47 protein-coding genes, 1 other RNA gene and 1 pseudogene (2 of these 49 cut by a window edge) are annotated in these 57,471 nt (G+C 71.3%); 18 read left to right on the top strand and 31 right to left on the bottom strand.

Annotated features, from left to right (window positions below; genetic code table 11):
- Positions 1–304, top strand: the 3' end of a protein-coding gene (locus tag ABGB01_RS17050; RefSeq protein ID WP_347774347.1) for an alcohol dehydrogenase catalytic domain-containing protein. It extends 797 nt beyond the left edge of the window; 304 of the gene's 1,101 nt are visible here — the last part of the coding sequence; its start codon lies off the left edge, out of view; the stop codon is at positions 302–304.
- Between the two features lie 2 nt (positions 305–306).
- On the opposite strand, the gene ABGB01_RS17045 is transcribed toward ABGB01_RS17050, so the two are convergent.
- The gene (locus ABGB01_RS17045; protein ID WP_347774346.1) at positions 307–1,140 is read right to left on the bottom strand and encodes an IclR family transcriptional regulator; all 834 of its coding nucleotides are present in this window, start codon (positions 1,138–1,140) and stop codon (positions 307–309) included.
- Positions 1,141–1,214: 74 nt separating this feature from the next.
- Between ABGB01_RS17045 and ABGB01_RS17040 the strand changes: the two genes are divergently transcribed.
- Genes ABGB01_RS17040 through ABGB01_RS17030 form a run of 3 tightly spaced genes read left to right on the top strand, consistent with a single transcriptional unit; the run spans position 1,215 to position 4,368 of the window.
- Entirely contained in the window at positions 1,215–2,360 is a 1,146-nt protein-coding gene (locus ABGB01_RS17040) for a hypothetical protein (protein ID WP_347774345.1), read from the top strand.
- A gap of 35 nt (positions 2,361–2,395) precedes the next feature.
- Complete coding sequence (locus tag ABGB01_RS17035) at positions 2,396–3,607, top strand: CaiB/BaiF CoA-transferase family protein (protein WP_347774343.1); 1,212 nt, start codon at positions 2,396–2,398, stop codon at positions 3,605–3,607.
- A complete protein-coding gene (locus tag ABGB01_RS17030; protein ID WP_347774342.1) occupies positions 3,604–4,368 on the top strand; it encodes an enoyl-CoA hydratase/isomerase family protein in 765 nt (254 codons plus the stop codon). Before ABGB01_RS17035 ends, ABGB01_RS17030 begins: the two co-directional genes overlap by 4 nt.
- 40 nt (positions 4,369–4,408) lie before the next feature.
- On the opposite strand, the gene ABGB01_RS17025 is transcribed toward ABGB01_RS17030, so the two are convergent.
- Both ABGB01_RS17025 and ABGB01_RS17020 read right to left on the bottom strand, forming a co-directional pair.
- Complete coding sequence (locus ABGB01_RS17025) at positions 4,409–6,646, bottom strand: acyl-CoA dehydrogenase (protein ID WP_347774341.1); 2,238 nt, start codon at positions 6,644–6,646, stop codon at positions 4,409–4,411.
- Between the two features lie 61 nt (positions 6,647–6,707).
- Positions 6,708–7,577 (bottom strand): hypothetical protein, encoded by an 870-nt coding sequence (locus tag ABGB01_RS17020; protein ID WP_347774339.1) that lies wholly within the window; start codon positions 7,575–7,577, stop codon positions 6,708–6,710.
- Between the two features lie 467 nt (positions 7,578–8,044).
- On the opposite strand from ABGB01_RS17020, the gene ABGB01_RS17015 reads away from it, so the two are divergent.
- Positions 8,045–9,475, top strand: coding sequence for an AMP-binding protein (locus tag ABGB01_RS17015; RefSeq protein ID WP_347774337.1), 1,431 nt, complete (start codon positions 8,045–8,047; stop codon positions 9,473–9,475).
- Positions 9,476–9,494: 19 nt separating this feature from the next.
- The gene (locus ABGB01_RS17010) at positions 9,495–10,580 is read left to right on the top strand and encodes a trypsin-like peptidase domain-containing protein (protein WP_347774335.1); all 1,086 of its coding nucleotides are present in this window, start codon (positions 9,495–9,497) and stop codon (positions 10,578–10,580) included.
- Positions 10,581–10,588: 8 nt separating this feature from the next.
- Here the strand turns inward: ABGB01_RS17010 and ABGB01_RS17005 are convergent, their stop codons facing one another.
- The 8 genes from ABGB01_RS17005 to ABGB01_RS16970 form a co-directional block, all read right to left on the bottom strand.
- On the bottom strand, positions 10,589–11,125 hold the full coding sequence (locus ABGB01_RS17005) for an OmpA family protein (protein ID WP_347774334.1): 537 nt from the start codon (positions 11,123–11,125) through the stop codon (positions 10,589–10,591).
- Positions 11,109–11,711, bottom strand: a complete 603-nt coding sequence (locus ABGB01_RS17000; RefSeq protein WP_347774333.1) for a hypothetical protein — start codon at positions 11,709–11,711, stop codon at positions 11,109–11,111. Before ABGB01_RS17000 ends, ABGB01_RS17005 begins: the two co-directional genes overlap by 17 nt.
- A 54-nt stretch (positions 11,712–11,765) precedes the next feature.
- The gene (locus tag ABGB01_RS16995; RefSeq protein ID WP_347774332.1) at positions 11,766–14,618 is read right to left on the bottom strand and encodes a BTAD domain-containing putative transcriptional regulator; all 2,853 of its coding nucleotides are present in this window, start codon (positions 14,616–14,618) and stop codon (positions 11,766–11,768) included.
- A 13-nt stretch (positions 14,619–14,631) separates the two neighbouring features.
- Positions 14,632–16,368, bottom strand: a complete 1,737-nt coding sequence (locus ABGB01_RS16990) for a serine/threonine-protein kinase (protein ID WP_347774331.1) — start codon at positions 16,366–16,368, stop codon at positions 14,632–14,634.
- A 136-nt stretch (positions 16,369–16,504) separates the two neighbouring features.
- Entirely contained in the window at positions 16,505–17,341 is an 837-nt protein-coding gene (locus ABGB01_RS16985) for a phosphatidylinositol-specific phospholipase C/glycerophosphodiester phosphodiesterase family protein (protein ID WP_347774329.1), read from the bottom strand.
- A 134-nt stretch (positions 17,342–17,475) separates the two neighbouring features.
- Complete coding sequence (locus ABGB01_RS16980) at positions 17,476–18,651, bottom strand: GEVED domain-containing protein (protein ID WP_347774328.1); 1,176 nt, start codon at positions 18,649–18,651, stop codon at positions 17,476–17,478.
- Positions 18,652–18,718: 67 nt separating this feature from the next.
- Positions 18,719–19,933, bottom strand: a complete 1,215-nt coding sequence (locus ABGB01_RS16975) for an FAD-dependent oxidoreductase (RefSeq protein WP_347774327.1) — start codon at positions 19,931–19,933, stop codon at positions 18,719–18,721.
- A gap of 13 nt (positions 19,934–19,946) precedes the next feature.
- Complete coding sequence (locus tag ABGB01_RS16970) at positions 19,947–21,107, bottom strand: ATP-grasp domain-containing protein (RefSeq protein WP_347774326.1); 1,161 nt, start codon at positions 21,105–21,107, stop codon at positions 19,947–19,949.
- 87 nt (positions 21,108–21,194) lie between these two features.
- Between ABGB01_RS16970 and ABGB01_RS16965 the strand changes: the two are divergent.
- Positions 21,195–21,911, top strand: a pseudogene (locus ABGB01_RS16965) (hypothetical protein); the annotation flags it as partial.
- 218 nt (positions 21,912–22,129) lie between these two features.
- On the opposite strand, the gene ABGB01_RS16960 reads toward ABGB01_RS16965, so the two are convergent.
- The 10 genes from ABGB01_RS16960 to ABGB01_RS16915 form a co-directional block, all read right to left on the bottom strand.
- Positions 22,130–23,317, bottom strand: coding sequence for a glycosyltransferase (locus tag ABGB01_RS16960; protein ID WP_347774325.1), 1,188 nt, complete (start codon positions 23,315–23,317; stop codon positions 22,130–22,132).
- Positions 23,308–24,471, bottom strand: coding sequence for a GNAT family N-acetyltransferase (locus ABGB01_RS16955; RefSeq protein WP_347774324.1), 1,164 nt, complete (start codon positions 24,469–24,471; stop codon positions 23,308–23,310). Before ABGB01_RS16955 ends, ABGB01_RS16960 begins: the two co-directional genes overlap by 10 nt.
- Positions 24,468–25,043 (bottom strand): hypothetical protein, encoded by a 576-nt coding sequence (locus ABGB01_RS16950; RefSeq protein WP_347774322.1) that lies wholly within the window; start codon positions 25,041–25,043, stop codon positions 24,468–24,470. Before ABGB01_RS16950 ends, ABGB01_RS16955 begins: the two co-directional genes overlap by 4 nt.
- Positions 25,040–26,140 carry a glycosyltransferase gene (locus tag ABGB01_RS16945; RefSeq protein ID WP_347774320.1) on the bottom strand — a complete coding sequence of 367 codons (1,101 nt, stop codon included), beginning with the start codon at positions 26,138–26,140 and terminating at the stop codon, positions 25,040–25,042. Before ABGB01_RS16945 ends, ABGB01_RS16950 begins: the two co-directional genes overlap by 4 nt.
- Positions 26,137–26,838: a polysaccharide deacetylase family protein gene (locus ABGB01_RS16940; protein ID WP_347774318.1), complete on the bottom strand. Its 702-nt coding sequence runs from the start codon at positions 26,836–26,838 to the stop codon at positions 26,137–26,139. The genes ABGB01_RS16945 and ABGB01_RS16940 overlap by 4 nt, the downstream gene beginning before the upstream one ends.
- Positions 26,835–28,340: a lipid II flippase MurJ gene (locus ABGB01_RS16935; RefSeq protein WP_347774316.1), complete on the bottom strand. Its 1,506-nt coding sequence runs from the start codon at positions 28,338–28,340 to the stop codon at positions 26,835–26,837. The genes ABGB01_RS16940 and ABGB01_RS16935 overlap by 4 nt, the downstream gene beginning before the upstream one ends.
- Positions 28,337–29,626: an O-antigen ligase family protein gene (locus tag ABGB01_RS16930; RefSeq protein ID WP_347774315.1), complete on the bottom strand. Its 1,290-nt coding sequence runs from the start codon at positions 29,624–29,626 to the stop codon at positions 28,337–28,339. Before ABGB01_RS16930 ends, ABGB01_RS16935 begins: the two co-directional genes overlap by 4 nt.
- A gap of 3 nt (positions 29,627–29,629) precedes the next feature.
- Positions 29,630–30,865 (bottom strand): sugar transferase, encoded by a 1,236-nt coding sequence (locus ABGB01_RS16925; RefSeq protein ID WP_347774314.1) that lies wholly within the window; start codon positions 30,863–30,865, stop codon positions 29,630–29,632.
- A gap of 455 nt (positions 30,866–31,320) precedes the next feature.
- Positions 31,321–32,565, bottom strand: a complete 1,245-nt coding sequence (locus ABGB01_RS16920) for an MFS transporter (RefSeq protein WP_347774313.1) — start codon at positions 32,563–32,565, stop codon at positions 31,321–31,323.
- Between the two features lie 348 nt (positions 32,566–32,913).
- On the bottom strand, positions 32,914–35,808 hold the full coding sequence (locus tag ABGB01_RS16915; RefSeq protein WP_347774312.1) for a BTAD domain-containing putative transcriptional regulator: 2,895 nt from the start codon (positions 35,806–35,808) through the stop codon (positions 32,914–32,916).
- A gap of 77 nt (positions 35,809–35,885) precedes the next feature.
- On the opposite strand from ABGB01_RS16915, the gene ABGB01_RS16910 reads away from it, so the two are divergent.
- The 6 genes from ABGB01_RS16910 to ABGB01_RS16885 all read left to right on the top strand — a co-directional run bounded on the left by ABGB01_RS16910 (position 35,886) and on the right by ABGB01_RS16885 (position 39,764).
- Positions 35,886–36,347 carry a carboxymuconolactone decarboxylase family protein gene (locus tag ABGB01_RS16910; RefSeq protein WP_347774310.1) on the top strand — a complete coding sequence of 154 codons (462 nt, stop codon included), beginning with the start codon at positions 35,886–35,888 and terminating at the stop codon, positions 36,345–36,347.
- A 26-nt stretch (positions 36,348–36,373) separates the two neighbouring features.
- The gene (locus tag ABGB01_RS16905; protein WP_347774308.1) at positions 36,374–36,721 is read left to right on the top strand and encodes a DoxX family protein; all 348 of its coding nucleotides are present in this window, start codon (positions 36,374–36,376) and stop codon (positions 36,719–36,721) included.
- A 274-nt stretch (positions 36,722–36,995) separates the two neighbouring features.
- Complete coding sequence (locus tag ABGB01_RS16900) at positions 36,996–37,598, top strand: CDP-alcohol phosphatidyltransferase family protein (RefSeq protein ID WP_347774306.1); 603 nt, start codon at positions 36,996–36,998, stop codon at positions 37,596–37,598.
- Positions 37,595–38,389 (top strand): phosphatidate cytidylyltransferase, encoded by a 795-nt coding sequence (locus ABGB01_RS16895; RefSeq protein WP_347774304.1) that lies wholly within the window; start codon positions 37,595–37,597, stop codon positions 38,387–38,389. Before ABGB01_RS16900 ends, ABGB01_RS16895 begins: the two co-directional genes overlap by 4 nt.
- Complete coding sequence (locus ABGB01_RS16890; protein WP_347774302.1) at positions 38,386–38,946, top strand: lysophospholipid acyltransferase family protein; 561 nt, start codon at positions 38,386–38,388, stop codon at positions 38,944–38,946. The genes ABGB01_RS16895 and ABGB01_RS16890 overlap by 4 nt, the downstream gene beginning before the upstream one ends.
- Complete coding sequence (locus tag ABGB01_RS16885; protein WP_347774300.1) at positions 38,943–39,764, top strand: class I SAM-dependent methyltransferase family protein; 822 nt, start codon at positions 38,943–38,945, stop codon at positions 39,762–39,764. Before ABGB01_RS16890 ends, ABGB01_RS16885 begins: the two co-directional genes overlap by 4 nt.
- Before the next feature lie 101 nt (positions 39,765–39,865).
- On the opposite strand, the gene ssrA is transcribed toward ABGB01_RS16885, so the two are convergent.
- The 6 genes from ssrA to prfB form a co-directional block, all read right to left on the bottom strand.
- Positions 39,866–40,249, bottom strand: a transfer-messenger RNA (tmRNA) gene (gene ssrA / locus ABGB01_RS16880).
- 429 nt (positions 40,250–40,678) lie between these two features.
- Positions 40,679–42,532, bottom strand: coding sequence for a penicillin-binding transpeptidase domain-containing protein (locus ABGB01_RS16875; RefSeq protein WP_347774298.1), 1,854 nt, complete (start codon positions 42,530–42,532; stop codon positions 40,679–40,681).
- An 85-nt stretch (positions 42,533–42,617) separates the two neighbouring features.
- Positions 42,618–43,085: an SsrA-binding protein SmpB gene (smpB, locus tag ABGB01_RS16870; protein WP_132593604.1), complete on the bottom strand. Its 468-nt coding sequence runs from the start codon at positions 43,083–43,085 to the stop codon at positions 42,618–42,620.
- Positions 43,086–43,138: 53 nt separating this feature from the next.
- Positions 43,139–44,047: a permease-like cell division protein FtsX gene (gene ftsX, locus ABGB01_RS16865; protein WP_347774296.1), complete on the bottom strand. Its 909-nt coding sequence runs from the start codon at positions 44,045–44,047 to the stop codon at positions 43,139–43,141.
- Positions 44,048–44,067: 20 nt separating this feature from the next.
- Positions 44,068–44,757: a cell division ATP-binding protein FtsE gene (ftsE, locus tag ABGB01_RS16860; protein ID WP_347774294.1), complete on the bottom strand. Its 690-nt coding sequence runs from the start codon at positions 44,755–44,757 to the stop codon at positions 44,068–44,070.
- A 379-nt stretch (positions 44,758–45,136) separates the two neighbouring features.
- Positions 45,137–46,252: a peptide chain release factor 2 gene (gene prfB / locus ABGB01_RS16855; protein WP_347774292.1), complete on the bottom strand. Its 1,116-nt coding sequence runs from the start codon at positions 46,250–46,252 to the stop codon at positions 45,137–45,139.
- Positions 46,253–46,374: 122 nt separating this feature from the next.
- On the opposite strand from prfB, the gene ABGB01_RS16850 reads away from it, so the two are divergent.
- Positions 46,375–47,397 (top strand): hypothetical protein, encoded by a 1,023-nt coding sequence (locus ABGB01_RS16850; RefSeq protein ID WP_347774290.1) that lies wholly within the window; start codon positions 46,375–46,377, stop codon positions 47,395–47,397.
- 212 nt (positions 47,398–47,609) lie between these two features.
- Here the strand turns inward: ABGB01_RS16850 and ABGB01_RS16845 are convergent, their stop codons facing one another.
- The 4 genes from ABGB01_RS16845 to ABGB01_RS16830 form a co-directional block, all read right to left on the bottom strand.
- The gene (locus ABGB01_RS16845) at positions 47,610–52,484 is read right to left on the bottom strand and encodes an NAD-glutamate dehydrogenase (protein ID WP_347774288.1); all 4,875 of its coding nucleotides are present in this window, start codon (positions 52,482–52,484) and stop codon (positions 47,610–47,612) included.
- A gap of 38 nt (positions 52,485–52,522) precedes the next feature.
- On the bottom strand, positions 52,523–53,326 hold the full coding sequence (locus ABGB01_RS16840) for a tryptophan 2,3-dioxygenase family protein (RefSeq protein WP_347774286.1): 804 nt from the start codon (positions 53,324–53,326) through the stop codon (positions 52,523–52,525).
- An 84-nt stretch (positions 53,327–53,410) separates the two neighbouring features.
- Positions 53,411–53,608, bottom strand: coding sequence for a zf-HC2 domain-containing protein (locus ABGB01_RS16835; RefSeq protein WP_347774284.1), 198 nt, complete (start codon positions 53,606–53,608; stop codon positions 53,411–53,413).
- Entirely contained in the window at positions 53,608–54,162 is a 555-nt protein-coding gene (locus ABGB01_RS16830) for a sigma-70 family RNA polymerase sigma factor (RefSeq protein ID WP_201761090.1), read from the bottom strand. The genes ABGB01_RS16835 and ABGB01_RS16830 overlap by 1 nt, the downstream gene beginning before the upstream one ends.
- Positions 54,163–54,270: 108 nt before the next feature.
- Here ABGB01_RS16830 and ABGB01_RS16825 point away from each other — a divergent pair, with 108 nt between their 5' ends.
- The 4 genes from ABGB01_RS16825 to ABGB01_RS16810 all read left to right on the top strand — a co-directional run.
- On the top strand, positions 54,271–54,915 hold the full coding sequence (locus ABGB01_RS16825) for a DUF4142 domain-containing protein (RefSeq protein WP_347774282.1): 645 nt from the start codon (positions 54,271–54,273) through the stop codon (positions 54,913–54,915).
- Entirely contained in the window at positions 54,912–56,408 is a 1,497-nt protein-coding gene (locus tag ABGB01_RS16820) for a DUF1996 domain-containing protein (RefSeq protein ID WP_347774280.1), read from the top strand. The genes ABGB01_RS16825 and ABGB01_RS16820 overlap by 4 nt, the downstream gene beginning before the upstream one ends.
- Before the next feature lie 66 nt (positions 56,409–56,474).
- Positions 56,475–57,314 (top strand): ferric reductase-like transmembrane domain-containing protein, encoded by an 840-nt coding sequence (locus tag ABGB01_RS16815; protein ID WP_347774278.1) that lies wholly within the window; start codon positions 56,475–56,477, stop codon positions 57,312–57,314.
- A 31-nt stretch (positions 57,315–57,345) separates the two neighbouring features.
- On the top strand, positions 57,346–57,471 hold the 5' portion of the coding sequence (locus ABGB01_RS16810) for an NADH-ubiquinone oxidoreductase-F iron-sulfur binding region domain-containing protein (RefSeq protein ID WP_347774276.1). It continues 1,494 nt past the right edge of the window; only the first 126 of its 1,620 coding nucleotides appear in the window; its start codon is at positions 57,346–57,348; its stop codon lies off the right edge, out of view.

Here is a 57,471-nt window from a genome sequence, read left to right as displayed (position 1 = left end):
GCAGGCGTTCGCCAGCCTGAGCACGGGCGGCACCTTGGTGGCCCTCGGCTTGGGCCGAGTCGGAGCGGGGTTCACGGTGCCGGTGAACGCGCTGGTGCAGCAGGAGCGGCGCGTGGTCGGCAGCCTCTACGGCTCATCGAACCCCGTCGTGCAGATCCCCCAGATCCTGGACCTCCACCAGCGCGGCCTGCTGCCGCTGGACAGGCTCGTCGGACGCCGGTTCGCCCTCGATGAGGTCAACGAGGCCTACTCGGCGCTGACAGTAGGCGCGACCGGGCGCTCCGTCATCGTGCCCGGCGCGTGAGTTCAGCCGTGCTCGCCGCTCGCACCCAACTCGCGCGAAAGCGCCCTGGCGCCCTCGCGGACCAAGTCGAGGTCCCGCTCGCGCGCGCCTTCGTTCCAGCGAATGGTCGGCACAGTGATGCTCATGGCCGCGACACAGGTGCCGTGCGCGTCGAAGACCGGAGCCGCGACGCACGCCGCGTCGTCGTTGGACTCACAGAACTCCTCGGACCAGCCGCGGCGGCGGATCTCGCCGAGCTCGGCGACGAGCCGGGCCTTGGAGTCGATGCTTCGCCGCGTCATCGGCTCCACCGACTCGTCGTCCGGGTAGAGGGCGTCGAGCTCGTCGTCGTCGAGAGCGGAGAGCAACATCTTGCCGCCCGCGGTGCAGTGCGCGGCCAGCCGGCTGCCCACGCTCGAGACCAGGCGGACGGCGTGCCGGCTGTCGATGCGGACGACGTAAACCGCGAGCCGGCCGTCGCGCACGGCCACCTGGACGGTCTCGCCGCTTTCCGCGGCGACCGACTTGGCGATCTTGCGGCCGAGCGCGGCCATGTCGAGCGCCCTCTCGTAGGCGCCGCCGAGCTGGAGCACCTTCACCCCAAGGCTGTAGGAGCCCGGCTGGTCACCGGACGCCGTCAGGTAGCCGCGGTCGACCAGTGCGCCCACGAGCTCGTGGACGCTCGCCCGCGGAAGCCCGAGGCGGGCGGTGATCTCGGGCACCCGCAGGCCGCTGGAGGCGTCCAGGAACAACTCGAGGATGTCGAGCCCTCGACGCAGCGCCGGCGCCGTCATCCGCCCGCCGTTCGCGGAGGTCGCTCGCACCCGTGTCAACCGGTCGTTTACCATGACAGACATCGTCTGATATTTCGGAGAATACCGCAACTAGCCCACACGCCAGGTCCGCGGCACCTGCGCCCGGGAGGACTTCTATGAGCACATCTCTAGCACTCGCGCGCGACCGGATGGTAGAGCGCGCCGTCCAGAGCCGCTCGGTGCTCGCGCGTGGCCTACCCCATTGGGCGTCGGGCGAGACCGGCGACTGGACTGTCACCCCCGACGGCGACTGGACGGGCGGCGCCTACGTCGGTGAGCTCTGGCTCGCCCACGTGCTCGATCCCGCCCGGGTCAGCGCCGCGGACGCCCGTGCGGCGCTGACCCTGATGCTGCCGCGGACGGATCACCGCACCGCCTTCAAGGGCTTCGGATTCTACTTCGGCGCCGCGGCGGCCACCCGGCTGGTCGACGACGCCGGCACCGACAAGATCGCGCTAAGGGCCGCACGGGTGCTCGTTGACATGTACGACGAGCGGCTCGGGCTGATCCCGCTCGGGGAGGACGCCGAAGAGGCCACCTCCGTCGGCGCCGCCGAGAGCAGCATCGACTCCCTGCAGGCCATTGCCCTGCTCTTCTGGGCGGCGGACCACACCGGCGACGAGACATTCGATCGGATCGCCACGCGGCACCTGGAGCGGGTCCTGGAGATCCACGTGCGGGCGGATGGCTCGGTTGTCCAGTCCTCCACCCTCGACCCGAGCAACGGCCGGGTGCTGCGCACCCATACCCACAAGGGCTACGACGACGAGAGCACGTGGGGTCGCGCGCAGGGCTGGGCAATGTTGTACGCCGCGCACGCAGCCGTCGTACGCCCCGGAGACCCGCGCTGGCAAGGCTTCGCCCGTCGCACCATCGACTGGTGGACCACGCACGTCCCGGAGGACCTGATCGCGTTCTGGGACTTCGACGACCCCGCGATTCCCGACACCGACCGCGATACCGCAGCGACCACGATGACCATCGCGGCCGCGCTGCGGCTCGCCCACGCGCTCGGCGAGGGCGGCGCGCCGTACCGCGACTTCGCCGAGCGCACGGCTCACGCCGTGGTCGACCGCTACCTGACGCCGACCGGCGACACCGACGGGCGACCGGTCGGCATGCTCACCGGCGGGTGCTTCACGCGTCGCGGCACTGTGCGTCAGCAGGACGCGGCGACGGACGTCGAACTCGTCTTCGGCAGCTACTTCCTGCTCGAGTCACTGATGATCTTGACCGGCGTGGTCCCCTCCGGCCGAATCTGAGCCGGCCCGAACCCACCACCACAGGAGGAGTACCCGTGAGTGACCCACGACCCCTGCCCCTGGCCGGCGTACGCGTCCTGGACCTCAGCCAGGTGCAGTTCGGCCCGCAGGCGACCCAGATCCTCGCCGACTTCGGTGCCGACGTGATCAAGGTCGAGCGGCCGCGCATCGGCGACATCAGCCGGTCGATCGACACCAGGTCCGACGGCATAGAGGACAGCGCGTCATTCATCTCGCTCAACCGCAACAAGCGCTCGATCGTGCTTGACCTGAAGCAACCGGAGGCAGTGGACGTCGTGATGCGACTGCTGGCCGACACCGACGTGCTGGTCTCCAACTACCGCGCCGGCGTGGCCGAGCGGATGGGACTCGGGTGGGAGGCCCTGCACGAGCGATTCCCGCGCCTGGTCTACGCCTACGGCACCGGGTTCGGCGACACCGGCCCGTTGCGTGACCTCGGCGGACAGGACATGGCGCTGCAGTCGTTCGGCGGAGCCGCCTGGCACAACCGCGGCGACGACGGCCGCCCGAGCATCTACCCTGTCCCGTTCATCGACTTCGGCGCAGGCATGGCACTCGTGCAGGGCATCTTGATGGCGCTGCTCGAACGGTCGACCTCGGGTCGGGGCCAGCGGGTGGACGTCTCGCTGATCGACACCGCGGTGTTCCAGCAGATGCAGGAGATGACCGCATGGATGATGCGCCGCCACGAGATCCACTGGGAACGTGACAACTTCGTTGGAGCCTTCAAAACAGCCGACGGCTGGGTGACGATCGTGGGACTGTTCCGACCCGAACCCCTGCGCGACGTGTGCAAAGCGCTCGGGATAGACGACCTGACCCGGCGCGGCGAGTTCGCGACGGCCGAGCTGCAGCAGCAGAATCGGTCGGCGCTATGGAAGATCATGGACGGCGAGCTGGAGCGGTTCGACACCGACGAGGTCCTCGAGCGTCTGGGTGAAGCCGGTATCCTCTGCGGCCCTGTCCTCGACTACGACGAGGTGCTCGCGCACCCGCAGGTGGTGCACAACGATGTCGTACGCACACTCGAACAGCCGCGGCTCGGAAGAGTGAAGGTGATCGACAACCCGATCCGAATGTCAGCCGCGACCGACCGTCGCTACGACCCGGCACCGCTGCTCGGCCAGCACACCGACGAGGTGCTGAGAGCGGCCGGCTGCACTGAGGACGAGGTCGAGGACCTCGTCGCCCGCGGGATCGCCGGCCGCACGGCGGACGACGCGTGACCGCCCCGGACACGGCCGCGACCGCGGTGCGGACCCGCCGCGACGGCGCCGTGCTCGTCGTGAGCATCGACCGGCCGCACAAGCGCAACGCGATCGACCTGGCCACGGTGCGCGGTGTCCGGGCAGCGCTGCGGTCTGCGTCGCGAGAAGAGGAGGTGCGCGCGGTCGTCCTGACCGGCACGTCGGTGTTCAGCGCGGGGGCCGACATCGGCACCTACGCCGAGGGGGACCCGGCCGCGATCGCCACGTTGATGGACGAGGCGAACGCGATGTGCGACGAGATCGCCGATTCCCCGGCACCGGTGGTCGCGGCGGTCGAGGGCGTCGCGCTGGGCGGCGGTTTCGAGTGCGTGCTCGCCTGCGATCTGGTCGTCGCCGCCGAGGACGCCCGCTTCGGACTGCCGGAGGTGGGCCTTGGGCTACTGCCAGGGTGGGGCGGCACCCAACGGCTCACCGCCCAGGTAGGTCCCCGCCGGGCGAAGGCGATCACTCTGCTCGGTGATCAGCTCGACGCTGCCACCGCGGCGGACCTCGGTCTGGTCACCACTGTCTGCGCGCCCGGTCGCGCCCTCGCGGTGGCCACCACCGTCGCGGAGCGGCTCGCCGCGCGCCCCGCGCGCGCGGTCGCCGAGGCGTGCCGGGCGATCGACCTGGCACCGCACGGACGTCGAGAGGAGCGTGCGGCGCTGGACAGGCTCTTCGCCACCACCGAGGCAGCTGACGCGATCCGCGCGTTCGTGGAGAAACGCCGCAGCCGCTGACCGCGTCCCATGGCGGCCCTGCGCCATGGGACGCGCGCGGTCACTTGCCGGGCTCCGGGTCTCGCGGCAGGCCCAGCATGCGCTCGCCGATGATGTTGAGCTGCACCTCGGTGGTGCCGCCGTAGATGGTCATCGCCCGGGTGGCGAGCACCGCCCGGTTCCAGTAGCCGGCGTCGCCGAGCTTCATGTCGGCGGCCGTCACCGCCGCCTGGCCGAGCAGTTCCACGGCGGTCTCGGAGACGTGCTGGGCGTGGGAGGTCGACAGCAGCTTGCGTACGGAGGCGTCCGCGCCCGGCTCGGAGCCGGCCAGCTGCTTGAGCGTGACCCGCAGCGACAGCGCGTTGATGGAGTGGCCCTCGCAGACCACCCCGGCCACCCGCTGAGCCTGCACGGGCGACAGCTCTCGGCCCAGCCGCCCGGCCAGGCCGAGCAGGTCGGGCACGGAGGAGCCGGTGCCGCCCGAGCCGGACGACAACGAGACCCGCTCGTTGGACAGCGTGTTGCGGGCGACCTTCCATCCCTCGCCGACCTCGCCCACGACCAGGTCGTCGGGGACGAACACGTCGTCGAGGAAGACCTCGTTGAACAGGTTCTCGCCGGTCATCTCCGTCAGCGGCCGGACCGTGACGCCCGGGGCCTTCATGTCGACCAGGAAGTACGTGATGCCCTCGTGCTTGGAGCCCTCGCTGGAGTTGCGGGCGATGCAGATGCCCCACTCGGCCACGTGGGCGACCGAGGTCCAGATCTTCTGGCCGTTGAGTCTCCAGCCGCCCTCGACCCGCTCCGCCTTCATCTGCAGCGAGGCCAGATCGGATCCGGCGCCGGGCTCGGAGAACAGCTGGCACCAGATCATCTCGCCGCTGAGCGTCTTGGGCAGAAATTGTTCCTGCTGCTCCTGGGTGCCGTACGTGGCGATGGACGGCACCACCCAGGCACCGATGATCATCTGGGGCAGCCGGACCTTCGCGGCCCTGAGCTCCTGCGCGATCAGCACCTGCTCCAGCGGCTTGGCGTCGCGCCCCCACGGCCTGGGCAGATGGGGCATGACGAAGCCGCGCGAGGCGAGCGCCCGCTTCTGCTCCTTGCCCTCCAGCCCGGCGATCTCCGCGATCTCGGCGCGGATCGACTCGCGCAGCTCGCCCGCGTCCTCCGGCAGGTCGATCTCCATCGAGCGGGAGACGCCCTGCAGGGCGAGCGTGGCGACCGTGGCGGCCCACTCGGACGACGGGCCGAGCAGGGCCCGCAGGGTGAGCGCGCGGCGGTAGTAGAGGTGCACGTCGTGCTCGAAGGTGTAGCCGATGCCGCCGAACGTCTGGATGGCGTCCTTCGCGCACTGGACGGCCGCGTCGGGCGCCATCACCCCGGCGACGGCCGCGGCGAGCTCCAGCTCCTTCGCCGCGCCCGCGGTCGCGCTCTCCTGAGCCTCCACCGGCTCCTCGGGACCGGCGTCCCGCTCCGCCGCCCTGGTGGCGTCCCAGACGGTGGCGCGGGCCTGCTCCAGCGCGACCAGCATGCGGGACAGCTTGTGCTTGATGCCCTGGAACTGGCCGATCGGGCGGCCGAACTGCACGCGTACCTTGGCGTATTCGGCGGCGGCCGTGACGCACCACGAGGCCAGCCCCGACGCCTCCGCGCCGAGCACGATCGCCGCCAGGTTGCGGACGTCGACGCCCTCGACGCCGTCGAGCACCCGCTCCGCGGGCACGGCCGCGTCCGCGAGCTCCACCCTGGCCACCGGCCTGGTCAGGTCGAGCGACGGAAGTGCGGCGAGCGTGGCGGCGGAGGCGTCGACCACGACCCACTCCTCGCCCTCCGGCGTGGTCACCGGCAGCACCAGCACGTCCGCCAGGGAGCCGCCGAGCACGGGCTCGGCCGTGCCGGAGACGACCAGGGAGCCGTCGTCGTCACGGACGCCGGTCAGGGCGCCCGTCAGAGCGACGGCACCGGTGAGTGTGCCGTCGCCGAGGCCCTCCAGCAGGTCGTGCCGCTTGGAGGCGTGGATCACCGCGCTCGCCAGCACGGTCGGCACGTACGGGCCTGGCGCCATCCGCTCGGCCAGCGCCTCCACGGCCACGGCGGTCTCCAGGAGCCCGTAGCCGGACCCGCCCGACTCCTCGGGCAGGTGCAGGCCGAGCAGCCCCTGCTCGGCGAGGCCCGGCCAGAACGGCGGGCGGCCGTCCACCTCGGCGCGCAGCAGCTCCGCCGGGATGTTGCGCTCCGCCCAGCCGCTCACCGACTCGCGGAGCGCCCCGTGCTCCTCGCTCAAACCGATCGCCATGCTCATCCTCCAGCCAGGTCCGGCGCCATGCCAGAACCATATTCTAGAGGATGCTTCTGGCCTAGAGCGGGCGAACCTGCTTCACGATGGTGCTCAGGTCACGCCAGCGCTCCTTGTTCGTCTCGGGGATGGAGGCCATGAACAACGTCGGCTTCGTCCTGCCCACCTCGACCACCGTCACCATGGCCTGGGCGACCTGCTCCTTGCCGTCGAAGGTGTAGGTGACCTTGTAGCCGAGCGTCCACCCCTTGCCGACCGGGATCTTCTGCGAGGCCGTCCACGCGAGCGTGGCGCCCTTCGGATATTGCGTACGGATGGTCCAGCGGGCGGCCTCCGTGGCGATCGCGCGGTAGTCGGCGTTGGAGGAGGGCTTCTTGTCCGGCCCGTCGGCGGGGTATTTCGCCGAGGCGATCACCGTGTGCGGGATGGCCACCTCGCCGATCCGCTGCGCGACCGAGAACGGCGGGAAGTCCCTGGCCTTCCACGGCGAGCCCAGACGTGGATATTTGATGCCGGTGTTCTTGTCGGTGATGGTGCCGGTGACCTTGGCCGCCTTGCCGGACAACGCCGGGAACTTCTTGCTCTCCGGCACCGGCGGCAGCACGATCGGGCTCTCGCTGACGGTCGGGCTGGGCGTCGCCGACGGGGTGGCCGAACTCGGCACGGGAGCGACGGCCACCACCTCCTCCTGCTGCCCCTGGTTGGCGGGCACGTCGCCGGAGAAGACCACGAAGACCAGCAGCACGGCCAGGACGGTCGCGAGGCTGGCGCCGGCCAGGTAGACGACCTTGATCGGGATGTCGCCGAGACCGCGGGACGCCGGCTTGGCCGTGCGCTGCGGCGCCGGATGCGCCTGCGGCTGCATGAACGGCTGCGCGGGTGGCGGCTGGTTCGCGGGCTGCCGCGGCGGCTGGTGCGGGGGCCGCGGCACCTGCCGGCCACCCGGGCCGCCCTGGGGCGGGTTCCCGGCGTTCGGAGGCCGGCTCCCGGCGCCCGGCGGCTGGTTCCCGGCGCCCGGGAGTTGGTTCCCCGCGTTCGGCGGCTGGTTCCCCGCCCGGCCCGGCGTCTTGTTTGCGGCGCCCGGTGCCTGGTTTCCAGGCTGGCCGGACGGCTGGCCCTGAGGCGGGTTGCCGGGCGGCGGGCCGCCGGGTCGGTTCTGGGGCTGCTTCGCGGGTTGACCAGCGGGTTTCACCGGAGTGGACGACCCCTGAGCCGGCGGCCGGGCGATCTGGACCGTCTCCTCGGCGGGCAGGACGATCTTGCGGAACGGGGTGGTGGGTGGATCATGTTCAGGTCTCTGGTCGCCGTCGTCCGCCATGGCCTTGAGATTACGTCACCTCGGCGAGGCATAAATCCTCTATTCCCCTTGCAGAATCTTATTCTGTAAGGTCAGCGAACATGAGGGGTTTCTACGAGATCGCGGCCAACGACCCTGAACGCCCCGCCCTGCTCGGCGACAAGGCGGTCACCTACGGAGCGCTGCTCGACCGGGTGAACCGAGCGTCCAACGGACTGACCGCGCGCGGAACCGGCCCTGGCGACTGCGTGGTCACCGTGCTGAAGAACGGGCTCGACGCCCTCACCATGATGCTGGCGACCTACCAGATCGGCGCGTACCTGGTGCCGGTCAACTGGCACTTCACGGCCGAGGAGATCGACTACATCGTGACCGACTGCGGCGCCACCGTGGTGATCGCGCCGGACGCGCTCACGGTCGGCGAACTCGTGACCGGCTCGCCCGCCGTCGCCCCCGAGCACCGCAGGGCCGGCTCGATGATGCTCTACACCTCGGGCACCACGGGCCGGCCCAAGGGTGTGCGGCGGCGGCTGCTGGACCTGACGCCCGAGGAGCTGTACCCGATCCTCATGCGCAAGAGCTGGCGGCACTTCGGGCTGCCGATGGGCGGGGTGCACCTGGTGTGCTCGCAGCTCTACCACTCGGCGCCGTACGGGCAGGCGATGATGGCGCTGCAGTTGGGGCACGCGATCGTGGCGCCGGAGCGGTTCGAGGCGGCCGGTGCGCTGCGGCTGATCGAGCGGCACCGGGTGACGAACGCCTTCATGGTGCCCACGATGTTCCACCGGCTGCTGGGGGTGCCCGATCGGGAGTCGTACGACCTGTCGTCCCTCACCCACCTCTACCACGGCGCCGCGCCGTGCCCGCCGGCCGTCAAGAAGGCGATGATCGACTGGCTGGGGCCGGTGTTGTGGGAATACTACGGCTCCACCGAAGCGGCCGTGGTGACCATGGTGTCCTCGCAGGAGTGGCTGGCCAGGCCTGGCACGGTCGGCAGGGCGCTGGACGGCATGACGTTCACGATCGTCGGCGAGGACGGCCAGGAGGTGCCGCCGGGCTCGCCGGGCCAGGTGTACGTCGACGGGATCAACCGGTTCGAATACCACCGCGACCCCGGCAAGACGGCGGCGGCCATGCGCGGGCGGGCCTACACGCCGGGGGACATCGGCTATCTCGACGACGACGGCTACCTGTTCCTGCTCGACCGCCGTACCGACCTGATCATCTCCGGCGGGGTCAACATCTATCCGGCCGAGATCGAGGCGGCGCTGCTGGAACACCCGTCCGTGGCGGACGTCGCGGTGATCGGCGTGCCCGACCCCGAGTGGGGGCAGAAGGTCGTGGCGCTCGTGCAGCCCGCGGCGGGCGTCTCGGACGGCGCGGAGCTCACCGCCGATCTGCTGCGCCACTGCGAGCCCCGGCTGGCCCGGATGAAGCATCCGCGGGTGATCGAATACCGCGAGTCGTTGCCGCGTACGCCGACAGGCAAGCTGAGCAGGCGCAACGTCCGCGAAGCGTATCTTTCGAGGTGAGCTGGGCACAAAGCCCTGTATGAGGGAGTACGTCGCAGGACTGGCGGCCGCCGCGGTGCTGCTCGCAGGCTGCGGGTCGGCCCCGCCGGAGCCTGGCGCCGCCACGCCGACAGGCACGGGCGCCACCTCGCCGGCGGAGACCGCCTCCCCGACCGGCTCCCCCACGGTGTCGCGGCTGCCGCTCGAGGCGGCGTACGAGCAGGTCATCACGAACGTCCTGCCGTCCATCGTGCAGATCACCACGAAGGTGGGCCTCGGATCCGGCGTCGTGTTCGACACGGCCGGGCACATCGTCACCAACGCGCACGTGGTCGGCCAGGCCCAGGAGATGGAGGTCACGCTCGCCAGCGGCGGCCCGCCGCGCCCGGCCAAGCTGGTCGAGTCGTTCCCCGCGGGAGACCTCGCGGTGATCAAGGTGGACCGGCCGGACGGCCTGCGGCCGGCGAAGTTCGGCGACTCGTCGAATCTGCGGGTCGGGCAGATCGTCCTCGCCATGGGCAACCCGCTGGGGTTCTCGGGCAGCGTGACGAACGGCATCGTCTCGGCGCTCGGCCGTACGGTCACGGAACCGCAGTCCGCCGGCTCGCCCGGTGCCACGATCGCCGGGGCGATCCAGACCTCGGCCGCGATCAACCCCGGCAACAGCGGCGGCGCGCTCGTGGACCTGTCGGGTCAGGTGATCGGCATCCCGACCCTCGCCGCCACGGACCCCGACCTCGGCGGGGGCGCCGCTCCCGGCATCGGCTTCGCGATCCCCAGCAACACCGCCACCGACATCGCCGCGCAGATCGTCAAGGACGGCAAGGTCACCAACACCCACCGGGCGGCGCTGGGCATCAGGGGCAGCACGGTCGTCGGCGAGGACGGGCAGCCCTCCGGCGTGGGCGTCGCCAGGGTCGAGCGCGGCGGGGGCGCGGAGAAGGCCGGCATCCGGGCGGGCGACGTGATCGTCTCGATCAACGACGAGGAGACGCCGACCATGGCCGAGCTCTCCGAGGCCATCACGGCGCTCAAACCCGGCGACAAGGTGCGCGTGGGGGTCATCCGCTCGGGCGGGGAGAGGGAGACGATCACCGTGACGCTGGGGCAACTGCCGGGCGAGTGATCCCGGGATCACTGCTTGGCGGTGAAGACGATCTCGACGCGGCGGTTCTTGGCCCGGTTCTTCTCCATGGGCTTGCCGTCCACCAGGTTGGGCAGCTTGGGCCGGGTCTCGCCGTACCCCTTCGCCTGGAGCGTCACGCCCGAGCCGGTCAGCAACCCGCGCATGGCCGTCTGGACGGCCTGCGCCCGGCGCTGCGAGAGCGTGACGTTGTAGGAGTCGCTCCCCTGGTCGTCCGTGTGCCCCTCGATCCTGACGACGCCGCCCGCGCCCTCCGCGTCGATCTTCCCGGCCACCTGCTCGAGCCGCTGCTCGGCCTTGCCGGTCAGCTTCCACCTGTCCAGTTCGAACAGCACGTCGCTGGTGAGCGCGACCGTCACCTCGCGGCCCTGCTTGGTCTCGCTCTGCGTGCCGTCCAGCGACTCGACCTCGCCGATGACGTCCTCCACGGGCAGCACCAGGTCCTCGACCGGCCCGGTCGCGTCCGGAGGCGTGCTGGGCGCCGGCGACAGGACGAGGGACAGCGCGAGGCTAAGAGATCGGAACATCGGTGAACACGCCGAACATCGGCATCTCAACGTTGATCTTCGTGACGTCGGCGGGCGGGGCGGCGAAGACCGCGTACAACGTGGACGAGTCGCCCTTCTCCAGGAACTGGCCCTGGGTGCCCGAGCACACGCACTCAGCGTCCTCGCCCGTGCCGTTGCGGGCCACCCGGTAGCGCTTGGCGTTGACCGGGTCGATCAGGGAGACGGCCTCCACCGTGTAGTCGAGCGGCGCCCCGCTCATGCCGTTGTGCAGGTTGATCTTGCCGTCGAGCGCGGTGACCGTCCAGTTGAGGCTGATCGTCCTGCCCTGGCGCTTGAGCGCGGTGATGTCGACCTTGGCCTTGCCGTACGTGTCGCCGGCGCCGACGTTCGTCTCCCGGGAGGCGATCGCCTCGGTCTCCTGCGGGGGCGCGCTCTGCTGCCCCGCGGACTGGCTCTGCTGGTCCGCCGCGGGGGAGGACGCCGGCGCCTCCGGGGCGCTGCTCTGCGACTGCCTCTCCTCGCCCCCGCCGCCCGGCCGGCCGGGAAGCATGCCGCAGCCCGCCAGTGCGACGGCCGCGAGGGTCAACGCGATCGTCTTACGCATATCGTGATCACCTTCGTCTTCGGGGATGTGACCCTCACGGTAGGAAAGCGACCTTCAGGATGTGCATAGTCCGCGTCGCCTGCGCGTTTCCTGTGCGAGCCGCTGAGCCTCGGCCTTGCCCGGCTCATCACCGAGGCCGTCAAACTCTCCCATAGCACTCATAAGGGCCTCAAGTGCGCCTTCGAGATCGGCCAGGTCGAGCATCGCCCGGGCGAGGGCCAGCAGGGCCTGCGCGGCGCCCCTGCGGTCCCCGTACGAGGTGAAGGTCTTCAGCGCCGCCCGCGCCGAGGCCGCCGCCTCGGCGGGCACCCCCTCCGTGCTGGAGAGCTCGGCCAGCACGAGCAGCACCCCCGCCTCGCCCAGCGGGTCACCCAGCTCCCGGTACGCGGCCAGGCTCGCCTCCAGCGGGCCCGCGTCCATGCGCAGCGCGCCGAGAGCGCGTAAGGCGTCGGCCCTGCCGCGCCGGTCGCCCGCCTCGTCGAAGACCTGGAGCGCACGGGTGAAGGCCCGCTCGGCCTCGTCCGCGCGCGTCTGGACCAGGCCGAGCCGCAACGTGATCCGGGCCAGCTCCAGCCCCTCGACCAGCGGCTGCGCCGCCCGCAACGCCGCCGCTGCCGCCTCGGTGCGCCCCTCGGCCCTGTGCAGGTCGGCCAGGCCGCGCAGCAGCAGCGCCTCGCCCTGCCGGTGGCCCGCCGCCCTGGCCGCGTCGAGGCCGGTCGCCGTCGTGGCGTGCCAGTCGTCGTGGTGCGCACCCAGCTCGAACAGCGGGGTCAGGTAGAACGCCAGCCGCCATGAGGCCTCGTACAGGCCGGCCCGGGAGAAGTCGTCGACGGCAGCCACCAGGAACCGGCGCTCGGCACTCAGCCACCGCGCCTCCCGCCGTGCCCACCCGGTCTCCAGCCCTGTCCCACCCCCGCGCCCGCCCAGCCCCGCCCCAGCCGGAGCCGCCGGCACCGAGCCCGTCGATATCGAGCCGGTAGCCGAGCCGGTCGGAGGCGAACCCGTCAGAGCCGAGCTCGTCAGGGGCCAGCGGCTGAAGCCGGTGTCCCAGTCGGCCGCCTCCGGCGGGGCTCCTGTCCGGCCGGGCGGGTGGATCTCCGTGCGGCCGGTGCCGGGCTCCGCGGGCAGGAGGGCGGCCCTGGCCTGCCTCGTCCGCTCCAGGACGGTCGCCGCCCTCGCCTCCAGGACCGTACGGGCGCCGCCGCCCTCCTCGGCCAGGCGCTCGGCGGCGTAGAGCCGGGTCAGGTCGTGCCAGCCGTACCGTTCCTGGCCTGCCTCGTCCAGGCCGCGCGACTGCAGCAGGCCCGCCTCCACCAGCGGTTCCAGGTCCGCTCCCAGCACCCACGGCGCGAAGTCCGGCGCGGACAGGGCGCCGAGCTCGCGCAGCAGCCGCCGCTCCGGATCGGGGAGACCGCGGTAGCCGAGCGCGAGGCTGCCGCGTACGGCCAGGTCGCCGGCGCTGAGCTCGTCGAGCCTGCGCCGCTCGTCGCCCAGCCGTCCCGCGAGGTGATCGAGCGTCCAGCCCGGCTTCCTGGCCAGCCGGGACCCGGCGATGCGCAGAGCCAGGGGCAGCCCCCCGCAGAGCCGGACGATGCGCAGGGCCGCCTCCGGCTCCGCGCGCACCCGGTCGTGTCCCGTCACCCCGCCGAGCATGGCCACGGCCTCGTCGTCGTCGAGCACCCCCAGCTCGTACGCCCGTGCCGCCTCCAGCCCGGCCAGCGGCGACCGGCTCGTCACCAGCGTGAGGCTGCCGGGACCCGTCGGCAGCAGCGGGCGCACCTGCGCCTCGTCGGCGGCGTCGTCCAGCAGCACGAGCAGCCGCCTGCCCGCCGTCATGCTGCGGTAGAGCCGGACCCGCTCGTCCAGCGCGGGCGGGACCGCCCCGTCGGGGCAGCCCAGCGAGCGCAGCAGGTCTTCGAGCACGGCACCCGGCGGCCGGGCGCCGAGCGCGGCGTAGAGGCGGCCGCCGGGACGCTCGATCCCGGCGGCGGCGTGCACGGCGACGGCCGACTTCCCGCAGCCGGGAGGGCCGTGCAGCACCAGGTGCACGGGCGCGGCCGCCTGCTCCCGGGCCGCCGTGCCGATCCAGTCGAGCACCTGCCGGCGCCCGGCGAAGTCGGAGACGTCCGGAGGCAGCTCGTTGACCGGCGCCGCGTCCTCGCGGCTCCGCCGGTCGGCGGACCCGGGCTGCTCGTCCGACAACACCCGCCGGTGCGCCTCGGCCAGCTCGGCGCCCGGCTCCAGCCCCAGCTCCTCGACCAGCGTGCGCCGCGCGTCCTGGTAGGCGCCGAGCGCCTCGGAACGGCGGCCCGCCTGGTGCAGCGCCTCGATGAGGCGTACCCACGCCCGCTCGCGCAGCGGATGGGCGCCCACCAGCGCCCGCAGCTCCCCGACCACCTCGGCGCCCCTGCCCAGGCTCAGGTCCAGCCGCACCCGCTCCTCGACCGCCGTCAGGCGCAGCTCCTCCAGCGGCACGGCGTACGACCTGCGCAGCACGGACGACTCGACATCGGCCAGCGCCTGGCCTCGCCACAACCCCAGGGCCGCCCTGAACCCGTCGGCCGCCTCCGCGATCCGCCCCTCCTCCCGCCGCCGCCTCGCCTCGGCGACCAGCCGCTCGAACCGGTGGCAGTCGACGTCGTCGGGCTCCACGTCCAGCAGGTAGCCGCCGGGCACCGTACGGATGCCGTCGACCAGCTTGCGCAGCGCGCTGACGTACACCCTGAGCACCGACTCCGCCGACGCGGGCGGCCGGTCGTCCCAGACCACGGACATCAGCCGCTCGACCGGCACCTGCTCGCGGGCCGCCAGCAGCAGCGCGGCCAGCAACGCCCGGTGCTTGGCCGGCCCCGGCGCCTGCTCGCCCTCGACCCGCAGCGGCCCGAGCACACCGAACCGCACGTTCACGTACCTTTCCGCATCACTCGCCCACGGGCCGGAGCGCGAAGGAGTCGAAGCGCACGCGGGCGGGCTCGGCGGTGCCGGAGGCCGCGTGCACACCGGCCTCGTCGGGCCCATAGGGGGCGTCGGCGTCGGACACCTGCGCGACCAGGCGTTCGTTGAGCCACATGCGCAGCGTCACCTTGCCCCCGCTCTGGCCGCACTCCGCCACGATGCGGTTGCCGGCCGCCTTCTCCGCATCCGCCGGGCCGAACAGGGTCTGGCCCCGGGTGCCCGTGCGGCGTTTGACGATCGTGACCCTGCCCGAACCGCTCACCGCGAACTCGTAACGGTCACCGGATCGGGCCGAGCCATGGCACCACACACCGTACTCCCCGGCGCCCTCCTCCAGAGTCGCCTTCGCGCTGATGATCACGCCGCCGGCCGGCTCCCGCCGGGGCGCCGACTTCCACAACCGCCAGGACGGTTTCACGGTCAGCTCGTACGCCGGGCCCGCCAGCCGGGCGTTCCCGCCCTCCGACGGGCCGACCGCCCAGGACTCCCCGAAGCCGGCCTCGTACGGCCAGCTCACCCGCAGGAGGCCGGGCACGGTCACGGCGGCGGTGACGGCGGCCACGAGCACCGCCACACCCGCCGCCCACGGCCACCACCGCCTCCCCCGCCGGACCGGCGGCGGCCCTTCATGGCCACCTCCCGGTCCCTCCGGCGGTTGGGCAGGCAACCGGCCCTCACGGCCATCCCCCGGCCAGACAGGCAACGGGGCCTCGCGGTCGGTTCCCGGCCGGGCGGGAGGGTGGTCCGCGTGGTGGTTCCCCGGCCGGAGTGGGGATCGGAGGCCGGGTCGGCCGTCGGAGGGCTGGGGCGCGGGGGCAGGTTCCAGGACCCGGGTGTCCGGGACGGGGGTGGGGCGGGGGCCGGTGGGGACCGTGCCCGTCCAGGTGCGTTCGACCACTTCGGTGGCGGCGGCCAGGCGGGTGCCGCCCACCAGCTCCGACAGCAGTGCCTGCGCGCCCGGCCGCAGGCGGGGGTCCTTGGCGAGGGCACGCTCCACGATCCCCCTGATGCCCTCCTCCAGCCCGTCCAGCCGGGGCACGTCCTGCATGATCCGGTAGAGGACCTCTCCCGGGGCCCCGCCCCCGAACGGCAGCCGTCCCGTCCCCGCGAACGCGATCACTCCGCCCCAGGCGAACACGTCGGCGGCGGGTGTGAGCGGCTCCCCGCGCACCTGTTCCGGGGCCATGAAGGCGGGCGTCCCGAGGATCGCCTGGCTGGCCAGGCTGTCGTTGTCCACGAGCTGGGCGATGCCGAAGTCGATGACGCGGGGGCCGAGCGGCGACAGGAGCACGTTGGACGGTTTGAGGTCGCGGTGGATCACCCCGGCCCCGTGGATGGCGCTCAGCGCGGTCGCGATGCCCACCGCCAGCGCCTCGAGGTTGCCGCCCGACAGCGGTCCCTGGTCGTGTACGGCCTGCGCGAGGTCGGGCCCCTTGACGTACTCGGTGACGAGGTAGGCGACCTCGCCGTCGATGCCGGCGTCCAGGACGGGCGCGGTGCAGAACCTGGCCACCCGGCGGGCCGCCGCCACCTCCCGCTCGAACCGCCGGCGGAAGGCCGGATCCCTGGCCAGCGCCGGGTGGATGAGCTTGACCGCGGCCAGGCCGCCGGTGGGCGTGGTCGCGAGGTGCACCTCTCCCATGCCGCCCCGGCCGAGGACGCGCCGCAGCGCGTACCCGCCTATGACCCGGTCACCGTCCATCGCAGACAGAGTAGCCAGATCCCGGCATTTGCCACCCGGCCAACCACCCGGCGGAGCCGATCAGGCCGTACCAGGCCGTCATGCACGCCCGCGCGAGGCCGGTCAGGCCGTCGCCGGGCGGTCATGAGCGTGGGGGCTATGCCGCGGCGCGCCGGCGGTCGTGTTCGCGCAGGAAGTCCCGGAGTCCCGCCAGGTCGTCGGTGTTGATGTGGTCCACGTCGGCCGCGACGAGCTCGCGCCAGAGCGCGTCCCGCGCGGGACCGGCCGTGTCGGGGGTGGCCCAGAACCGCACCCGCTGCCCGTCGCGGTGCGCGGTCGCCACGATCTCGCGCAGTTTGTCCCGTTCAGCGGCCGGCATCTCGCCCTCGCCCAGCCAGCTGAAGTGGTTGGTCCAGTTGTCGCTGATCAGCGGGATCAGGCCCGGGTCGCCCTGCCCCAGGTCGTCCATGCGCCCGTCGTAGAAGGCGTGGCGCCGCTCCTGGCCGGCCATGAGCTCGCGCGGCCGTTCGCCGCTGACGACCACGGTCACCGCGCCGGGCCGCACCTTGCCCTTGTGGTAGGTGGTGAGCATCCTCTTGTACGCCTTGAGCACCCTGTCGAGCTCGGTGTACGTGGCCTCGCCGTTGTTCTTGATGTCCACGAGCAGCTGGAGTCGCTGCCGGGTGCCGGGGAAGACGCTGCCGTGGCGCACCCGGCGGATCAGCGGGTCGAGGTAGAGCGACTGCAGCGTGCGGCCGGGCCGCAGGTCCTCGGGGTCGTGCCCGACCCGCAGCTCGCCGTCCACCAGGTAGATGTCGGCCTCGACGCTGGTGAACCCGTGGTCGAGCGCGTCAAGGAGCGGCCGCTCGTGCTCGTAGTCGTTGTGCGCGTGGGCGCGCGGCAGCGGCTCCGGCCGGCCGGCCGCCTGAGCGGGAGCGGCCGCCAGCAGCATGGTTCCTGCCGCGACCAGCACGCCGAGGGTTCGACGCAACATCGCATCTCCTTGACATGGGAGGTAGGGGATGCGTGACACGTTACGCGTGCAAGTTGTGACATGGGTGACATCGCGCCTAATTGTCGGCGGCTGGCACGCGGCTCACTCGACCAACCGGATGCGGCCGGCGCGGCTCACTCGACGAACTCGATCTGGTGGTCCTCGACCTCGCCGCTGTCGGCCCATCCCGTCGGCGAGTCCACGGACTCCGTCCTGGCGACCATGCGCAGCCGCATCCAGACGGGGCCGGCGGGCAGCGACTCGGGAAGAGGCCAGGTCAGCTCGGCGTCCGCGGCGCCCTCGCCGACCAGCGTGCCGGCCCGCTCGTCGGCGTCGAAGCGGCCGTCACGGTCGAAGTCGATCCATCCGGCGACCTTCGACGGCGATTCGGCGGTCACGGGCACCGAGATCCTGCACCTCCGGCCGCTGATCATGCTGCGCTCCTCCCCGGCCTCCATGGCGTCGTCGCCCGTGTCCAGGGGCAGGGCGCGCGGAGTCATGCTCACCGCCTCGGTGTGGTCGTCGCTCACGGACCACCCCAGATGGGAGTCGGTGATCGCGTGCGAGGCCACACCGTACGAGGCAGGCGCGTCGGAGACGTCCTCGGCCAGTGACAGCTTGAACGCGGCCCACAACTGCGGCATGGACCCGCCACGACCGTGGCGCACGTCATGCGCCGTCAACTTGATCGTGAACGCGCTGACCGTGCCGTTCACCTTGGCCGTCCCGCAGGTGTAGACCACCCCGCAGGTCGTGGAACGGGCGGAATAGACCCTTTCCGGGGTGATCGCGCCGCTCGTGACCCGGTACCCGGGAAACCCGGCCGCCAAGGAGAAGGTGGGCCTGGCGGGTACGCCGCCGACCAGCTCGACGGCGGGCCAGTAGTCGTCCCGGCGCTTCCTGGACTCGCCCGAGGAGCCGCCCGTGCCGAACACGTGCAGCCGCGGGTCGCGTACGGGCCTGGAGAACGTGAACGTCAGCAGGGCGACGTCGCTCCACTCGCCGTCCTCGGCCTCGAAGCCCTCGTAGAGGTCGACGAAACCCGCGGACGTCTTGGTGTTGGCCGGGATCAGGTATTCGTCGTCGGGCGCCGCGGGGTTGGCCGACGATGGCTCGGCCGACGTCACCCGCGCCGTCCCGATCATCTCCTTCCGCACCGTCACCATCACACCGGACGGCGTGCGGCCCGAGGCCACCGTGACCGAGTTGGTGAACGACGATGGCGCGCTGTCGGCACGCGCGACGGGAGCCACCCCCGAAACGCCGACGAACGCCGTGGCCGTGCAGGCCACCATCACGCGAAAAGCCATAACTGCTCCCCCGAAGCTGGTGATCCAGATCTACCGTCCTGCCCGACCCGCGGGCGGCGGGACACGGTCAAGACATCGGCAATTTCGCCGTACGACGCGCTCTGCGCAGGTGGCTCACGAGGCCCCTGGTCACGCGGCGGGCGGCGAAGTCGCACCCGCACACGAACCGCATGGAAGGCCCGAACGTGGCCGCCGCCGCCAGCCCGACCAGGCGGAGCCCCGCGACGGACGTCTCGAAGGTGGCGCTGAGCCGGGGCGCGGGGCCAGACGACGCCACCGCGCGCCGCAGGTCCCCCCGGAGCATCGCGATCCTCTCGACGTCCACCCGGTAGCCGGTGGCCGCGATCACGTGCTCGGTGTCGAGCGTGGTGGCCGCTCCCGACAGGTCCCTCAGGTGCAGCCGGACGCCGTCGCCGTACTCGGCGCCGGTCAGCCGCGTGCCCAGGATCACCTTGACGGCGCCGTCGAAGCGGTCCCGCAGCCACCAGGAGCCGGCGGGTCCGAGCGTGTTGCGCACGATGTGGTCGCGGGTCGCGGCCGGCAGATACCTGATCGCGCCCGGCAGCCGCGACCAGACCACGGAGGGCCAGCCGCCGCCGAGACTGGACCGTGGTGCCCGTACGCGGGCGAGCAGCGAGCGCCGCTCCTCGGGGACGTCGTTCCAGGCCAGCCTGTCCGCCCTGGCCAGGATCCGGACGCCGGCCCCCGCCTCCGCCAGGAGCGTCGCGGTCTCCAGCGCCGACTGCCCCGCCCCCACCACGGTCACGTCGCGGCCCGCGAACGCGCCCAGATCGTGATGGTCGCAGGCGTGCGTGGCCGCCTCGGGCGGCAGCCCGGCCAGCGCGCCGGGCAGGTAGGCGAACGGCAGATGCCCCACGGCCAGCACCGCGGTCCTGGCCAGCACGGACGCCCCCGACGACAGCGAGAGCGCGAACAGGTGCCCCTCCGCGCCGACGGCCGTCACCTCCGACTCGTCCAGGGCCTGGCCCACCGTCCGCGCGCGGAACCACTTGCCGTACGCGACGAACCGCTCCACGGGCACCGGCTCGCCGTACGCGTAGCGGTGGTACGCGTCGAGGCCGTAGCGCCGCTCCGGGTCGCCGAGATGCGACGCGGCGGCCTCCGACTTCAGCTGCATTCCGCGGGGCATGTGGAATTCCCACGCCCGCATCGGTTTTCCGAATATCCGGACGTCGAGTCCCGCGCCCAGCGCGTGAGCCGCCACGGAAAGCCCGTACGGGCCCGCGCCCACGATCGCCACGTCAATCACTGGCGTACGCAAATTTCCTCCATTGTCATTTCCGTGACCCGGCGAGCCGGGCGAAACCACGCTTTATCGTCTGTCCGGCCATTCCCACGAAAGGCCGGAGGTCGTCGGCCGACAACCAGGCATATTCATCGGCCACGCACAGGGCGCGCAGGCTTTTCGGGCCCGCCGTGAAGAGGTCGTAGTTCTCCACCACGTACGTCCGTCCGTGACCGGCCCGCCCCCGCGTCGTCCACCGGCCGGAGAGGTGCAGGTGGGCGACGCGCACGAGGTCGAGCCCTTCGCGGTCGGTGAACAGGCGGAACTGGGCGCCGAGCCGGGGATTGAAGTCCAGCAGGTGGTAGGTGTCCGCCGCCGCGTCGTGGCGGAAGTCGATGTCGACGACCCCGCGGTATCCCAGCGTCACGGCCAGCTCGCACGCCATGCCCTCCACGACCGGGTTGGGCAGCCACCGCCCCCAGGTGGTGAGCCCGGCGCCTCTCGGGTAGGCGCGCTCCTTCCGTCCCGCGCCGCCGTACAGGCAGCGCGAGTTCTCGTCGAAATAGCCGTGGAAGAACCAGTCCGAGCCCGGCCCTCCGGGCACGAAGCGCTGGAACAGCAGCTCGCGCCCATCCACGTGCTGGAGCAGCTGTTCCACCTGCTGGGTCCGGCGCACCAGGCCGGTCCTGCGCAGGCCGATGCCCGCGGGCAGGAGCCACGGCTGGGCCCACTTGGCGACCAGCGGCAGCCCGAAGTCGGCGACGGCCGCCGCCGCGTCGCCGGCGCCGGTGATCAGGCGGGTCTCGGGCTGGACGACACCGAGCGTGGAGCAGAGCTGCTTCAGCAGGTGTTTGTCCGCCAGCGTGCGCGGCAGGCCGGGCATCTGTTCGGGCATGAGGTAGAAGGGGCGCAGGTCGGCCGCGTGCTCGGCGACGGCGATGGCCCCCGCGTCGTCCAGTGTCAGGAGCACGGCCGGGCGTCCGATGCGGTCGGCGGCACGCGTGAGCGCCTGGACGGTGTCCCCGCCGCGCGACCACGTGTGCATCCGCGCCAGATACCGCGAGCGGTACGTCGGCGCGTGCGTGCCCTCGACGAGCCCGTGCACCTCCACTCCGGCCCTGCCGAGCGAGCGAATGGCGCCGAGCGTCCCGTGATGAAAGACATTGGAGTCCAGTCGCAGCACGAGCGCCGGGACGGTGCAATCGAGCATGATTTACGTCCTCCTCCTTACGAAAAGCTATTGATCCGGCAAATGACAGGTTGAATATCCGATCGACCGTTATTCGGGGTGTAGGGAATGAGGGAAAACTTCGACGGGGGATACGCGATGGTGATGAGAAAGGGCTACCTGCGCTGTTCGCTGGCGATCGTCACGATCGCGGCGGCGGTGTGGCTGGGCCTGGGCGCTTGGGGCGACGATCCGCCGGACGAGCGGCGAGGTCACGGCGCGGCGCTGGGTGTCTTCCTGGGCTCCGACTCGCGCGGCCCCATGCACCTGGAACGCTTCGAGTCCTGGTTGCACAGCAGCGTGACGGTGGGACGCACCTACCTGCCCGGCGAGACCTGGCAGTCGATCGAGGGGGCCGAGTTCGTCCTCGGCCCCTGGACCCGCTGGCGAGCCGCCAGGCCGGACCGGGTCCTGGCGCTGAACGTGCCGATGATCGCTCCGAACGAGTCGGGGATGCCGGACGCGGAAGTGGCGCAGCGGCTGGCCGAGGGCGCCCGAGGGGACCACGACCACCGTTTCGGGGAGCTCGGCAGGAAACTGGTCTCCGCCGGCGCCGGCGACACGATCATCGTGCTCGGCTGGGAGATGAACGGCACGACCTACTCCAGCCGCTGCGCGCCGAACCCGGAGGCGTGGAAGCACTACTGGCGGCGCATCGTGGCGGCCATGCGCGCGGCGCCCGGCCAGCGGTTCCGCTTCGACTTCGCGCCCAGCCGCGGGCTCGACGCGATCCCCTGGACGGAGTGTTACCCGGGTGACGACGTGGTCGACATCATCGGCATGGACAGCTACGACCAGGGGCCGGGCGAGGACTTCTCCGACTACGTCAACCAGCCGTACGGGCTGCAGGCGCACGCCGACTTCGCCGCCCGGCACGGCAAGCCCCTCTCGTTCCCCGAGTGGGGGTTGTTCCGCAACGGCGACCGGCCCGACTACGTCCGCCGGATGCTCGACTGGATCGACAGTCACAACGTGCTCTATCACTCGATCTCCGATTACTGTCCTCACGGCATCTGGCAGTGCTCGTCGAACCCGCGCTCGGCGGAGGTCTTCCGCGAGCGGCTGCACCGGCGCCCGTTCCCCGTGCCGACCCCGAGCAGCCCGAGCGTGTACGAGGCGAGCACGTCCATCGACCGGCCCACCTCGAACCCGCCCGCCAGCTCGACGGCGGCCGCACCCTCCGCGGCGGCGAGCGCGGGGCTCCCGAGCCGGAGCAGCAGCGCCTCGGCCAACGCCCTCACGTCGCCGGGCGTGACGACCGCGCCGACTCCGCCGGACACCAACTCGGAGATCCCCGGCACGCCGTAGGCGATGAGCGAACGTCCCGTGGCCAGCGCCTCCAGCGCCGTGAGCGGCAGCCCCTCCCAGCGGGAGGGCAGGACCACCACGTCGGCCGCGACGTACCAGGGCCTGGCGTCGGCCACGTCGCCGGCGAAGTGAACGCGCGGCACTGCCCGCGCCCGCAGCGCGGGCAGCAGGGGGCCGTCGCCGACGACGGCCAGCCGGGCCGCGCCGTCGCGTGCGGCCACCCGCTCCCAAGCCGACAGCAGCATGTCCTGGCCCTTCTGCCGGGTGACCCTGCCGACGCAGACCGCCAGCGGCGTCCCTTCCGGGATGCCGTGGGCCGCACGGGCCGCCGCGCGCTCCTCCGGGCCGGCGGGCCGGAAGCGGCGCAGGTCCACGCCGTTGCGCACCACCACGAGCTCGGCGGGCACGCCGTGCCGCCTGGCCAGCTCCGCTTCGCCCGTACCGACGCAGATCACCAGGTCGGCCCAGCGCGCGGCCAGCCGTTCCCAGTTCAGCGCCGCTGCGGCGAGCGCGCCGCGGGCCGCCAGCCACGACCAGCCGTGCGGCTGGAAGAGCGTGGGCACCCGTCCCCGCAGCGCGGCCCTGCCCGCCAGCCCGGCCTTGGACGAGTGCAGGTGCACCACGTCAGGGCCGAACTCCCTGACGATCCGCGCCAGCCCGGCCGCCTGCCCCACGTCGGCGAGCCCCGGCGCGCGGGTCGCCTCCCAGGCCAGGCAGGGCACGCCCAAACCGGCCAGCTCGCCGGCGAACCGGCCGGCCGGCGGGCAGGCGACCGCGACCCGCCAGCCCCGCCGCGCCTGATCGGCGGCGGCCGTCGCCACGTAGGCGCCGACCCCGCCGTCCACCGGCTGCGTGACGTGCAGGACGCGCGGCTTCACCGCCATGCCGCGAACCTCTCCACCAGCCGCGGGCAGCGCCGCTTCAGCAGTTCCTGGCCCGCCGCGCGGGCGCCGGCGCTCGCGGCGTAGGCGGCGGAGCGGACACCGCGGCCGAGCATCACCCGCTGGTTGACGACCGCCTCGCAGCCGAACTTCGCCTTGTGCGGCTCGTCGCCGCGCAGCAGGCTCAGCACCGGCCTGCCCAGCCGGTGGGTCGTCTCCAGGTTGTCGCGCAGCAACATCGTGAGGACGTCGGCCTCGGCGCGCAGCTCCGGATCGGCGCCGTACAGGTAGCCGCCCACGAAGTCCTTGCCGACCACGGTCAGGTCACAGGCCCGCAGCCGCCCCCGCACCCTGAACTCCTTCAGCACCGCGCGGTCCTCCACCACCAGCGACCGCGTGGCCCGCGTCAGATGGTCCATGAACCGCGGCTGCGTGTGCTGCACGTTGATCCCCCGGCTCTCCCACTGCAGGGTGTGCAGCCGCAGCAGCTCGGTCACCGACTGCTCGACCCGGTCCGGCTCCACCACGTCCACCGACAGGTCCATCGCGTCGAGCTTGCGCAACGCCGTCCGCAGCCGGCGCGCCCGCCGGCCGTTGAGCGCGTCCGCCACCTGCTCGATCGGCCGCCCCGGCAGCTGCAGGCAGGTGGACGCGGGCAGGGTCCAGGCCCGGGCGCCCCAGAGCCCGGCCAGCCGCAGGACGGCCGCGCCCGGCCGCGCCTCGGGCAGGTCGATGACGTCCCAGCCCGGCTGGGCGAGCAGCCCGGCGCGCAACTCGCGCAGGCCCGTGTCGCCCTCGGCGTCGTCCACCATGATGTCCGTGAAGTCGGACTGCCCGCCGCCGACGGGCGTCAGCACCCGGCAGCCCAGCCGGTACTCCAGCCTGAGGGGCGCCGCCGCCACCAGCCGCCCGCCCCGGTACGCCAGGAGCACCCGCAGCCGCCCCGGAGTTCCGTAGGCCCGCCACCAGGAGCAGAGCCAGCTGTACGACTGGAACGGCGTGGCGGCCGAGCTGCGCGCGTACAGGTCGGCCCAGTCCTCCGCCAGCCCCGAGAGCGCGTTGCGCGGCACGACCCGCAGCGGGAGCCGCGCGGTGTGCGCGGGCGAGAGGGCGGGCGAGCCGTTCGACGTGGACGCGCCGGGCGTCGCGGCGCTCACGCCTCCGCCCCGCTCAGCACCGGCGCGGGCTCGCGCCGCGCCGGCCGCAGCGCCTGCGGCGCGGCCAGGCGGACCAGGCCGGCGACCAGGGCCGCCCCGAAAGCGCCGACGGCCACGCTGACCAGCGGCACCGGCGCCGAAGGGCGGGTCGGGATGGACGCGCTGGCGAAGGGCGCCAGCCGCACGCGGGTGTCGGTGGCGTGCCCGTTGGCGTACGTGATCAGCGCGGTGGCGGCCCGGTTGACGCGGTCCGCGGCCTCCCACCCGGTGGGCGCCACGGACGTGAGACGCACCAGCGGGGCGTCCGGCGAGGCCGCCACGCTCAGGCTGCCCCATTCGGTCTCGTCGCCGGTGAGCAGGCCGGGGTGGCCGGAGATCCGGGCGTAGGCGGAGGCGAAGTCGATCGCCTGCGCCGGGTCGCCGCCCGCCACCACCACAACGTAGGCGTCGGCGGTGTAGACGGCGTCCCTGGCCACGGCGTACGCGGCCCCGCCCGACGCCCCCAGCGCCAGGGACAGCGGCAGCCACCATCGCGCGAGCACGCCCATGATGCGGGCCCGGGTCCATGTCATCGTTGATCCTCCGTGGGTGCGGCGCCCAGCAGGCGCAGATAGAGCGACTCCAGCCGCTCGGCCTGGCGGCGGATGTCGTAGAGGCGGACGGCGTCGGGCGGGGGCAGCCTCCCCGGCGGGCGGCCGGCGAGCGCGGCCAGTTCGGCGGCGAGCCGGTCAGGGGGGACGCGCCTCGCCCCGGGCGCCGAACCCGGCGGCAGGTCGTCGATGGCCGGGCAGGTGTCGTACAGGACCGGGAGGCCCGCGGCGAGCGCCTCGACGACCGCGAGCCCGAACGTCTCCTCCGCCGACGGCGCGGCCAGCACGTCCATCGCCGACAACATCGCTCGCACATCCGTCGACTCGCCGGCGAAGATCACCCGGTGTCCCGCGCCCACCGCGCCGGCCAGCTCCCGCAGGCGCGGCTCGCACGAACCCGAGCCGACCAGGAGCAGAACGGCGGATCCGAGCGCGGGCAGCGCCTCGATCAGCGCGTCGAAACGTTTGCCCGGCTCCAGCCGGCCGACCCCGCCGATCACGAAGGCGTGCGCGGGCACGCCCAGCCGCTGACGGGTGCGCCGGCGCAGCGCCGCGTCGAAGCCGAACGCCCCGCCGTCCACGCCGTTGGGGATCACCACGATGCGCGAGCGCGGCACGCCCCAGCCGGCCAGCCGGTCGGCCACGGTCGGCGAGACGGCCACGGTCAGGTGCCCGAGCAGTTCGCTGGCGAGGTACAGCGCCCTGACGGAGCGGGTGAGGCGGCGCCCCTCGATGTGCTCGCGGCCGATCGAGTGCTCGGTCGCCACGATCGCGGGGACGTTCGCCAGCCGCGCGGCCAGCCTGCCGTACACGCAGGCGCGGTAGAGGTGGGTGTGCACCACTTCGTAGCGGTGCCTGCGCATGAGCCGGGCCAGCCGCCCGACGGCCCGCAGGTCCCGGTTCCCGCGCATCCCGACCTGGTGGACGCGCACGCCGGTACGCGCGATGGCGTCCGCGACCACGCCGGCGCCGGTGAGCACCGCGACGTCGCACCGGGCCCGCAGATGCGGCAGCAGGAAGCGCAGCTGCTGCTCCGCACCGCCCGCCGCCAGACCGGTGATGACATGCAGGACCTTCACCAGCCCCACCGGACCTGGTGACGCACCCGCTTGGCACGCAGCCGCAGAGCGCCGTCCCGCTCGCCGACGTAGGTGCGCGGCAGCGCGTAGCGGCCGCTGAGCTCGGACTTCCAGATCGCGCAGCCGTAGCCGTAGCCGGCCCTGCGGACGGCGTCCACCTCGCGCGCGCCGGCGTGCCCGTACGGGTAGCAGTATCCGGTCACCGGCTCGCCGAGCAGGTTCTCCAGCGCCGCCTTGCCGGCCGTCACCTCGTGCCAGAGCTCGGCCTCGCTCAGGCCGGTCAGCGAACGGTGCCCCGCCGAGTGCGAGCCGACCTCCATGCCCTGCCGCGCGGCCCGGCGCACGCCGTCGGCGTCCATGAGGGGCTTGCGCGGCCCCGTGGCGTCCCACGCGTTGTGCTCGCCGATCAGGTCGGACACCACGAAGACCGTGGCGGTGAACCCGCGTTCGAGCAGCGCGGGGACGACCTCGCCGAGGAAGTCGGCGTACCCGTCGTCGAACGTGAGCCCGACCAGGCGCCCGGCCTTGCCCTCCGCGTGGGCGCGCAGCAGCTCGCGCATGGAGACGCCGGTCAGGCCGCACCGGGCCAGCCAGCGCAGCTGCCGGTCGAAGCGGTCGGGTGAGACGGTGATCTGGAAGGGATCACTGTCATATTTATCGACGGAGTGGTACATGAGCACGTACGGCATGGTGGTCATCCGCGGCCTCGCGTCCTGATCGAGCGGGTGATTTCGGCGAGCGTGGTCGTGGCCCCCGCGAGGGCCGCGACGGCGCAGAAGGCGGCGGCGATCGCGGCGCCGGTCAGGCCCAGGGTCACCGGCTGCGGCAGGCCCGCCAGCAGCGGCCGCGTGGCCCAGCCCGCTCCCGCGCCGGCCGCGGCGGCCAGGAGCAGCACGCCGATGGGCGTGGCGGCGTCGCGCAGCGGCAGGGCGACGACGCGCCTGCGCAGCCCGGCCAGCAGCACCACGCCGGTCAGCGTGATCCCAGCCGCGTTGGCCGCGGCCAGCCCCGTGACCCCCCACTCCGGCCGGGCCAGCACCGCCGTCGCGACCAGCCCCGCGGCCATCGCGAGCGCCGGGTACCAGGAGGCGCGGGGCCCGCAGAAGTACGTGCGGCACACGACCCCGACCACCGCCTGGCCGAGCAGCCCCAGCGTGTACACCTGCATGATCCGCGCGGTGGCGGCGGTGTCCGCCTCGGTGAAAGCGCCGTACTGCAGCAGGACGGCCACGACGTCGGGAGCGCAGACCAGCAGCGCCGCCGTGGCGGGCAGCACGATCGCCGAGGCGGCGACCAGGTCGCCGACCAGCCTCCTGCGCGCCCGCGCGCCATCACCGGCGGCGACGGCGCGGGCCAGGTCGGGGAAGGTCACCGTCGCCACGATCAGGGACAGGACCATCGGCACCTGAGCGATCTTCTGCGCGTAGTTGAGATGCGAGATCGACCCCTCGGGCAGCGAGGAGCCGACGAACCTCTCGATGAAGACCTGGCTCTGGCGCGCCAGCGTGAAGACCGCGATCGGCAGGAACGCGGCCAGGGGCAGCGGCACCCCGCGCGTGGGGCGGCGCGGCGGGCCGAAGCGCCGGACGAACGCCGGGGCCTGGACGAGCACCATGCCCGCGCCGCCCACGGCCACGCCCACCGCGGCGCCGTACGCGCCCTGGTCGCGCAGCGACCACAGGCAGACGATGATCCCCAGGTTGTAGGCGACGTAGATGGCGGCAGGCGGCGCGAACGTCTGGTGCGAGCGGAGCGCCGCGCTGAGGTACCCGGCCAGCCCGAACGTCAGGATCGTGACCGAGGCGACACGCATGCAGTCGGCCGCGAGGTCGGCCCTCGGGATGCCGGGGGCGAGCAGGCCGACCAGCCACGGCGCGCCCGCGGCGGCCACCGCGCTCAGCGCCGCGAGCGCGAGACACAGGTACGGCAACGTCGACGACACCAGGACCCGCAGGTCGTCGCCCGCCTCCACCGCCCGGCTGAACAGCGGGACCAGCACGAAGGCCATCGCGCCCTCGATGAGCAGGGGCGCCGCGGTCTCCGGGATCGTCCAGGCGACGAGGAACGCGTCGGTGCCGGCGTCGGCCCCGAACGTCGTGCCCAGCAGCAGGTCGCGGACGAAGCCGAACAGCGAGCCGAGCCCGATGAGCAACGCGGTGACGCTGACGGCCTTGACCGCCGGCGAGGTGGCCGTCGTCATCGTGCCCCGCCCAGCCCTGAGCGGGGCCCGGCCAGGGCGCCGGTCACCGGCGGCGGCCCCGCGCGCCGGGTGACGCGCGCCAGGACCAGCCCCAGGACGACCGACATGACCAGCGTCGGAGGGCCGCCGATGTCACCGTAGACGAAGTCGGCCAGCTGCCAGGTCAGCAGCCCGGCCGCGATCACCGCGCCCCCTCGGACCGCCCACCACGCCATGGCCCCCAGGCAGAGGCCCAGGGCGGCCAGCCCGAGCAGGCCCTGTTCGCTGAGGGTCAGCAGGTACATGTTGTGCGGGGACAGCAGCGGCTGCCGCTGGAATCCGTGCACCGGGTCGTCGGTGTCGCTGCCGGACGACAGCTCGATGGGCGCGTACGTGTCGCGCAGCTCCGCGAACCGGCGCGGTCCGACCCCGGTCAGCGGGTGGTCGAGCCACATGTCGGCGGCGGTGCGCCACAGGGTGTACCGGTCGCTCAGCGACTGGTCGGGCTGGGTCACGGCGGAGGCCATCGAGGCGACCCGCCGTCCCAGCACGTCCGATCCCGTGCCGAGGCCGGCGACCAGCACGATCCCGGCGGCGGCGCCGGCGAGGAGCACCCGGGCGGCGAGCACCCGGCTGCGCATGAAGAGCATGACCAGGGCCGCGCACAGCAGGGCGAGCCAGGCGCCCCTGCTGAGCGACAGGGCGAGGGGCACGCAGAGCAGGGCGGCGCCTCCGAGGGCGGCGGCGCGCCGCCGGCCGCGTACGGCGAGGCCCACGCCCAGCAGGATGATCGCGCCGAAGCTGACCACGCTCGCCATGCCCATGACGTCGAGCGCGCCGAACGTGCCGACGGCCCGCACCCGCTCGCCGGCGTACGACGCCCCGGTGCCGGTGAGCGCCTGGACGCATCCGACCACGCCCTGCACGGCCGCCGCGCCGACGACGGCCCCGCCCACGATCAGGCTGTCGGCACGGTCGCGCACCGTCACCATGACGGCCAGCGGGACGATCACGAACACCTGGACGTACCTGAGGTAGCCCGGCACGCTCGCCACGATGTCGGGCGAGGCCAGCACCGCGATGGCGGCCGCGCCCGCGACGGGTGCGAGCACCAGCGCGCGGGCGGGCAGTTCGGCCGCGCGCGGGCTCGCGGCCAGGAGGGCGAGCGCGACGGCGGCCAGCGCGACGGAGGCGATGTCGGCGGCCGTCACCCGCACCTGGGCGGGCAGGCCGTCGAGCCCCGCCGGCAGGCAGGTCAGAAGCACGGTCGCGGCCGCCACGAGGCTGGGTCGGTGAAGGGCGCGCAAGGGTCAGCTCCCGCCCAGCCGGAGCAGCGACCACACGGTCCGCATCATGATCTTGATGTCGGTGCCGAAAGACCACCCGTCGATGTAGTGGTTGTCGAATCGGGCGCGGTCCTCGATCGAGGTGTCGCCACGCAGGCCGTGGATCTGGGCCCACCCGGTGATCCCGGCCGGCAGCCGGTGCCGCAGGCCGTAGCCGGGAATGGTCCGCGAGAACTCGTCGACGAAGTGCGGGCGTTCCGGCCGGGGGCCGACGATGCTCATGTCTCCCTTGAGAACGTTCCACAGCTGCGGGAGCTCGTCGACCGACGTCCTGCGCAGCAGCCTGCCCACCCGGCCGACCCGGCTGTCGTGGGCGATGCTCCACAGGGTCGCCGACTCGTGCGCGTCGGCGGGTTTCATCGTCCTGAGCTTGATCACCTCGATCGGCTCCCCCTGGCAGCCCACCCGCCGCTGCCGGAAGAGCGGGCTCTGGCCGACCTCCGCGCGAATGATCAGCGCGCAGAGCGCCAGCACCGGCGCGGTCAGGATGAGGCCGATCAGCGCGATCGTGATGTCGAGTGCCCGCTTCAGCGGCCAGACCGCACTGTGCTGCGCGGCGGGACGCATGCGGAGCAGCGGGAAACCGCGTACGTGCTCGCGCAGCGTGACGAAGTCGACGATCAGCTCGCTCAGGTCGAGCGCGAGGTACACGTCGCAGCCCAGCGCCCTCGCCGTCCGTGCGAGCGGCTGCTGGCCTGCCCCCGCGAGGATCACCGCGCGCACCTCGTAGGCCTGGATGATGTGCGCGGCCTCGCTGGGCCGGCCCAGAACGGGCAGGTCGGGACTTTCTCCGGCCGTCTCGTCCAGGAAACCCAGGGGAAACAGGCCGTACTCCGGATGGTCGAGCAGGCTCTCCGCCAGCCGGTGGCCGTGCGGTCCCGCGCCGATCACCAGCGTGGGCGCCGACCGTCCGTACCGGTGCGCTCTGCGGGCGACGAAGGCGAGCATGCTCCTGCCGCACACGGCGAGGAAGGTGTAGAGCACCGCGCACAGCGCGATCGTGACGAACGACGCCGACTCCCGGAAGGCCACGCAGGCGGCCACGAAGCCGGACCCGGCGATCCAGCCGCCGCGGTCGAGGCCGGAGGCCAGGACCCGCGGCGCGTACACCCGGCCGAGGCCGTTGAGCACGACGACCAGGATGGCCGCGACGGCGACGGGCGGGATGCCCCGGCCCACCTGGGCGGCGGTGAAAGCCATGCACAAAAGGTCGGCGCCGACCAGGACGAGTGGCTGCGCTGCTCGCCATGGTCGTGAGCTCCGGCGCTCCGCCGGCCGCGCGGCCCGGCGGTCGCCCTCAACGCTAACAGCCACTGCTTCTCCGGACGTAGCTCGTTCGACCGGACTGACCTTCGATCAGCCAATCTCATCCACCCATGAAGCCCATAGTCACCTTTTCGGCAACCTGCCGCGGCATAGGCGTTGAGCAGGGGCTTTCCTAGGCAATACGCGAACAATCCCGCAGCGAGCGATTTGATGGTAGCTCCCCCACACGGAGAAAATCGAATATGTGAAGGGTGAAAGCACCGCGCCGCTCGGCAACATTTCCTTGGCCATTCTTTGAGCAGGCGAATGCAATTCCGATGTTTAGCTCCGGATTTATCACGCAAAACGGCGGCGCCCACCGGGACACCGCCGTTCTGGAGCCGACCGGCCTACCGCCGCAGGACCATCCTGGCCGGATTCACCAGCAGGAGGCCCGCGACGCCGAGCGCGGGCAGGAGGGTGAGCTGCCAGAGGCCGGCGCCGTCCCAGCCGAGCGCGCCGACGAGACGGGCGAACAGCAGCCCCGAGAAGGCGGCGGCGACGTAGTAGGTGAGGATGAACAGTCCCGCGCCCCGGCCGACGTGGTGGGGGCGGACGGCCCGCTGCATGGCGGTGGAGCAGTTGGTGAACAGGAAGCCGCTGGCGAAGGTGCCCATGAGGAAGGAGAGCAGATACTGCGCCGGCGCCGCGGTCGCGACCTGGTACATGAGGTACGCGGTGACCGACGTGGCGACCATGGCGAGCATCAGGAGGCGGGCCTGGTTGAACCGGTCGCCCAGCCAGCCGGCCGGCAGGGCCATCATGGCGCCCAGACCGCCCATGGACACCGCGAAGGCCGCCTGGTCCGCGGTGAAGCCGAGCCCTTCGCGGAGGAAGGTCGGGTAGAGCCCGAGATAGCCGTAGAAGACCAGGCCGGACACGGCGCAGGCGATGCCCACGCCGAGGGTGTTGCGGTTGTAGGGGGAGGCCGGCACGTGCTCGTACGCGGTGGCGTCGGCCTCCGAGGCCGCTCCGGTGACCGCCTCGGTCATCTTGCGTGACACCGTGAACGCGATGAGCACGCTCATGGCGAGACCGGCGGCGGCGAACAGGAAGAACGGCGTGCGCCAGGTGCCGGAGCTCTCGGCGAGCCCCGTGCCGATGAGCGGGCCGAGGAAGACGCCCAGCCCGAACGCCACGCCCACGACGCCCGCGGCCAGCGCGCGCCGGTGGAAGAAGAACGCCCCGATCACCGCGTACAGGGCGGTGGCCTGGACGCCCTCGCCGATGCCCGAGACCAGGCGGTAGATGCTCATGTCGACGAACCCGACGGCGAGCGGGATGGCCAGCGTGCCGAGGGAGTAGACCAGCACGCTGATGACGATGATCGTCCTGCGGGAGAGCCGGTCGGCCAGGTAACCGGCAGGCGGCCCGGCGAGCGCGAGCCCCAGCGTGAAGCCGGTGGCCAGCAGGCCGCCCTGCTCCAGGGAGAAGCCGAGCTCGGTCCGGATCTCGGGCAGGAGGGGGTAGAAGATCTGCCGGTCCATCGCGTTGAGCATGTACGACGCGCACAGGACCGCGAATCCGATCGCGACGGAGGCCTTCGTCACCTGCTGGGAGGCGCCGCCCTGGGGGCGCTCTGTGGTGCTGCTCATCTGGCGCTCCTATGCGCTGGAGGGCACGAGACCACCGTCGGGCACGAGACCGCGCGCTGAGCGGACACTCGTCCGTACAGTGGTCACCATGGGCTGGCCTCAGAATGATGTGCCCAGAGTCACCTGTCAAGGGTCTGTTCCCACCCGGAAGGCTGCCTCGGACAATTGTCCGCAGCATGGCCGAACTCGTCCGCCTAGACCGGTTCTCGCTGCTCCCGGCGAGTCCACGGCTCAAGCGGGCTCCGTTCCGGAAGAGCGCCGATCAACGGGCCCACCGGACTCCGCTCCGGAAGAGCGCCGATCGACGGGCCCGCCGGGCTTCGTTCCAGGCGAGCGCCGATCGACGGGTCAGCCGAGGTCGGTCAGGAGCGCCTCAACCGCCGCGGCTTCGGGCACGCCCAGGTCGGCGTAGAGGCGCTGGGCCCGTTCCGCGTGGTCCCGCGCCGCGTCCACGCGGCCACGATCGTGATGGACGCGCGCCAGTCCCTCGTGGGCGCGCGCCTCCTCGGCCCGGTTGCCCACCTCGCGCGCGATGGCGAGGGCGTCGCAGTGACGCGCGACGGCCTGGTCGTGATCACCGAGGCACCGGCCGGCCTCCCCCAGCCCGTTGAGCGGCGCGGCCTCGTCACTTCGGCCGCCCAGCTCGCGATAGAGCTCCAGCGCGTGCCGGTGCTGGTCGCGGGCCTGCTCGTACCGCCCCTGCGCCAGGTAGTCCTGGCCGAGAAGGTCGAGCACGCCGGCCTCACCGCTCCGGTTCCCCAGCCGGCGGTGGAGCGCGAGGGCCCGGCAATGGTGGTCGAGCGCCGCGCGGTGGCGTCCCTGCCGCTGGTGGCTGATGCCGAGACTGCTCAGCGTGTAGGCCTCCCCGACGGGGTTGCCGATCTCGCGGCTCAGGGCGAGGGCCTGCTCCAGATGGTGGTCCGCCCGCTCGTACGCGTGCCGTCGCAGGCACACGTTGCCGAGAGTGTTGTGCGCCCGCGACTCGCCGAGCCGGTCGCCGGCCGCGCGGCACAGGTCCAGGGCCGGCCCGCAGACCTCGTACGACTCCTCGTAACGGCCCTGCCGCCAGCGCGCCCAGGCCAGATCGAGCCGGGCCAGCGCCTCACCCGCCGTGTCGCCCCTGCGGCGGGCGGCCTCCAGCGCCTTCGTGTGCACGATGATCGCGTCGGCGTGGTGGGCGTGACCGTCGAGGTAGGGATGCACGACGGTCGCCAGCTGACCCGCGTGCACCGGCCACTCGCCGTCGGCCGCCCGGCTGCAGGCGGCGACGAGGTTGGCGCGCTCGCCGTCCAGCCACGCGCCCGCTTCGGCGTCGTCCGCGAACGACACGGTCCCCGGCTCGGCGAGTGACGGCCTGCGCAGCCCGCCGAACGGGTAGAGAGCGGCGATCGCCGCGGCCGCCATGCGCAGGTAATGGTCGAACAGGCGGGTCAGGGCGTCGTGCCGGGCCTCACCGGTCTCCTCGGCGGAGACGGTGGCGCGCGCGTGTTCGCGGAGCAGGTCGTGGAACGTGTATCTCCCGGGCTCGTGCTGCGCCAGGACATGGGCGTCCAGCAGGTCCTCCAGCAACGTCTCCGCGTGGTCCGCGGGAACGCCGGCCAGCGCGGCGGCGGCGTGGACATCGACGTCGCGCCCGGGATGCAGGCCCAGCAGCCGGAACATGCGTTGCCGCTCGGCATCCAGATGCCGGTACGACAGCGTGAACGCCGCCGCGACACCCCTGTCAGGGGTGGACAGCTCGGCCAGCCGGCGGCGCTCGTCGCGCAGCCTGCCGGCCAGATAGCCGACGGTCCAGCGCGGGCGATGGTGCAGCCGCGCGGCGGCGATCCGCACGGCCAGCGGCAGGAACCCGCACAACTGCAGCACGTCGAGGACCGCGCTCGGTTCGGCCGTCGCCCGCTCCCCCACGATCGAGGTGAACAGCCGCACGCCGTCCTTGGCCGGCAGCACGTCCATGGACAGCGTGCGGGCGCCGTCGAGATCGACCAGCCGGCGGCGGCTGGTGACCAGGACGAGGCTGTCGGAGGCGCCCGGCAGCAGGGGCCTGACGTGATCGGTGTCGGCGGCGTTGTCCAGGACGATCACGACCCTGCGCTGGGCGAGCTCGGCCCGCCACAGCGCTGCCCGTGCGGCGACCGAGGAGGGGATGCGTTCGGCCGGCACCCCGAGCTGGCGCGACAGCGTCTCCAGCGCGGCGCCCGCCTCGATCGGCTCGTGCCCCGCCGTGTGCGCCTGCAGGTCGACGAAGAGCTGCCCGTCGGGGTACTGGCCGGCCAGCGCATGCGCGGCGCGAATCGCCAGCGCGGTCTTCCCGATGCCCGCCATCCCGTCGATGGTCAAGATCGTCGTACCGGGCCGGAGCCCGGCGATCCGCTCCAGCTCGGCGGTCCGGCCGGCGAAGTCGGGGATGTCGTACGGCAGGAAGTTCGCCCGCCGAGGCTCGCGTACGGCGGCCTTGTCCCGCGGCTGGAGCTGCGGATCCGCATCGCCCCGCAGCACGGCCTGCTCGATCGCCACGAACGCCCGGCCAGGATCCAGCCCCTGCCGTTCCACCAGCGACTCGCGGAACGCCCTGGCCACCGACAGGGCGTCGGCCTGCCGTCCCGCGCGATGCAGGGCGAGCATCAGCTGACCCGACAGCCGCTCACGCAGCGGGTGCGCCGCCACGTGCGCGGACAGCTCGTCGATCAGGTCCTCGTGCCGGCCCAGCGACAGCTCGAGGTCGGCCAGGCGCTCGATCGCGGCCAATCGCCGCTGCTCCAGCCGGCTTCGCGCGCTCTCGACGTAGTCGGCGTGCACGTCCGCCAGCGGCTGCCCCCGCCACAGCGCGAGCGCGTCGCGTACCTGGCGGGCGGCGCTGTCCGGATCGGCCTCCTTCTGCACAACCGCCATCCGGCTGGCGAACTCCTCCAGATCGAGCTGTTCCGGTTCGATCGTGTATCCGCCCGAGCGGGTCACGAGCAGCCGCGCCGCGCCCGCTTCGCGGAGCACCCGGCGGATGGCGGTGACGGCGGCCTGGATCTGCGCGCGGGCGGTGTCCGGCGGCGCCACGCCCCACACCGCGTCGCTCAGCTGATCGGCGCTGAGCACGGTGCGGGCGTGCAGCAGCAGGTACGCCAGCACCGCACGGTGACGTGGCGCCAGGCCGGTCAGCTCCCGGCCGCCGGCCATGACGTGTACGGGGCCGAGAACACCGAACCGTACGCCCACCCTCGCCTCCCCCAGCGACGCATAACCGTCCATAGCGGACGCATCGCGAATGTATCAACCCGGCTTTCCATGATGAGTGCACAGGCCACAGGCGAGAGGAGATTCCGATCATGGAAGCCCGCATGAGGAACCCGGCGTTCGTGCTCCCCGAGACCGTGAAGGGGATCCAGGCCATCTACCAGGGCATCAACCAGGGCGGCGCGCCCGGCGAACTGCTGGAGATCGTCGCCCTGCGCACCAGCCAGATCAACGGCTGCGGCGCCTGCGTCCACGCCCACGTCCAGAACCTCAAGAAGTCCGGCGAGTCCGACGAGCGCGTGGGCAACGTGGCCGCCTGGCGCGAGGCGCCGTTCTACAGCGACGTCGAACGCGCCGCGCTGGCCCTCACGGAGTCCATCACCCGGATCGCCGACCGGTCCGCGGACGCCGTACCCGACGACCTCTGGGACGAGGTCGCCGACCACTTCGACGAGCGGCAACTGTCCGCGATCATCCTGACGATCTCCATGACCAACTTCTTCAACCGCATCAACGTCACCGTCAAAGAGCCCGCCGGCACGTCCTGGGCCTGACGAGATCAGGAATCGAGAACCATCTGATGTCCACTGCGTACGTCATCGTCGCCGTCCTCACCGCCGCCTGGGTGGGCTTTTCGGCCGTCTCCATCTTCATCCGCGCCTCCTGGGTGGTGGGTCCCCTGGCGGACTACGGGGTGCCCCGCAAGTGGTGGCCCTGGCTCGGCGCCGCCAAGGCCGCGGGCGCGGCGGGCCTGCTCGTCGGGCTGTTGGTTCCCGTCATCGGCGTCATGGCCGGGATCGGCCTGGTGGTGTACTTCATCGGGGCCGTCATCACCGTGATCCGCGCCCGCTCGTACGCGCACATACCGTTCCCGCTGCTCTACCTGTCGCCGGTCGCCGCGTCCCTGGTGCTGGGGTTCATGGCCTGAGCACAGTCTGAGCACGGCCTGAGCACGGCCTGAGCACGCGAGACGCCCCTCCGCCCGCGCCGTTCGCGCGGGCGGAGGGGCGTTTCGGCATGCTCAGCGTATTGCCGCGAATGCTTGCTCCCCTGATCCCACAGGCCCGCGGATAAATGCGATCAGCGTGATGCCGTCTCGTTCAAGGTCATGCTGCGGCCCTGCGCGTGAGTAGCGCTACCTAGGGACAATTGCGCTGAACTCCCCATGTATCGGCCTGCCGTAGCGCGAGACATTGGCCGACATGAACGGTCTCTACGCCCTCAAACCCTGGTACGCCGCCCGGCTCAGCGGGGTGCGGGCCTTCCTGGTCGCCCACGGCGTCCGTCCTTCGGCCATCACCGTGTCAGGCATCGTGTTCGGCGCGGTGGCGGGAGCCGTACTCGCTCTGGGTGAGACGGGACCGTGGGCGGCGCTGGCCGTCGCGGCGGCCCTCGCCGGCCGCCTGGCCTGCGCGAACCTCGACGGCGGCGTCGCTCGCGACAGCGGCGGGAGCACCAGGTTCGGCTCCGTGGTCAACGAGCTGGGTGACCGGCTCGCCGAGTACGCGGCGCTGGCCGGATGCCTGGCGCTGGCCGACCCCGCGCTCGTGGCCTGGGCCGCGCTGGCCGCCACCCTCCCCTCGTGGGCCGCACTCGCGGGCGCCGCCGCAGGGGCGCGGCGCCCGCAGGGCGGCCCCGCCGGCAAGACCGAGCGCTGCGTCCTGCTGGTGTTGTTCGCCCTCACGGGCTGGCCGGCCTGGCTGGTGGTGCTCGCCGCCGCCTCGCTGATCACAGCGGTCGTACGGCTCGCGCGCGTCCAGCGTGAGCTGCGTACCGCCCCCGCCCTTCAGGAGACCGGGTCATGATCCTCGACACCGCCCCCTACCTGGCCGGGGCCCTCGGGGTGAGCGGGCTGGCGGTGTGGTGGTCGAGGCAGCGCGAGCTGGTGCGCCGCTGGACCACCTGGGCCATCGCCGCGCCGCTCGTGACGGGCAGCCTCCTGCTCGGCCCTCAGGGCGCCGCCGCGCTCGCGGTCGTGCTCGGCGTCGTCTGCGCCCTCGAATACTCCCGCCTGGCACGGCTGCGCGCCCCCGAACGCGCCATCCTGCTCGCCCACGCCGCCCTGCTCCCCGTCGCCGCCCTGATGGGCGACATGTACCGGCCGGTGGTTGTGTGCTTACTGGCCGTGGCGCTGGCACCGGTCCTGTCCGGCGACGCGGAGGACGGATCCCGCCGGGCCGCCTTCGGGATGTTCGGGCTGCTCTGGTTCGCCCCGCTGGCCGGGCTCGTACTGCTCGGCCCCGCCCAGGCGTTCGCGCTCTGCCTGGCCGTCGCCATCGCCGACGTGGCGGCGTGGTGCGGCGGCAACCTCGTCGGCGGCCCGCGGCTGTCACCGCTGTCACCGGGCAAGACCTGGAGCGGCGTGCTGGGCGGCGCGGCGGGCGGGCTCGGCGTGCTGGCCCTGCTCGGGTCGCTCACCCCCGCTCTGGCCGTCGCCGTCGCCGTCGGCGCGCCCCTCGGCGACCTGGTGGAGTCGATGGTCAAGCGTGGCGCGGGCGTCAAGGACGCGGGCGCCTGGCTGCCTGGCTTCGGCGGCCTGCTGGATCGTGTCGACTCCCTCCTGATCGCCCTGGCCCTGGCGGTGGCGCTCTCATGAACGGCGCTCTCCTTCGGAGATGGTTGTGGCGGACCGCCTTCACCTGCAACGGCGGGTTGCGGGTGGAAGGGACGGTTCCCGACGGGCCGTGCGTGGTCGTCGCCAACCATTCCTCGCACGCCGACACGGCGGCGCTGCTCGCCGCGTTGCCCGCGCGCGGGCGGCCCGTGGTGGCGGCCGCCGCCGACTACTGGTTCGCGGGCCCGCTGCGGTCACTCGTCTGCCGCTCCCTCGTCGCCGGCTTTCCCGTACGGCGGGGCGGAGGCGGCTCGGCCGACCTCGCGCACGCCGTACAACTTCTGGAACAGGGACGCATCGTCGTCGTCTTCCCCGAAGGCACGCGCTCGCGGGACGGCCGCGTCGGCGAGTTCCGCTCCGGGGCCGCGCGCATCGCCGGCAAGGCGGGCGTGCCGCTCCAGCCCGTCACCATCCACGGCACCTCCGAGGTGCTGCCCGTACACGGGCGTATCCGGCGGGGGCGAGTCCTCGTCCGTTTCCGCCGGCCGGTGCACGACCTGGAAACCGCACACAACCTCATCGAAGGAGATATTTCATGAAGTGGACCATCATGCGGCTCCTGCTGCGCACGGTCGGACAACTGAGCGAGGGCATCCGCATCGGCTACCGCCACGGTTTCGACAGCGGCACGATGCTCGACTACGTCTACGCCGACGAACCGCACGGGCGGCTCGGCCTGGGCAAGCTCATCGACCGCGTCTATCTGAACGCCGTCGGATGGCGTGCCATCCGTGCCAGACGGGCTCTGCTGCACGACGTGCTCAGGGAGGAGGTCTCGGCCAGAGCCGGCCGGGCGCTGATCCTCGACGTGGCCTCAGGCCCAGGCCGCTACCTTCAGGACCTGGCCAGGGAACAGCCGGAGACCCAGGTGGTCTGCCGCGACCTGACGCCCGACGGGCTGGCGCTCGGGAAGAAGCAGGCGGCGGCGCGCGGCCTGACCAACATCGTGTACGAGCAGGGCGACGCCTTCGAACCCGCACCGCTCGACCGCCCTGCCGACATCATCGTGGTCTCCGGGCTTTACGAGCTGATCCTGGCCGAGGAGCAGATCAGCAAATCGGTGGCCCGCCTGCGTGACCTGCTCGCGCCCGACGGTGTCCTGATCTTCACCACCCAGACCCGCCATCCACAACTCGAGTTCATCGCCAACGTGCTGCCCAACCGCGACGGCGCGCTGTGGGTCATGGAGTGCAGGTCAGTGCAGCAGGCACACGGCTGGGCGCGGGAAGCAGGCTTCGAGGACGTCGTCAGCCGCATGGAGAAGGTGGGCCTCTTCGCGGTCACGACCGCGAAGAACACCGGCGACCCCGACAGCTCTCAGCTCGACCAGGAGGCGTGCGAAACGGGCCGGTCGTAGTGCTGTGCACGTAGGGCTGACCGGGCTCTCATAACGCCCCCAGCAACAGGAAACCGCCCCTTACCTGTGGTGTTACACAAGTAAGAGGCGGCCTGATGTCACAGTGGAGGTGGCGGGAATCGAACCCGCGTCCTTCAACCCCAAGTCAGGGCTTCTCCGGGCGCAGCCTGCTGTGCTTTTCTCAGCCCCGGCGATCACGCAGGCGAGTCGCCGACGGGCTCAGCCACTGTTGGATTTCCCGATCTTCCCCGTGGCCGGGTCGACCGGTTGAGCCTTCTAGCGATGCCAGATCCCGGGCCGAAGGCACTCCCGGGCTGACAGTGGTTTCGCTGCTTAGGCAGCGAGGGCCAGGGAGTCCCTGGCCGCCACAGTGCTCTTGGAATTGGCACTTGTTGTTTGCGGTCACAGGATTAACGAGGTTATGTCCGCCGTCCTCGGCCCGCTTCACCTGGCTTGCAAGGCCAAAGTCGAAGCCAGTCACCCCCTGTGCAGTTGTCAACACATCTCTCGAAAGAGCTGCGCGACACGAATGTACATGGGACAACGCCCTCCGCGCCAACTTAATTCCCTAACGGCGAAACCCCCGGGAGCGTGGCACGGTGGCACGCGCTCCCGGGGGCCGACCGGCAGGGTCGAGCCGGTCCGGACGGCAGGACTTCCCCCGAGATGAAGTCCTGATCTCATCACGGCGACTGGGATCGCAACCCCCCGAGCGAGCCCAGTCACTCAGTAAGACGCAACCGGCCGCCCGAATGGTTGCTCACCGTGACGAAAAACTCACATCCGGTCGCCGACCGGCCTTCATGGGTTCACCGGGCCGCACCACGAAGCCCCGCCAGGCCGGCCCTCACCAGGTCACCGGGCCACGTCATGAGCCTCGCCGGCTGCCCTCACCGACCTTGCCAGGCCGGCCGTCACGGGTTGCGGAGGGCCGCGAAGAAGCTGCCCGCCACCGCGCCGGCGTCGTAGTTCGTCGCCAGCACCGCGATCGCCACATCCCCCTGCCAGCCGACGAACCAGGTCTGCTGGTCGGCCGCCGACGTCGTCACGCCGTAGACCTTCCCCCTGCCCGCCTGGGCGGGCGTGCCGGCCGCGCCGGCCCGCATCATCGCCGTCAGCGCCATGCGGACCTTGGGATCGAGGGGCACCGGCGCGGGCTGGGCGGTGGGCACGACCTCGGCCGCGGGGTCGGGCGACTTGGGGTCGGTGACCAGCACGGGCGGATGCCAGGTGCCCGAGGCGACGGCCGCGGCCACGAGTGCCATGCTCAGCGGGCTAACCTCGACGTTCTGGCCCGCGATGACCCTGGCCTTGTCGGCGTCGCCGGCGAGTTCGGGCAGGGCGCCGCTGAACGACTTGAGCGGCAGCCGCCACGGCTGCCCGATGCCGTACGCCTTGGCGCTCTTGGCGAGGTCGTCGGCCGAGACCCGGCGGGCGAGCGAGGCCAGCGCGGTGACGCACCCCTTGGCGAAGTGTTCCTGGAACGTGGCCGACTGTGCCAGGCCGACGCTCCCGCCGGAGTTGGCGAACTTCGCACCCCCGACGGTGCGCTCCTGTGGGCAGGCCAGCCGCTGTTTGGGGCTCACCCCGGCCTTGAGCAGCGCGTCCGCGGCCACGATCGAGAACGCCGTGCCCGCGGGGAACTTGCCGGCCAGCGCGTGCTTCTCCTGGTGCAGGTTCTTGGTGCCGACCGCCCGGATCTCGCCGGTGTTGCGGTCGACCGCAACCAGCGCGCTGGTGCCGGTGACGGCCACCGCCCGCTCGGCCGCCGCCTGGACGGCGCGGTCGATCGTGGTCTTCACCGAGATGTTGCGCCGGCCCCGCCACTCCTTCAGCAGGGCGACCTGCTCGCCGGTCCTGGTGTCGAGGGTGATCACCTTGGTCTGCGTGGAGCCCGTCAGGTATTCCTGGTAGGCCTGCTGCAGGCCGCTCTTGCCGACGGAGTCGCCGGCCCGCTGCGGGCCGCCGAGCTTCTGCTCGCTCTCCGGCGTGAGCGCGCTGACGGTGCCGACGATCTGCCGGGGCGCGTCGGGGTTGACGGGCTGGTCCTGCGGCTCGATCTCGATCCCGGCGATGGCGTCGAGCTTCGGCTGCATCGTCTCGTAGCGCGAGCGCCCGAACGTGACCAGCTGCACGAACTTGTCGGGTGGTGACGACCTGATGCGGCTCAGCAGGCGGTCCTGGGCGTATCCGGTGACCTCGGACAGCTTGGCCACGACCTCCTCCGCCTTGCCGCCCAGCTTGGCGGGATAGACGCCCGCGACGTAGAGGACGGTGTCGGTCTGCAGCGAGTCTCCCGACCTGTCGACAACCGGCTGGCGTGGCGTCGGGTGGGTGTCGACGGCGAACCGCTGCCCCTCCTTGAGCTGCGGATGCAGCACGGAAGGTGACCAGCGCACCTTCCACACGCCGTCGACCAGGTGGAGCGGGAGCACGCCGTCGTATTCCCAGAGCGGGTTGTTCTCCCCGAGATCGACCTCGGCGTGGAAGCCGGCCCTGGACTCCTCGCCCGTCACGCTGACGTCTGTGATCTTGAAGCGGAAGGAGGCCGCGTCGAGCTCCAGCTTGGCGTCGGCCAGCGCCTTGCGCACGGTCGCCAGGTCGCCGTCGGCGCGGCCGGCCGCCAGGTCGTAGTCGCCCGACTGCCAGCCCACGAGGAAGTCGCGCACCGCGTCGTGCGGCGACGGCTCCTCGAAGCAGCCGGTCAGCATCGTGCTCGCGAGCGCCAGCGTGAGGGTGGCGGTGACGGTGCGGCGGGCGCGTCTCATCGGTGCGCCGAGGGTGCGGCTGGCGATCCCCATCGGTGCGGTGAGGGTGCGGCGGGCGCGTGTCATAGGTGCGGTGCCGCCGCTCTCATCGGGTGCGGTGCCGCAGCGCCCGGGCCATCTCGCGCTTGGCCTGCTGCTCCGCCAGCGCGTGCCGTTTGTCCCAGTCTTTCTTGCCGCGCGCCAGGCCGATCTCGACCTTGGCCCGGCCGTCCTTGAAGTAGAGCACCAGCGGCACGATCGTGAGCCCGCCCTCCTTGGTCTTGGCGGCGAGCTTGTCGATCTCCTTGCGGTGCAGCAGCAGCTTGCGCTTGCGGCGGGCCGTGTGGTTGGTCCACGTGCCCTGCGAGTATTCGGGGATGTGGACGTTGAGCAGCCACGCTTCGCCGCCGTCGATGCTGGCGTAGCCGTCGGCGAGCGAGGCGCGGCCCTCGCGGAGCGACTTCACCTCGGTGCCCTGCAGCACGAGCCCCGCCTCGAAGGTCTCGTCGACGTGGTAGTCGTGCCGAGCACGTTTGTTCTGGGCGATGACCTTCCGCCCGGTCTCACGTGGCATGCTTCGACTTTACCGGCGGTCGGAGCGGTGGCGGCCCATCCGCGCGCGCACGGCTAGACCCTGAGGTAGCGGCGGAGTGTCACGAACGAGGCCAGCACACAGATCACGACGCCGATGGCCATGGTGATCGTGATCGTCTGGGCCACGTCGTTCCAGCCGAGCTGGGAGGTGGCGTCGCCGAAGAAACTGCCGAGCTCCTCGAACAGGAAGACCTTCGCCATGATCAGAATGATCGCCGAGAACACGCCGCCGATCAGGCCGGCGATGACGCCCTCCATGACGAAGGGGAGCTGGATGTAGAGGTTGGACGCGCCGACCAGCCGCATGATGCCGGTCTCCCTGCGTCTGTTGAACGCCGACAGCCGGACCGTGTTGCCGATCAGCAGGGCGGCCGCCAGCACCAGGATGATCGCCACCGCCAGCGCGACGAAGGCGAGCCTGTCGAGCATGACGAAGAACGGGCCGATCAGCTCCTTCTGGTCGAGGACCTGCGCCACGCCCGGCTGGCCCTTCACCGCCTGGACGATCGGCTGGTAGTTGTCCGGGTCGACCAGCTTGATGCGGAACGACTGCGGCATGTCCTCGACCTTGGCGGCGTCGACGAGAGCCTTGTTGGCGGAGTAGGAGTCCTTGAAGTTCTTGTACGCCGCCGTCTGGTCCTCGAAGTACACCTCCTTGACCCCTGGGATGGCCTTGATGTGCGCTTCGAGGGCCGCGATCTGCTTGCTGGTGGCCTCCTTGCCGTTACACGCCGGCATGGCGGTGCCCTTGCCACACAGGAAGACGGAGACTTCGACCTTGTCGTCCCAGTAGCCCTTCATCAGGCCGACTTGGGCGTTGATCATCAAGCCGACGCCCAGCATCGCCATACCGACCGCCACGGTGATGATCACCGCGATCGTCATGGTCAAGTTGCGACGGAGGCCGATCCAGACCTCGGAGAAGATGAAATTCGCCCGCATGTTCTGTCTGCAGCTCCCTGTCAGTACGCCTGGCCGTAAACGCCACGCGACTGGTCACGGACGATCTTGCCGTCCTCCAGCTCCACGACACGCTTGCGCATGGAGTCGACGATGGCCGCGTCGTGCGTGGCCATGACGACCGTGGTGCCAGTCCTGTTGATGCGGTCGAGCACCTTCATGATGCCGATGCTCGTCGCGGGGTCGATGTTGCCCGTCGGCTCGTCGGCCAGCAGGATCATCGGCCGGTTGACGAACGCTCGGGCCATGGCGACGCGCTGCTGCTCGCCACCGGACAGCTCGTCGGGCATGCGGTGGGCCTTGCCTTCCAGGCCGACCAGCTCGATGACCTCGGGCACCACCTTGCGGATGAACCGCCGGGGTTTACCGATGACCTCGAGCGCGAACGCCACGTTCTCGTAGACGTTCTTGTTCGGGAGCAGTCTGAAGTCCTGGAACACGCAGCCGATGCGGCGGCGCAGGTGCGGCACCTTGAAGTTGGACAGGCGCGCCAGGTCTTTCCCGGCGACGTGGATCGCGCCGCCATTCGGCCGCTCCTCCTTCAGGATCAGACGCAGGAACGTGGACTTGCCTGATCCCGAAGGACCGACGAGGAACACGAACTCGCCCTTGTCCACGTCAACAGACACGTGGTCGAGAGCGGGCCGGTTCTGGTTCGCGTAGACCTTGATGACATTATCGAAATGGATCACGAGAGCATCACGGCATGCCAGTCTAGGGGTCAGGACGGAAGCGAGGGTGGCATATGCCCACTTCCCGCCACTGGCCGACCGGGGACGTCTTCTTTACCGATGATCGACGTTCCGATTGGCCAGACGACAGTCTAGAGGGAAGACTGGCATGGAACGTCCATAACGGAAACAAAACGATTGTGCGGCTAGACTTGGGGCTGTCATGAGCTGTGAACACCTCGTATGCGCGCAATGCGCCCACCCCGTGATCGAGGGACGCTGCCCCGTCTGCCGCGCCAGCAGAGAGCGTATGCACCAGCACGGCTTCGCCGGGCTGTCACCCGCAGTCGTCCTCGTGCTCCTCGTCGTGCTGCTCTTCGTGAGCCTCGTGCTCAACCACCTATTCGGCGTCTGACTCCTGCCGCCGCATCCAGCGGATCTCCGACTCGATGAACGTGTCGAGGTCGCCGTCGAGCACCGCCGACGGGTTGCCCGCCTCGGTGTTGGTGCGCAGGTCCTTCACGATCTGGTAAGGGTGCAGCACGTAGTTGCGGATCTGCGTGCCCCATGACGTGGTGGACGCGCCGCGCAGCTCCGACATCTTCTCCGCCTCCTCCTGCCGCTTGCGCTCCAGCAGCTTGGCCTGGAGCACGTTCATGGCGGTGGCGCGGTTCTGGAGCTGCGAACGTTCGTTCTGGCAGGAGACGACGATGCCGCTGGGGATGTGGGTGATGCGCACCGCCGAGTCGGTCGTGTTGACGCCCTGGCCGCCCGGGCCGCTCGAACGGTAGACGTCGACGCGGATCTCGTCCTCGTTGATGTCGATGTGGTCGGTCTGCTCGACCACCGGCACGACGTCGACCCCGGCGAACGACGTCTGCCTGCGCCCCTGGTTGTCGAACGGGCTGATGCGCACGAGGCGGTGGGTGCCGTGCTCGCCGCGCAGCGTGCCGTAGGCGTAGGGGGCCTTGACCGTGAACGTGGCCGACTTGATGCCGGCCTCCTCCGCATAGGAGGTGTCGTAGACCTCGGTGGCATAACCCTTGCGCTCGGCCCAGCGCATATACATCCGCAGCAGCATCTCGGCCCAGTCGGCGGCGTCGACGCCACCTGCCTGGGAGTTGATCGTGACGAGCGCCTCGCGGGCGTCGTATTCGCCCGACAGCAGCGTGCGCACCTCCATGGCGCCGATGTCGGACCTCAGCGTGTCGAGCTCCTTGTCGGCCTCGGCACGCGTGTCGTCGTCGCTCTCCTCGGCGGCCAGCTCGTAGAGGACCGTCAGGTCGTCGAGCCTGCGCGCCAGGCCCTCGACGCGGTTGAGCTCGCCCTGGAGGTGGGAGAGCTTGCTGGTCACCTTCTGTGCCAGGTCGGGGTCGTCCCACAGGTCAGGGGCGGCAACCTGCTGCTCGAGCTCGTCGATCTGCTTGCGCATCGCGTCGAGGTCGAGCACGTCCTGGATGCTGCGGAGCGTGCCCGCGAGTTCGTTGATCTCTTCTGCCGGATCCATACCTGCCACGCCTCCCTACACTAGCCTCCTTCGGGGAGTTCACCTCCCAAGCGTCCCTGTCCAGCGCTGGTGACCCGCTGATCGGTGTCGGCGGGCCCCGGCGTGCCGCCGGCGCGAATAGCATGGGCCAGGTGCGTGTACATGGTCGGCGGACAGCGCTGGCGCTCGCCGCCGGCTTGCTTGCCGTGGCGACCGCCTGCACGAGCGATGCCCAGCCACGATCGACCCCCACCAGCTCCGCCGCCGCCGCGACCTCCTCCCCCTCACCGTCTCCTGACGAGCCGGAGGTCACGCGGACGGAAGCGGCCGAGGTCTTCGCCGAGGTCACCGTCTCCGACGACGTGCTGCGGGTGAAGAGCGACCTTCAGGGGCGCCTCGGGCTGGCCGTCGATCTCACGGCCGGCGGGCAGACCCGCATCACCGTGGCCGACTACCTGTCCACCGACTACGCGCCGCGCCGCTACACGTGGGGGTCGCCGACCCTGTTCGTGCCCCGGTTCGAGCAGGGCGAGGAGTCGCCGTGGTTCAGCGCGCTGGCGACCCGCGACGGGCATCCGACGCTCCTGACGTTCACCAGGTCCGACCGCTGGCGCATCAGCTCCGCGGCCCAGCTCGAGCCCGGGCAGGAGCTCCCGGAGATCGAACTCGACGCCGACGGCTACGCCGACGCGGTCGCCTCCGACGACAAGACCGTCACGATCAGCCCGCAGTTCATGGGGCCGGTGCACGCGAGCGTGGCCGAGACGGGCACCGCCGGGGTCACCGCCGGGCTCGTCGCGGAGGGGCCGTACACGACTGAGGTGGCCGAGCAGATCGCCTCGCGCCGCGAGGACGCCAAGACCGAGGGCTTCAGCTACGACTCGATCTTCAGTGCCGACAACTACCCGGTCTACGCGCTGCGCACCAAGGACGGCGGGGCGCTCATCCAATATTCCCTGTCCCGCACCACGACCACGACGACGCGCACCGCCGAGGACGACTACATCCCGGTGCCGAGGTCGGCCAGGTGGGCGATCAGCACGCCGGTGCTGCGCCGCACGCTGCGGCTGGTCGAAACACACCAGTACGCGACGGTCGTCCCTCCCCTCACCGCCCCCAAAGCGGCTCCCGTGATCGCCCACGACGGCGCGCTCACGCGTGCGTCCGGAACCTGATCTTCTCTTCTTACGGCACAGCCGACGGCCCCGCACGCGGCCGTAGCCACTTTACGTCCGTCATGGCCGGTCGTGAGGGCTCACGGGTGGCTCGCCGTGACGAGCGTCTCCTTGACCGTCTTCTTCGCCGAGTTCTTGACCCGTGAGACCCGTTCCTGGCTTGCCCTCGGGGCAGGGGCGGGGCGGGCACCCTCTGGCGCCCGCCCCTTCCGTCAGGACTCCGTGTGGGGGAGGTTGCTGGCGGAGACCAGGGTGCGGATGGCTCGCAGGGCGACCGAGAGGGTGGCCAGGTCGAAGGTGTCGCTCTCCCAGATCTCCGACAACGTCTGCCGGGCGCGGAAGACGGCTGCCGTGTTGGCCTCCGTCCACCTGGCCAGCCGCTCCTCCGGCGGCAGGCCCGGCGTGCTGTGGGCCAGCACGTCACGGGTCAGGGAGGCGTGCGCCGCGTAGAGGTCGTCGCGCAGGGCCGAGCGGGCCATCGAGTTCCACCGGTTGTCCCTGGGCAGCGCGATGATGCGCTCCCGGATGCGGGCCAGTTGCAGCCGGTCGGCCAGGTCGAAGTAGACCTCCGCGGCCTCGTGGACCGGACGGTCGGTCACGGAGGAGATCTCCACCATGTCCAGCATCGAGTACGCGGGCACCATGGCGGCCACCCGCTCGGCCAGCTCCAGCGGCACGCCCCTGGCGAGGAACGAGTCGCGGCGCTCCTCGTACGCGGCCAGGTCGGGACCGGTCAGCAGCTTGGGGATGTGGGAGACCACGCCGTTGACCGGCTTCATGAAGAAGCCGACCGCCCCGGCCAGGTCCAGCGGCGGCCGGCGGTTGACCAGCAGCCAGCGGGTGCCGCGCTCGACCAGCTTGCGGGCCTCCAGCAGCATGGCGATCTGGGTGGCCGTGTCGACCTGCTTGTCCAGCGACTCCACGTCCCGGTAGAAGCTCGGCAGGTCGAACACCTCGCGCGCCACGAGGTAGGCCCGCACGATGTCGGGCGTCGAGGCGCCCGTCTCCTCGCCGAAGCGGTACATGAACGTGGTGCCCATGGAGTTGACCAGCTCGTTCACCACGCAGGTGGTGATGATCTCCCGGCGCAGCGGGTGGGCGTCCATGTACGTGCGGAACCGCTCACGCAGCGCCGACGGGAAGTACGACACCAGCCACGAGGCAAGGTAGGGGTCGTCGGGCAGGTCGGAGGCGAGCACCTCGGCGTCGACGGTCAGCTTGGTGTAGGCGAGCAGCACGGCGAACTCGGGGGCGGTCAGGCCGAGCCTGGCCTGCCGGCGTTCGGCCAGCTGCTTGTCGGAGGGCAGGAACTCCAGCTCCCGGTTGATCAGTCCTTCGCGTTCCAGCCGCCGCAGGTAGCGGGCGTGGATGTGGAGCATCGCGACGGCCTGGGCGCGGGCGGCGGCCAGGACCACGTTCTGGGCGTGGTTGTCGCGCAGCACCAGGCGGGCGACCTCGTCGGTCATCGAGGTGAAGACCTGGTTGCGCTGCTTGTCGGTCAGCTCGCCGTCGCGGACGACCTGGTCCAGCAGGATCTTGATGTTCACCTCGTGGTCGGAGGTGTCGACGCCGGCCGAGTTGTCGATGAAGTCGGTGTTGATCAGGCCGCCGTTCAGCGCGAACTCGATGCGGGCCAGCTGGGTGAACCCGAGGTTGCCGCCTTCGCCGACGACCTTGCAGCGCAGATCGGCGGCGTCGATCCTGAGCGCGTCGTTGGCCTTGTCGCCCACGTCGGCGTGGGACTCGGAGCCCGCCTTGACGTAGGTGCCGATGCCGCCGTTCCACAGCAGGTCGACGGGGGCCCGCAGGATGGCGCTGATCAGGTCGTTGGGGGCCATGGAGGTGACGCCGGCGGGGATGCCGAGCGCCTCGCGCATCTGGGGGGTGATCGGGATGGACTTGGCGGTGCGCGAGAAGACGCCGCCCCCCGCCGAGATCAGCGTGGCGTCGTAGTCCTCCCAGGAGCTGCGTGGCAGCTCGAACAGGCGCTGCCGTTCGCCGAACGAGCGGGCCGCGTCGGGGGTGGGGTCGACGAAGATGTGCCGGTGGTCGAACGCGGCCACCAGCCGGATGTGCTGCGACAGCAGCATGCCGTTGCCGAACACGTCGCCGGACATGTCGCCCACGCCGGCCACCGTGAAGTCGGTGCTCTGCACGTCCACGCCCGTGGTGCGGAAGTGGTATTTGACCGACTCCCACGCGCCGCGGGCGGTGATGCCCATGGCCTTGTGGTCGTAGCCGATCGAGCCGCCGGAGGCGAAGGCGTCGCCCAGCCAGAAGCCGTACTCCTTGGCCACGGCGTTGGCGATGTCGGAGAACGTCGCGGTGCCCTTGTCGGCGGCCACGACGAGGTAGGTGTCGGTGCCGTCGTGCCTCACCACGTCGGGCGGCGGGACGACCTTGCCGTCCACGAGGTTGTCGGTGACGTCGAGCAGGCCGGAGATGAACATGCGGTAGCAGGCCACGCCCTCGGCCTGCACATCTTCCCGCTTTCCGGACAGAGGTGGCCGTTTAACGACAAACCCACCCTTAGACCCGGTCGGCACAATAACGGTATTTTTCACCATCTGGGCCTTAACCAGGCCGAGAATTTCCGTACGGAAGTCCTCCATCCGGTCAGACCACCGCAATCCACCCCGCGCCACTTTCCCGAACCGGAGATGCACGCCCTCGACCCGCGGCGAGTACACGAATATCTCGAACTTGGGCCGCGGAAGGGGCAGGACGCTGATGGCCTGCGGGTCGAACTTGAGCGATATGTACTCTTTTCGCCGCCCATTCACCGTCTGGAAATAGTTGGTACGCAGCGTGGCCTGAATCATCTCCAGGTACGCCCGCAACACGCGGTCCTCGTCCAGCGAGGCCACCTCGTCGAGCGCGCCCAGGATCTCCTCGTGGATCGCGTCGGCCAGCTCGGTGCGCACGTCGTCGGGCCGCCGCGGATCGTGCCGGGCCTCGAACAGGCTGACGAGCAGCCGCGCCAGCCGCACGTTGCCCAGGAGCACCCGCTCCATGTACGCCTGCGAGAACGTGCTGCCCGCCTGGCGCAGGTATTTCGCGTAGGCCCGCAGGATCTCGGCCTGCTCCCAGGTCAGCCCGGCGCTCAGGATGAGCGAGTTGAAGTCGTCGGCCTGCACCCGGCCCGTCCACAGGGCGGTGAGCCCGTCCTGGAAGAGCCGCTTGAAGTCCTCCCTGCCGACATCGTCGGACGGCGTGTAGCGCAGCCCGAAGTCGTAGATCCAGGCGTTCTTGGTGGTGGGGTCGTTGTCGCGGTCGACTTCGTACGGCCGCTCGTCGACCACCTCGACGCCGAGCCGCTGGATGAGCGGCAGCACCTTCGACAGCGAGATGGGCGAGCCGACCTTGTAGATCTTGAGCCGTCGCTCCCCCTCGGCCGCGTCGTACGGCTCGTAGAGGTTGAGCTCGACCTGCCCGTCGTCGTCCGCGCCGACGAGCTGCTCCAGCCGCTGCAGGTCGACCACGGCGACCTTGGGCGGGAAGTCCGCTTTGTACCCCTCGGGGAACGCGGAGGCGTACCGGCGGATGAGCCCGGGAGCTTCCTCCTCCGACGTCAGCTCCACCAGCGCGGTGGCCAGGTCGTCCTCCCAGGAGCGGGTGATGGCCGCCAGCCGCGCCTCCAACTCCTCCACGTCCACGCTCGGCGGCGGCAACTGCTTGCCCCGCTCGCCCCGCACGACCACGTGCAGGCGGGCCAGCACCGACTCGCCGATCATGGCGCTGTAGTCGAGCGAGGTGCCGCCCAGGGCCTTGAGCAGCACCTCCTGCATCTTCATGCGGACCTTGGTGGTGTAGCGGTCGCGCGGCAGGTAGATCAGGCAGGAGATGTAGCGGCCGTAGTCGTCGCGCCGCAGGAACAACTTGACCTGCTTGCGCTCGCGCAGCCGGAGCACGCCCAGCGCGATCGGCAGGAGCTCGTCGATCGAGGTCTGGAACAGCTCGTCGCGCGGGAACGTCTCGAGGATCTCGATGAGGTCCTTGCCGTCGTGGCTGTCGGGCGCCAGCCCGGCCTGGTCGAGGACGTCGGCCAGCTTCCGCCGGAGCACGGGGATCCGGGAGATCGACTCGTTGTAGGCCACGTGCGTGAACAGGCCGAGGAAACGCCGCTCACCGATCACCTCACCCTCGGGCGAGAACACCTTGACCCCGATGTAGTCGAGGTAGGTGGCGCGGTGCACGGTGGCCCGGGAGTTGGCCTTGGTGATGATCATGAGGTGCTTCTCGCGCGCCTTGGCCCGCAGCTCGGCGGGCAGCGCGGAGAAGCTGTCGGAGCTGACCTTGTCGTCACGCAGGATGCCCAGCGCCGCACCGGGAAGCGGGCGCAGCGTCTCGCCCTCGTCGGTGTGCTCGAGCCGGTATTCGCGGTAGCCGAGGAAGGTGAAGTGCCCGTCGGCGAGCCAGCGCAGCAGGTCGATGCTGTCCTCGACCTCCGCGGGCTCCAGCGGCGGCGGGTTCATGCCCAGGTCTTCCGCGGTCTGGACGGCCAGCGCCCGCATCTTCCTGAAGTCCTCGACCGCGTGCCGCACGTCGGTGAGCACCCGCAGCAGGTCGCCCTCGAGTGTCTTGAGCGCGCGGGGGTCGGACTGCCGGTCGATCTCGATGTGCATCCACGACTCGACCAGCATCTGTCCGGTGACGTCCTGCTGGTCGGGGCCGAGCATCCGGCCCGTCATGTCGCGGCGCACCCGCATCTGCGGGTGGACCAGCAGGTGCACGCCCAGGCCGTGCCGGTCGAGCTCCATCGTCACCGAGTCGACCAGGAACGGCATGTCGTCGGTGACCACCTCGACGACCGAGTGCCCGGGATCCCACCCGTTCTCGTCGACCGTCGGGGTGTAGGCCCGGACCACCGGCCTGCCCTGCGGGCGGACCTCGGCCAGCTGCCTCTGGGACATCGCGGGGCCGTACACGTCAACGGGGTTGCGGTCGAGCAGGTCCTCCGGCGCGACGTGCCGGTAGTAGAGCCGGAGGAAGGACAGCGCCTCTTCGGCGCTCATGTGCTCCGTGCTCGTCGCGCAGTTCTCGGCGGCTCGCTGGAGCAGCTCATCCTTGGCCTCGTCGAGCGGCATTTCGCTCTCACTCCTTTGTGAGGGTTCGCCATGGCTGTTCATAGCCAGGCCCTTAGTTCCCACAGCAGCGGGAAGTAGTGCAGGCGCGTTCTACCGCGCAGATAGGGGGCGCCCGTCGAGCCGCCTGTGCCCGACTTGGTGCCGATCTGGCGTTCGACCATCTGGACATGACGCATTCGCCACAGCGCTGTGGTCTCGTCGTGGGTCAGCAGGTCTTCGGCCAGTTGCCACAGGTCGTCGTGGGACCTGCGGTCTCTCGCCACGGCCAGCAGCGAGTTCATGATCTCATCATCGGAGACCGGCAGGCCACGCAGCGAGAGCGCGTCAAGATAGGCGTCCCACAGCGTGGGCTCCGACAGCCTGCGGCGCAGCCTGGCGAGATCGGCCTCCTCGGCGTGCCGGAAGCTGCCGAGGTAACGCTCGTCCTTCAGCCCGGACAGGAACTCCAGCTCCCGGAACTGCACGGACTGGAACCCGCTGGCGGGCTCCAGCATCGAGCGGAACTCGAGGAAGTCCTGGGGCGTCATCGTCTCCAGGACCTCGACCTGCTCGACCAGCACCCGCTCGACCGCGTGCACCCGCCGGAACAGGTGCCTGGCCCGCCACAGCTCGCCACGGGACATGGCCTCGCGGACCGACTCCAGCTCATGGAGCAGCAGCTTGAACCAGAGCTCGTAGACCTGGTGGATGGTGATGAAGAGCAGCTCGTCAGGGGCCTGCGACTGCGGCTGCTGCTGGGCGAGCAGCGCGGGCAGGCGGAGGTAGCCACCGTACGACAGCCGGCCGCCTTCCTCGCCGAAGCGCCGGCGCGGGGGACGGGGCGCATCGTCGTCGATGCCCACCGAACACCTCCCCCCGACCACCCGGCACTTGCCGCCGGGCGCACGTCTTGCCGATACCGATATCACCCGAAAAGGGGATAGACGTCAACGTGACATCGACATCGGGGGATCGTCGTCGGAGGTCGAGGAGGCGTTCTTGAGCTCGTCGAGCTGGTCCGGCAGCTCGGCGAGCTCCACAAGCTCCGCCTGGCATCGCTCGCATGTGTCGAGGTGGCGTTCGAAGGCCTCGTGCTCCTCTTCATCGAGGACGCCGAGAACGTAGGCGGCCACCCCGTCATGCATCAGCCGGCTACCCCCTTGTCCCGCAGCAGTTCGCGGAGAGCCCGGATCCCGTAGTAGAGCCGGGACTTCACCGTGCCCGGTGGGATCCCCAGAATCTCCGCCGCCTCACTTATCGTACGGTCTCGAAGGTAGGTCTGCTCAATGACTTCGCGGTGTTCCGCGGACAGGGACCGGAGGGCGTCCGCGACGACCATCGCCGACAGAGCCCGATCCGAACCGTCCGGCACCGCCATCATGTCGACTTCGGGCGGCTCGACCTCCTGCGGCCGAACGCTCTTCCGCCGACGACCATCAATGACTATGCGACGGGCCACGGTAAGCAGCCACGCCCATATAAGGCTTGGTTCCCATTGCAGTCTTGCCGAGTTCCGCCAGGCCCGGACGAGCGTCTCCTGTACAACGTCTTCGGCCCACTGAAGGTCGTTACCTGTGGATTTGCGGACGTGTCGCAGCAGAGGGCCGCCGAACTCCTGGTAAAGCACCGCAATGCGGTGCTCCGCCTCGGCATCCGCACTCTCGAACCTGCCGTCGAGGTGACCTAGCACGGGGCACATCTTTACACCTTCGTTATCCAAGCGGTAGCCACTCCGATAACTCCAGTCATTTCTAACTATCTCCGGCCATAGATGAACCAGGGGCGAGAAGCCCGCGTACCTCCCACCATGCACAGGCTTTTGCGCGGCGAGGTGTTCATGCTCGGCGGCTTCGTCGTGGCGGCCGCGGTGACGATCCTGCTGGTCATGCCACCGGTGATCGATCCCGCTGCCGCCCAGTGGGCGCAGACGTCCACAGGGCCGCTCACGGCGGCCGACCGCGACCTGCTGGTCAAGGTACGGCAGGCCGGCCTCTGGGAGATGCCCGCGGGCGAGTACGCCAGGACCCGCGCCGAGTCCCAGCGTGTCAAGGAAGTCGGCAGGCTGCTCATGGAAGATCACATGAAGCTGGACCTGCTGACCCGTCAGGTCGCGAAGAAGCTGGGCGTGGCACTGCCGGACGAGCCCAGCCCGCAGCAGCAGAGCTGGATGGCCCAGCTCGCCGCGGAGAGCGGGCCCGCCTTCGACAGGGACTACGCGAACCTGCTGCGTGCCGCGCACGGCAAGGTCTTCACCACCGTGGCGGCGGTGCGGGCGGGCACCCGCAACTCCGAGATCAGGAAGTTCGCCGAGGAGGGCGTGAAGTACGTCATGAGACACATGGCGCTGCTGGAGTCCACCGGCCTGGTCGACCACAACGCCCTGCCGGAGCCTCCCATGCCCGCGCCGGCTCCACCCGTCGCGTTGGCGGTCGATAAGAGGAGACACACATGAGGAGATCCAGACGCATGGCCGCGGCCATGTCCGCTTTGGCCGTGACGGCGAGCGGGCTGGTGTCCGCGGCCGTCATCGGGGTCGGCCCGGCACGCGCCGACATCTGCGACTCGGCCGATTCCCCGTCGCAGCAGGAACAGCGGGATCAGAATCAGCGGCGAGACTTCGACCAGCGGAACAGGAACGGACGGAACCAGGGCCAGGACCGCGACCGGCGGTTCCCCGACCGGAACCAGGGACGCCAGGACCCGAACCAGGACCCGAACCAGGACCAGGGACAGGGTCAGGACCAGGGACAGGGACAGGGCCAGGATCAGCAGGACGCCGATCAGCAGGCTCCCCAGGGAGGCGGCGCGGCGGTGGCCGACCCCGCCGGCTCGCCGGACGACACGGCGCGCGCCCCCGAACCCGAGGAGAGCGCCACGGTGCAGTCGCGCCGCGGCCGGCCGGACCCCCGCCCGACGCGGACCCAGGACCCGAACGACGACCCCACCGGCAACCCCACCGGCGATCCGACCGACAACCCGACCGGTAACCCGACCGACGACCCCACCGACGACCCGACGCAGAGCCCGCCCCCGCAGGGAACGGCGTCCCCCTCCCCCACCCAGGGCGGCGCCGGTAATGACTGCGACCTCGGCCCGTTCACCGCTGACTTCGTCAACATCCGCCAGGTCCAGCCGGTCAACCAGGTGCGGATCGGCAGGGACGGCTCCCGCGGCTCGTTCGTCTCCCGCTGCGGCACCAACCAGAACCGCCACCACAACCCCGACAACTTCATCGTCGCGCCCGGCGTGAGCAACGGGGCGCACCACCTGCACGACTACGTGGGCAACCTGTCGACGGACGCGTTCTCCACCGACGAGAGCCTGGCCGCCGCGGGCACCACCTGCCGGCTGGGTGACAAGTCCACGTACTTCTGGCCCGTGATCAGGGACCGCAGGTCCAACGAGAACGCCGACGACCCCGACGGCAACGTCGGCCGCCTGCTGCTGCCCCGCGCCGCGACGCTCCAGTTCCGCGGCAACGCCACCGACGACGTCGTGGCGATGCCAAGGTTCCTGAGAATCATCACCGGTGACGCCAAGGCGGGCACGAACGGCGGCGCCAACGCCAAGGCCGGCTGGAGCTGCTCGGGATTCCAAAATCGCATAAGTCCCGGCAAATACACGCTTTGCCCGCGTGGCAGTCAGGTTCTTCGTATCCTGGACTTCCCTAGCTGCTGGGACGGCCAGAACACCGACAGCGCCAATCACCGGACGCACGTGGTCTTCCCCGACCAGAACGGTGCCTGCCCTCAGGGCACTCGGGCGGTTCCCCAACTCCGCATGACCCTCGCGTACAACGTCCCACAAGGCCCGTCGTACGCCGTGGACGCCTTCCCCGAGCAGAAGCACAATCCGGTCACCGACCACGGCGACTTCGTCAATGTGATGCCCGATCGGCTGATGCAGACCGTCGTCTCATGCATCAACCGGGGCCGCCGTTGCTGATCTGACATGCCCTCACGGGCACCAGCCTTCCGAGTCGCACCCTCACCCGACCTTGGAGGGAAATAGATGCTCCACAGACGATCCCCCAGGCACGCCCCCACCAAGCTGGACACCAGAAGCGTCCGGCTGGGGGCGAGCGCCTCGATCATGGCCATCCTGTTGTCGGCGTTCGCGCTGACCAGGACGGAACGTGGCGTGGCGCTGCTCGGCCGAGGGGTGGGCTTCCTCGAGTTCTACGCGGGCGTGTTCGCGCTGGTGTTGCTGACCGCGACGGTCGCGCTCGGCCTGCTCACCACCGAACGCGTCTTCCTGACACCGGCCAACCGGGTCAGGGCCCAGCTCGCGCACAGAGCCACCGCGTTCATCGGGCTGGCCTACCTGATCACGCACATCACCCTCATGATCAGCCTGGGGCACGTGCCGCTGGGGGCGGCGGTCGTCCCCGTCGCCGGGCTCTACGTGGGGTTCGGCGCACTGGCCTTCGACCTGATGGTCCTGGCCGTGGTCACGGGAATGTTGAGGGGGCGCTTCGCCGTACGGACCAGGCCATGGATGTGGCGGATCCTCCACGCCGCCGCGTACGTGGCCTGGCCGGTCGGCATCATGCACGGGCTCACCGCCGGCCGTCCGCCGGCCGGCTGGGTGGCCTGGTCCTACGTGGCCTGCCTGGCGGCGGTCGGCTCCGCGCTCTGCGTGCGGGTGCTGGCCTCGCTGCGCCGGCCGCCGATCGTGCCCGAGAGGGTCGAAGAGCCGGCGGTGACGTCGCCGGCCACCGCGGGCGTGCCGAACCAACGGCCGCAGAAGGTCCCGGCCGCCGCCGGGGCCGGCGCCAGGACTGGTGCGGTGAACGTCAACGCACCCGTGAGCCTGGCCGATGCCAGGCGCAGATACCGGGAGGCCGGTTGAGCCTGCCCGCGACGACTGATCAGGAGCGACCGTGATTCCGGCCCGAGTTCCCCGGGTGTTACGCATGGGTCCGGCCCGGCTCACCGCCGGGCTCGACCACTGCCGCCGGCTCGACCTGCCCGCGCACCGCACGCTCCACGGGGTCGTGGAGCCGCGC

The organism is Nonomuraea sp. B5E05 (assembly GCF_039880665.1).
GTDB lineage: Bacteria > Actinomycetota > Actinomycetes > Streptosporangiales > Streptosporangiaceae > Nonomuraea.
Note: the sequence above shows the minus strand (reverse complement) of the source record. Positions and strands in the feature narration are given on the sequence as shown.

Excerpts from the sequence above, each read along its gene's own strand:
- ABGB01_RS16905 (WP_347774308.1), top strand. The coding sequence starts at position 36,374 with ATGTCCACTGCGTACGTCATCGTCGCCGTCCTCACCGCCGCCTGGGTG.
- ABGB01_RS16915 (WP_347774312.1), bottom strand. The coding sequence starts at position 35,808 with ATGGACGGTTATGCGTCGCTGGGGGAGGCGAGGGTGGGCGTACGGTTC.
- ABGB01_RS17010 (WP_347774335.1), top strand. The coding sequence starts at position 9,495 with ATGAGGGAGTACGTCGCAGGACTGGCGGCCGCCGCGGTGCTGCTCGCA.
- ABGB01_RS16970 (WP_347774326.1), bottom strand. The coding sequence starts at position 21,107 with ATGCTCGATTGCACCGTCCCGGCGCTCGTGCTGCGACTGGACTCCAAT.
- ABGB01_RS17015 (WP_347774337.1), top strand. The coding sequence starts at position 8,045 with ATGAGGGGTTTCTACGAGATCGCGGCCAACGACCCTGAACGCCCCGCC.
- ABGB01_RS17025 (WP_347774341.1), bottom strand. The coding sequence starts at position 6,646 with ATGGCGATCGGTTTGAGCGAGGAGCACGGGGCGCTCCGCGAGTCGGTG.
- ABGB01_RS16910 (WP_347774310.1), top strand. The coding sequence starts at position 35,886 with ATGGAAGCCCGCATGAGGAACCCGGCGTTCGTGCTCCCCGAGACCGTG.
- ftsX (WP_347774296.1), bottom strand. The coding sequence starts at position 44,047 with ATGCGGGCGAATTTCATCTTCTCCGAGGTCTGGATCGGCCTCCGTCGC.
- ABGB01_RS16980 (WP_347774328.1), bottom strand. The coding sequence starts at position 18,651 with ATGGCTTTTCGCGTGATGGTGGCCTGCACGGCCACGGCGTTCGTCGGC.
- ABGB01_RS16985 (WP_347774329.1), bottom strand. The coding sequence starts at position 17,341 with ATGTTGCGTCGAACCCTCGGCGTGCTGGTCGCGGCAGGAACCATGCTG.
- ABGB01_RS16925 (WP_347774314.1), bottom strand. The coding sequence starts at position 30,865 with ATGGCTTTCACCGCCGCCCAGGTGGGCCGGGGCATCCCGCCCGTCGCC.
- ABGB01_RS16890 (WP_347774302.1), top strand. The coding sequence starts at position 38,386 with ATGAACGGCGCTCTCCTTCGGAGATGGTTGTGGCGGACCGCCTTCACC.
- ABGB01_RS16845 (WP_347774288.1), bottom strand. The coding sequence starts at position 52,484 with ATGCCGCTCGACGAGGCCAAGGATGAGCTGCTCCAGCGAGCCGCCGAG.
- ABGB01_RS16935 (WP_347774316.1), bottom strand. The coding sequence starts at position 28,340 with ATGACGACGGCCACCTCGCCGGCGGTCAAGGCCGTCAGCGTCACCGCG.
- ABGB01_RS16895 (WP_347774304.1), top strand. The coding sequence starts at position 37,595 with ATGATCCTCGACACCGCCCCCTACCTGGCCGGGGCCCTCGGGGTGAGC.
- ABGB01_RS16940 (WP_347774318.1), bottom strand. The coding sequence starts at position 26,838 with ATGACCACCATGCCGTACGTGCTCATGTACCACTCCGTCGATAAATAT.
- ABGB01_RS17000 (WP_347774333.1), bottom strand. The coding sequence starts at position 11,711 with ATGCGTAAGACGATCGCGTTGACCCTCGCGGCCGTCGCACTGGCGGGC.
- ABGB01_RS16920 (WP_347774313.1), bottom strand. The coding sequence starts at position 32,565 with ATGAGCAGCACCACAGAGCGCCCCCAGGGCGGCGCCTCCCAGCAGGTG.
- ABGB01_RS16950 (WP_347774322.1), bottom strand. The coding sequence starts at position 25,043 with ATGACATGGACCCGGGCCCGCATCATGGGCGTGCTCGCGCGATGGTGG.
- ABGB01_RS16990 (WP_347774331.1), bottom strand. The coding sequence starts at position 16,368 with ATGGACGGTGACCGGGTCATAGGCGGGTACGCGCTGCGGCGCGTCCTC.
- ABGB01_RS16875 (WP_347774298.1), bottom strand. The coding sequence starts at position 42,532 with ATGAGACGCGCCCGCCGCACCGTCACCGCCACCCTCACGCTGGCGCTC.
- ABGB01_RS16835 (WP_347774284.1), bottom strand. The coding sequence starts at position 53,608 with ATGCATGACGGGGTGGCCGCCTACGTTCTCGGCGTCCTCGATGAAGAG.
- ABGB01_RS17040 (WP_347774345.1), top strand. The coding sequence starts at position 1,215 with ATGAGCACATCTCTAGCACTCGCGCGCGACCGGATGGTAGAGCGCGCC.
- ABGB01_RS16885 (WP_347774300.1), top strand. The coding sequence starts at position 38,943 with ATGAAGTGGACCATCATGCGGCTCCTGCTGCGCACGGTCGGACAACTG.
- ABGB01_RS17005 (WP_347774334.1), bottom strand. The coding sequence starts at position 11,125 with ATGTTCCGATCTCTTAGCCTCGCGCTGTCCCTCGTCCTGTCGCCGGCG.
- smpB (WP_132593604.1), bottom strand. The coding sequence starts at position 43,085 with ATGCCACGTGAGACCGGGCGGAAGGTCATCGCCCAGAACAAACGTGCT.
- ABGB01_RS16815 (WP_347774278.1), top strand. The coding sequence starts at position 56,475 with ATGCTCCACAGACGATCCCCCAGGCACGCCCCCACCAAGCTGGACACC.
- ABGB01_RS16830 (WP_201761090.1), bottom strand. The coding sequence starts at position 54,162 with ATGTGCCCCGTGCTAGGTCACCTCGACGGCAGGTTCGAGAGTGCGGAT.
- ABGB01_RS16900 (WP_347774306.1), top strand. The coding sequence starts at position 36,996 with ATGAACGGTCTCTACGCCCTCAAACCCTGGTACGCCGCCCGGCTCAGC.
- ABGB01_RS16960 (WP_347774325.1), bottom strand. The coding sequence starts at position 23,317 with ATGGCGGTGAAGCCGCGCGTCCTGCACGTCACGCAGCCGGTGGACGGC.
- ABGB01_RS17045 (WP_347774346.1), bottom strand. The coding sequence starts at position 1,140 with ATGTCTGTCATGGTAAACGACCGGTTGACACGGGTGCGAGCGACCTCC.
- ABGB01_RS16820 (WP_347774280.1), top strand. The coding sequence starts at position 54,912 with ATGAGGAGATCCAGACGCATGGCCGCGGCCATGTCCGCTTTGGCCGTG.
- ABGB01_RS16825 (WP_347774282.1), top strand. The coding sequence starts at position 54,271 with ATGCACAGGCTTTTGCGCGGCGAGGTGTTCATGCTCGGCGGCTTCGTC.